This window comes from Streptomyces sp. NPDC046831, from assembly GCF_040645305.1.
GTDB lineage: Bacteria > Actinomycetota > Actinomycetes > Streptomycetales > Streptomycetaceae > Streptomyces.
The window spans coordinates 40788-97519 of sequence record NZ_JBEYXZ010000020.1; the positions used below are offsets into that span (position 1 = coordinate 40788).

Here is a 56732-nt window from a genome sequence, read left to right on the forward strand (position 1 = left end):
GACGGGTGAGGGCCGACGGCCGAGAACTGATGGGGGAGGACCGACGGCCGAGAACTGACGGGTGAGGACCGACGGGTGAGGGCCGACGGCCGAGAACTGATGGGGGAGGACCGACGGCCGAGAACTGACGGGTGAGGACCGACGGGTGAGGGCCGACGGCCGAGAAATGGCGGCTGAGGACTGACGAACGGGTCCGTTGCGGGCCTCAGCCGCCCGCGCGGACCTCAGTCGGCGCGGGCGGGCGCGGACGCGCCGCCCTGGTGAGTCTCCCGGTCGTCCCCGTCGCCCACTGGACGCTCGCCGACCCGGCCGGAGCCGGCAACGCCGCGGCCGGCCGGGTCGCCGTTGCCGAAGTCGGCCGGGTCGCCGTTGTGGATGCCGGTCCGGTCGCCGCCGTGTCCCGCGTGGGGGTCGGTCCGGTCGCCGCCGCGCTCCGCGTGGGGGTCGGTCCGGTCGCCGCCGCGCTCCGCGTCGGGGACGGTCCGGTCGCCGTGGCGTCCGGCGCCGGTGCCGACGCCGCCCGTGCGCGGGCCACCGGCGGAGGGGCCCTCGCCGGTCCTGGCCGCGCGGCGGCGGGGCGCGGTCAGCAGCCAGGCCAGGTTGCCGACGGCGGCGCCCGCCGCCACCACGGCGACGATGACCCCGGCCGTGGCGAAGCCGTCGTCGAACAGATGCGGGCGCCGGTCGAGGCTGTGCAGGCCGAAACCGCACAGCTGGTACACGCCCACGGCGGCGACCGTGAGACTGACGACGAGCAATGCGACGCTCGGGCCGAGCCCGCGCTCGGCGTCCTCACCGGCGGGGGCACCGCTCCCCGGACAACGCGCTTCCTGCATGGGTCCCCCGTCGAACAGTCGGATGCCGAGCGGGACCCTACATTACGTAGGGTTGCCCACGCGGGGAAATCAGCGGCCCTCAGTCACCGTCCGTGTCCGCCCGCCAGGTCATGGTCACCTTCATGTGGGCCTCGCCCTCCGACTTGGCGATGACGGCGCCGAACCCCGCGTTGAAGCGCAGCCCGAACTCGAGGCCGATCTCGTCGGGACGGCCGGGCATGTCCCGCAGCCGCCGCACCGCGGACGCGGCGGCGCTCCGGATGCGGTCGATGCCCTCCTCGAAGGAGGCGGTGGCGTCGGCCACGGCGGTTCCCAGCCGGGACACCTCCATGACCCCCGGTTCGTCCTCGGCCACCTCGACGACCACGAAACCGTCGCCGTCCTGCGACGGGAACCGCAACAATTGCGTCATTTCCTCCCCCTCCTGAGGCATGCCGCGCGCCCGTGCCGGCCCCCATGCCGGATGACCTGCGGCCGTCTTCCACTGGCGAGCCATTGCAGCCACCATGGAAGCGCACCTGGAGCCGCCAAACCACCACGTCAGGGGGAACCACGGTATGGCAGAGTCTGCGATGGACTTCTGTTCCGACCTCGTCGATCTGTCCGGGATCTCTCTGGCGGAGCTGCACTCCTGCGACGATCCGGCGCTGCGACGCGCGTTGAGCGCGGCGGAACGCCGGGCGAGCCTGGCCTTCGGGACGCTGGCCGGAGACGGCAACAGCGAGGAGACGAGCTGCCTGCGCGGGCGTCGGCCGGGTCAGTGGCGGCCGTGACCGCTCCGCCGCTGGACGTCCACCGGGTGTCCCGGCAGACGCTCAGGGCCATAGCGGCGGGCAACGCGAACGAAGCCGATCTGCACCTGCTGCGGTCCGCCCAGCGCAGTCAGCTCCTCCTCGTCCTCCGTGTACTGCTCGATCGCGCGGAACAGGCGGGCCCACGCATCAGGCGCCCCGGCGGCGCCGCCTCGGCCCAGGTGGCCTGGGACCTGTTGTGCACGACTCAGCGACATGCCCCGGAGGCGGTCGAGGCCGTGCTGGGCGATCCCACCGTCATGGCGTGGGCCGTGCGCCTGCTGAGACGGCTGGGGGGCGCCACCGAGGCGCCGACCTCCGTCCCGCTGTGGGCCGACCTCGGTCAGTTCCAGGCACTGGCGGCGGCGGCCGCCGCGCGGGCCGGCCTCCCCGCCGTGCTGCGGGTGCCCGTGCACCGCGGCACGGTCTGGTTGCCGGGGGCCGGAGTGGCGGGTCCGGTGGCCAGGCGCCGGTGGAGCGAGGCGGAGGTGCGGGTGGCGCCGGACGCCGTCGTCATACGGGGAGAAGACACACGGGTACGGCTGCCACGCCCCCTTCCGCAAGCGGCACCGGGCTGGCACCCGCTGCGTGCGGTCTCCCGCCCTACGGCTGCCGGGAACCGCACGGCGGGGCCCTGGCTCGACACGGTGACGCCGTACCGGGACTTCGCGCGGTATCCGAGGTCTCCCGGCCGGTCGGGCGAGCGCCGCTTACAACTCTGGCAGGACCGCCTCGCCCGGGCCTGCGCTCTGCTGGAGGAGGAGTCCCCCGAGGACGCCGCCGCCCTGGGGGCACTGGTACGGGTGATCGTGCCGCGGCCGTACCGGACGGCGAGGGGCGGCCTCGTTGCCAGCGCCTCCTCACTGGACGCCTTCGGCGCGGTGAGCCTGTCACTGCCGTACGACGCCCCGCAGACGGCCGCGGTCCTGGTGCACGAGACGCGGCATCAGCAGCTCAACGCACTGTTCAGCCTGGTGCAGCTGGTGCAGATCGGCGAGACCGGGCTGGACGAGTCCGCGGGACACCGGCTTTACTACGCGCCGTGGCGCAGTGACCCCCGGCCGGTGCTCGGTCTGCTGCACGGCGTCTTCGCGTTCGCCGGGGTGGCGCGGTTCTGGCGGACGCACGGCGGGCGCGTCACGGGGAGCGAGGCGGAACGTGCCGCCTTCGAGTTCGCCGTGCTCAGGGAACAGGTACGGGAAGCCGCCACGGCACTCACGTCCGACGACGGGCTGACCGAGGCGGGCCGCCTGTTCGTGGCGGAGGTTCTGGCGCCCGTCGAGAAATGGCGGCACGACGACGTACCGCCCGGGCCGCACCGACTGGCCCGCCACTACTGTGCGCTGCGGCGGGCCGTGTGGCGGTCACGTCATCTGGAACTCGACCCCTCCGCGACGGAGCGCATCGCCGCGGCCTGGACGGCGGGCCGACCCGCCCCGACGCTGCCCGAGCCGGTGCTGCGTCCGCGCCCTGACCGCATCCGTCCCGACACGTTCGGCCCTCTGGCCCGGGGCATGCTGTCCGCACCGGAGCACTTCGCCCGTCGCCGCCGGCAGACGCGGCGGCAGGGGGACCCGGTCCGCCGGGCCGAGTACGCGGCGGTCGCCGGGGACGCCGGCGAGGCCGCCGACGCCTACGCGGAGTGGGCCGCACGGGACCAGCTGGACGCCGAGGCGTGGATCGGGGCCGCCCTGGCGCTTCCCGAGCACGCCCGAGGGACGGGCGTCGACCTGCTCCTGAGCCGCCCGGAGGTGGTGGCCCGCGTCCGCGGGGCCCTCGCCTCCGTCGGAGGCGGCGCTCCGGATCCTTTCCGGCTCGCCGCCTGGCTCGGCGGTGGCGACGGCGGTCTCACCCCGGCCGAAGACCGGGCCCTGTCCTCCGGATCAGCCCGGCGTCGCGGGGTCTGGAGCTAGAGCGACAGCAGGTCGATGTCGGCATTGGCGCGCAGGCCCTTCTCGGCGTCCAGCGTCGCCGGGTGGGCGGGCCCCAGGAGGTTGCGGTACCGCCCCAGAGCCTCGGCGTACAGCCGGTCGCTCTCCTCGGCCCGGCGCAGCGCCTTCAGGTCGTAGCTCAGATTGAGCTGGACGGCCAGGTTCGCGGGGTGGTTCTCGCGCAGCCGTGCCGACTCCTCGGCCACGGCCTCGTCGATGGCAAGGGCCTCCTCGGGGCGGCCGAGGGCGAAGTGGTCGCTGGCCAGGTTCATGCGGGCGAGCAGCGTCCGCGGGTGACCCGGACCCAGCAGCCGCGTCAGGCCGTCGACCGTCTCCTGGTCCAGCTCCAGCGCGGCCTCGGCCTGCTGGAGCAGCCTCAGGGTCACCGCCAGGTTCATGGCGCAGGCGTAGCTGTGCGGATGCTCCCGGCCGTACCTGTTGCGGTGCTGCTCCATCACCTGCTGGCTCAGTGCCCGCGACTCCTGGAGCTTTCCGATCTGCCGCAGGTCGTTGGCGTGACTGACGGCGATCAGCAAGTAGTAGCGGCTGTCGGTGCCCAGGACGTCGGCGATCAGCTCGATGTACTGGCGTGACAGCACGTACGCGCCGTCGTGGTCACCCGTCTTGCGGCGCGTCACACAGCGGTTGCGGTTCACCAGTGCCGTGAACGGATGCCGTTCGCCGAGCTTCTCGGTCACCTCGTCGGCCAGCTTGTCGTAACCCTCGAGCGCTTCCTCGTACCGGCCGACCTCCTGGAGGTCGAGCAGATAGGCCTCTCGGGTGGACAGCGTGTAGATGTGGTCCTCGCCCAGGGCCTCGATCCGGCGCTGCCAGGTGTCCTCGTCCAACGTGCGGGCGTGTTCCGAGTCACCGGCCAGACGCAGGCTGACCGCGTAGTTGTGCGCGGCCAGGAGAGTGGCCGGGTCGTCCGCGCCGAACACCCGCAGGCTCGTGTCGTAGACGCGCCGGTCCAGCTCCCGCGCCTCGTTGAAGCTTCCGCGGATGCGGTGGTGGATGGCCATGAAGCTCTGCGCCTGCAGCGTGTCCTCGTGCTCCTCGCCGAGGACACGGCGGAACCGCTGCACGAGCCCGGACTGGAGCTCGTAGGCGCGCCGCAGGTCGGCGCCCTGCTCGCGCAGCGCCTCGGCGATCTGCTGGTCGATGGCGAGGACCTCCTCGTGGTCCTCGCCCAGCCGCTCCTTCCAGATCTCCGCGGCGCGTTCGCCCAGCCGCAGGGCGGCCGCGTGGTCGCCGCGGGCGCGCAGGAACCAGACCTCGTTGAGGACGAGCCGGCGGGTCCAGGGCTCCTCGCACTCGATCGCCTGGGACGCCCCCACATGGGTGAGGAGCGCGGAGTAGCGCGGCCAGTACGTGGCTCGCTGCGGGTTCCTGGGGTCGGCGTGGGAGAGCAGCTGGTGCGCGGCGTGCCGCATGGTCGCCTGCTCCTGCGCGTTCATCTGTTCGACGAGCACGCGTTGGACCAGTCGGTGGAGTTGCACCGTGTTCTGCCGGTGGTCGATGCGCGCCAGCGCGTACCGGCCGATCTCGCGGACCGCCCGGCCCAGTTTGACCGGGTCGTCGAGGGCGGACTGGAGTTCCGGCGGGACCGAGACGCCCCGCACCGCGGAGAAGAGGTCCCACTCGATGGGCTCGGGGGCGAAGAAGGCGCAGACCTGAAGGAGCTGGAGGGCGTCCGGGCGGGTCTCCCGCAGCCGGCCCAGCGACACGTTCCAGGCGGCCGCCACCGACAGGGGATAGTCGCCGGGCGGCTCGGACTGCATCAGTTCGGTGAAGTTTCGTTCGTACACCTCGAGATACTGCTGCACCGGCATGCCCGTCTCCGCGAGCCACACCGCGGCCTGCTCGACCGCGAGGGGCAGGTCGCCCAGGGCTGCGGCCAGATGGTCGACGGCGTCGTCGGGCAGCTGGGGGCTGCGGCGCCGCAGCAGGGCGACGCTCTCCTCGCGGGCGAACACGTCGACCTCCAGGGAGCTGGCGTCGGTCGACCACTGGAAGTTGCGGGACGTCACGACGATGCGTCCGGGGCCGTCGCTGGGGAAGTACTTGCGGACCTGCTTGGGGTTCTCCGCGTTGTCGAAGACCAGGAGCCAGTCGCTGTACGGCTCGCCGCGCCGCAGGGCGTCCAGGACCGCGGGCACGGCGCTCATCTCGGAGCCCACCTGCAGGCCCATCTGCTCGCCCAGTTCGATCAGCGACTGGACGATCTGGTTCTCCTGCTCGGAGGGAATCCACCAGATGAGCCGGTAGTCGCGGCTGTGCCGGTACACGTACTCGATGGCGATCTGCGACTTGCCCACGCCGCCCATGCCGTGCAGCGCCTCCGGCAGGACCGCGGTCACTCCGCTGCTCAGCCGTTCCTGCAGCCTTTCGAGCAGTACCTCCCGCCCCGTGAAGTTCCGGTTCCGCTGCGGTACGTTCCCCCAGATGCGGGGCGGTTCGTGCGGGCTTCGCGGGCCCGTGGCGACGGGCAGACCGGCAGTCACGGCGATGCCTCCTTGTCGGGGACGCGCGGGCACAGGCGAGGGGGGTGCGGGGGACGGAGGAGCGGGGGGCGGCGGTGCCGCGGGAGGAGAAGTTCCCCCGGCAGGCGGGGTGTTCGCCGCTTCCGGGGGCTGAGATGGTCGCGGCCCGTAATCTAGCGCGTCCGCGGGCGCGATGTTCAACTTTGACCGCATTTCATCTGATGAGTACCCTGATGGCCGCTCGTGCCCGGCGCCGGACGTGGGAGCGGAGCCGCCGCCCACGGCCGCCCGCCCGGCCGGCCGGGGATCCGTGCGCTGGAGCAGCCGCCCGAGGTGGTTGGCGCGGGCGAGATAGGGGCCGGAGACCGCGCAGAGCGCCGTGTACAGGTGGCTCACGAACGGGCGGGTCTGCTCGGTCATCGGCGGATCCGCCGGATGGCCCTCGGGGGACACCAGCGCCCCTCCGCCCTCGCCCCATCTATCCTCCAGCCACGGGCCGAGGTGGCGCTGGACGTGGCGCAGCGCCCGGATCGTCTCGGCCCGGCTGCCGAGCGCGAGGAGCTCCTCCCGTACGCCCGCCACGAAGTCGAAGGAGACCCGGTGGGCGTCCTCGGCGTCGGCGTCGTGGTCGGTCCGGCGCACCAGGCCGAGCAGCAGGATCTCCGCGAGGTTCCACGGCCGCGCCCCGGGCAGGGCCTGCTGGAGCAGCCGCATGACCGGGAGATTGAGCGGTGCCGCGGCCAGGCGCTGGGCCAGTGCATAGGCGGCCGGGGACGCGGTGGCGCGGAACCGGCGCACCATGGCGGAGGCCCGCTTCGCCCGCCGCACCGCCGACCACTCGGCGGGCTCGGCCACGTCCTCCCCGGACGGGGCCGGCTCGGCGACGAGCCCGGCGAGCGTGTCGGAGACCGGGCCGACCGCCAGGGCGCGCAGGTCGCTGTCCGGTGAGGTCCACAGGGCCGCCAGCCCGTGCTCCCCGCCGCCGCCCGACCCGGCCACCAGACGGGCCCAGCGGCCCAGCGAGCCGCGTCGCAGTTCGACGACGGGGACGGCGATCGCGTCCCGGCCGGCGGGCTCGGGGGCGGACTCCGGGTGCGGCCCCATGGTGTCGGCGTGCGGGTGCTTGAAGTCGGCGTCGTAGAAGCGGTTGGGGACCGCGGGGCCGGGCGCCCGCAGCCGGGTCCGGGTGACCGTGGGCAGTGTCAGGTCCCACAGGTGCTGCGGGAGCAGGCTGAGTACGGCGACCGGGGAGTGCCGGCCGATCCGGTGCAGCGCCGAGGCGGCCCGGCCCGTGCGCCAGGCCGCGTGCCCGCCGTCGGTGACCACCAGCACCAACTGGTCCTCGCCCGCGCAGAGTCCGGCGGCGCGGTGGCCGCTCCCCGGCGCCTCGGGGCGTGCGCCGTCCGGGTGGCCGGGGTGCCAGGGGAGCGTCCGGACGGTGCGGAACGCCGCCGTCTGCTCCATCAGCGCGGCGATCTGGCGTGCCGTGTGCGACCACAGCACCATCGACGGGCTGTCGTCGACGAGCAGCAGCAAATCCAGCCGGCGCTCCGGGACCGGCCGGCACACCGGCGTCCACACCCCGGTGCCGGCCGCCTGCTCGGCGGTCGCCTCCTCGTCCAGTTCGAGGTGGTGGGGCGAGGCGCGGAACAGACGCAGCGGGCGCAGGGACCTGGCCAGGGCGAGGGAGTCCGCCAGCCGCGGGGACATGGGCCAGCCGGCCTGTTCGGGGCTCTCGTCGCCGGAGCGCAGCGCGAAGAACGGGTGGACGCGGGCGGAGCGCTCCACCGCCGACCGGGTGGCGAAGGGGCGGCCCGTGGTCCCGGGTGCGGCGCCGTGGGGCTCCTCGGCGGGCGCGCCCAGGTCGTCCACGGGCGTGCCGGCCGCCTCGGACCGGTCGTCCCGCGCGCCGCCCCGTGTCCCGGGCGGGCCGTCCCCGGACACCCGGTCGCCGGACGGGTCGTCCTCCGACGCCCGGTCGCCGGGCGCGCCGTCCCCGGGCGCCCGGTCGCCGGGCGGACCGTCCTCGGACGCCCGGTTCTCCGGCGCCCGGTCCTCGGGGGGCACCCGCCCGTCGTGCGCCTGGCCATCCGGCGCCCGGCGCTCGCCGGGCCCGTCACCGTCCGGCCGCTCCCCGGCCGCGGGCCCCTCCCCGCCCGCGGGGGACTGCTGCCCGGCCGTCGTGGGCGTGGCGGGCAGGAAGCCCGGGCGTGGCCGCGGCCGCCCCGCGCGCTCCCACGCCGCGCGCCCCGGCACGTCGAACAGCGGCACCGCCGCGTCCTGGCAGGCCGCCAGGTACAGGGCGTCCGCCAGCTCCGTCCAGGTCGGCGTCTCCCGGTCGCGGGCAGGACGGCGCCCTCCCTCCGGCCGCGCGGACGGGGGAGGGGAGTCCGGGGACGCCGCCGTCATCCGGTCCTCGATTCCGCCCCCGCTCCGTCGAGCCGGTGCCACAGCGCGTCCACGAGGTCCTCCAGCGCCTCCTCGTCGTCGCCCGGGAAGCGGCCCGAGGTCGCCAGGAACACGGCGTTGAGCAGCTGGTCCAGGGCGAGGCCGCCGCGTTCCCGGCTGTTGAGCAGGAACCGGTCGATCAGGCTGCCGGCCAGGCCCGCGCCGACGTGCTCGTCGGCGGCCTGCCGCAGGTGCGCCATGACCATGTTGACCAGCTGGGGACGGTCCGGATCGGGCATGCGCAGCCGCAGGCACCGGCGCAGGAAGGCCGGCGGGAACTCGCGCTCGCCGTTGGAGGTGATGACCACGACGGGGAAGGCCCGGCACCGGACGACGCCGTCGACGATCTCGGCGCTGCGCCGCGGGTCGTCGGTCATGACGCTCACCCGCGGGTGCAGGCGGCGCGCCCGGACCAGTTCGGGGATCGTGAACTGGCCCTCCTCGAACACGCTGAGCAGGTCGTTGGCCAGGTCCTGGTCGCTCTTGTCGAGCTCGTCGACGAGGAGGACCCGGGGTAACTCGTGGGGCAGCAACGCGGTGCCGAGGGGCCCCAGTTGGAGGTAGTCGCCGATCCCTGGCAGGTCGTCCTCGCGCACCGCGCGGTCACCGTCGCCGTCCGCCGGGTGCAGGGCGCGCAACGCCGCGGAGTCCTGGACCCGGCCGATCGCGTCGTACTCGTACAGGCCCGACCGGAGCGTGGTGCGGCTCGTGATGTGCCAGCGCAGCACCCGGCCCAGTCTCAGCTCCCTGCTGATCCGGTACGCCAGGGACGACTTGCCGGTGCCCGGCCGTCCCGTGACGAGCAGCGGACGGCGCAGCAGCAGGGCGGCGTTCACCATGTCGGCCTCGTGGCCGGTCCGGTCCGGGGTGGCGGACAGCGCGGCGGCCCGGCCCAGCCGGCGCTCGATCTCCTCCTCGTCCGCGGGCGGCGGCTCGACCACCGGGCCCCCCGTGAACCGCCGCCAGGGCGGGGGAGGCGGCAGCAGCTCGGCGAGGTCGGTGTCGTAGAGGGGCCGGCCCGTGCCGCGGTAGATCCACCACCGCCGGTCCGGGGCGCCCGGCCCCGGCCCGCCGGTCGCGTAGCCGCCGTCGGCCTCGGGCGCCGGTGTCAGGCCGCCCGCCCGCACGTCACCGATCGGACGCGTCCCCCCAGAGGCGCCGTCGTCGGGAAGCATCTCGTCCTACCCTCCCCCCTGGGCGGATGGATCCGCCGCGTCTCCCCGGCCGCCCGGAAGGCGGTACGGGTCGTCCCAGAGCACAGCTGCATGGCGACCGAGCGTAGAGGAGCCGCCTGTAGCAGGATCCTCGCCCCCGGCCTCAATGCGCAACGACCTGACTGCGTCGGGTAAACGATGGATCCCTTTGCGAGAGGTCAGTTCCGCCAATTCGTCACGGAAGGCCGGATCGACACCGCCGCGCCGGTCCCAGACCACGATCGGCACCCCCGCCCGCAGCGATTCGCCCAGCTCGTCGACCCCGGAGTGCGGGCCGCGCCGGCTTCCGGGCGGGCCGCTCAGGACGACCATGACCGGCTGGGGGTCCTTGAGCAGGCGGGCGCGGCCGTCGTCGGGGAACCAGTGGACCGGCCCCCCGCACCCGGTCACCAGGGCGTCCCAGCGCTTGGCCCACCGTCCGTGGGTGTCCGGGCGTTCCACCCGTTCGAGGCTGCGCAGCACCACCGGGTGGTCCTCCCCGAGGGTGCCGCAGGCGCCGTGGAAGCCCTGCTTCGCCCACCTCTCCACCGGCAGGTCGAGCAGGTCCCTGGGCAGCAGGAACTCCAGGGTCAGCTCCTCCTTGCAGAAGTAGGCCCAGCCGGTCTCGGCCTGGTCGACCAGCTCCTTCACGTGCTCGGGCAGGTCGGCCACGTCGACGCGGACGTCACCGCCGCGCACCGGATAGGGATCGGGGCCGCCGATCCGGTACCAGTACGACAGCAGCCGCTCCCCGCTGTGGTCGGGGTCGGGCAGCGGGCGCAGCCGGATCAGCAGGCAGGCGGCGGGTGTCCACACGGCGTCGTCACCGGGCTCCGGCAGGGGGACCGGAGGCGGGGGCGCGACGGCCGGGCGGAAGTCCTCGACGGGACGGGCCGGCAGGGGGCCGTTCTCCGCTCCGGCCGCCACGGGCAGGGGCGCGACCGTGCGGGCGTCGGCCGCCGGGCTGCCGTGGTACGCCTCGGGACGGAGCCGGTGCTCCGCGGCCCAGTCCAAGAGGTCCTGCTGCTGGCGCCCCTTGGCGTAGCGCGCCAGGTGCTCGACCAGCAGGACGCAGGGGAGCGGCTCGCCGGGGCGGGCGTTGAGCGTGGCCGCGTGCAGCACCGCCGACCAGGGCTCCGCGCAGTGGGCCGGCAGGGGGTCGGGCCGGTGGCCGAGGGCCTCCTGGAAGACGCCGGCCAGGTCGAGCACGTCGAGGCCGCCGAGCAGCTCCATCAGCCGCTCCCAGCTGCGGGGCGGGAAGAGGGGGACCTCGGCGAGCGCGACGGCCGTCCGCACCCGGGCCATGTGCCGGGTCTCGCCCTCCAGCATCGAGACGACGCCGCCGAGCACCTGGAAGCCGTCCGGGTGCGGCATCACCTCGTTGAGCAGGTGCAGCAGCGTCAGGCGCCGGCGGCTGCTCTCGGGCAGGTCGATGCGGACACCGAGCTCCCGGCCCACCAGGCGGGCGCACTCGTGCAGGGAGGCCGGCTCCTCGAAGCACGGGACGGCGTCCAGCGCGTCGAGAAGTATCCTGGGCGGCCGTCCGGCGTCCTGGGCGAACGTCACGAGGTCTCGCTTTCCGCGGGCACCGGCCACAGCCGCTCCAGGAGGCCGAGCGCGGCCCGGGCGGGCCGCGACTCGTCGTCGAGCAGCCGCACCGCGTCGAGCAGCGCCTGCCGGCCGTCGCGATGGTCGGCGCAGGCCTGGACGACGTAGAAGAGCTGCAGGCGCGGCCGGGCGCTGGTGCGGATGGTGTGGCGGATACGGGCCGGCAGCAGGCGGCGCAGGGCGGCCCCGCCGTCCTCCTCGATCTGAGGCACGCTCAGCAGCGCGTCGGCGAGCGCGAACTGGTCGCGGTCGGGCGGGGGTTCGGGCGGCCGCTGCGGCGCGACCCGGGCGGGCCGCTCCAGCCGGGGGCCCAGCTCCGGCCACCTGGCGGCCACCGCCTCCAGCGGGAGCATCCAGCCGACCTTGGCCTGCGCTTCGGTGTAGACGGCGGTGACCACGCCGACGACCCGCCGCGCCGCCGGGTCCCACACCCCGGCACCGCTGAATCCCTGGCTGATCCAGGCGCCGGTCGGGCCGAGGCCGTCCAGCTGGACCCAGTCGGGGTGCGGGCCGCCGCGTCCCGCCAGCCGGGCGGTGACGAGCAGGCCGGCGGGCGCGCTCGCCGGGTGGCCGTACATGCTCACCTCGCGCCGGTCCGGCTCACCGCAGGAGCCGAGCCGTGCCGGGGCCGGGCCGCCGGCCGGCGCCCAGTCCGTGCGCAGTACGGCGAAGTCCCCCTCGGTGCCCCCGGACAGCGGGCCGGGGAACCACCCGCCCGGTGCGACGAACGCCGTACCGGGTGCCACCTCCGGGTGGGCGGGCGTGTCGACGAGGACCGGCCCGGCGGGCACCGCCGTGCGGTCCGTGCCGGGCCCGGCCGCCCACGCCACCACGTGGGCGCAGGTCAGCACGGTGCCGGGCATCACCAGGAGGCCGGCGCCGACCACGGCGCCGTGCGGTGACAGAACGCGTACTCTGCCTAAGGCAGGTGCGCCTGCCGTGTCCCCGTTGACCACTGCCACGTCCCTTCCCCCGCGCGGAGCCGTCCGGGGCTCCGCCTTGTGAACCAGCGTACGAAGCGCACGCGCCCGGTACACGGGCCGCGCGTATCCCGGAGCTTTACCGGATGCGCCTTCGGCGAATCATCGGTGCACGCGCGGGAGTCCGGGGACACGCCGGCCGCGTGGGCGGAGCACGGCGCCCCGGCCGGACGGCCGCCCGCGCTCCGACGCGCCGCCGACGCGCCCGCCGGGCGAACATGCCGAGGCCGGCGGCCGGCCGGGACGGAACGACGGCGCCCCCCGGACCGGTGGGAGGCGGGCCCGCCCAACCCGGCGCGGGCGCACGGCAGGAGACGGAACGGAAGAGCGATACCGCGACCGGACCGCCCGGTGACCCGGAGCCGACATGTGACGCAGGACACCTTCGCCGGCCGGTGATCCGTGGGGCGCCCACCGGGCGTACCGGCGACAGCACCGCCCCGCTGCCGGGCAGATGGACGGGGCGGCCGGCAGTCCGGGAAACAGCGGGCGCACACGGGGAGACGGGACACCGCCGACATGACCGACGCCGTCAAGGGCCCTGCCGGCTACCTCCCCTCCATCGAGAGGAAGTACGGCCGCCCGGCAGCGGAGTGGATCGACCTCATCCGCTCCTCGCCGCCGACCGGGCACACGGAGCTCGTGAACTGGCTCAAGGCCGAACACGGACCGGTCCACGGCCACGCCGGCGCCCTCGTCGCCCACACCCTCGCGGAGGCCCGCGGCAAGTGAGCCGCCCGCCGGTGCGCCGGCGCGGCCACCGGCGGACCGGCTTCCGCGCGGGCCGGCCCGGAGGCGCGGTACGGGGCGGGGCCCGAAAGCCCCGCCCGTCGCCGGCGGGACCGGCTCAGGGCCACACCAGGCAGTACGGCTGGTGCCCCGCCTCGTGCAGCCGGTGGGAGAAGTCCTGCCACTCGTGCAGCAGCTGGTACACGTTGAACGCGTCACGCGGGCCGCCCCGGTCCGGGACCGTCGACCAGATGAAGGCCGCCGCGCCCACCGCTTCCTCGCCGATGTCGCGCAGCGGGTCGACGACGGTCATCGGCAGCTTCACGACGGCGTAGTCGGGGTGCAGGACGACCAGTTCCAGCGGCGGCACCTTGTGCAGCGGCACGCCCTCGATGCCGGTCAGCACCATGGCGGCCATCGTCTCCGGCTTGATCTTGGTGAACATGCCGTTCATGCCGAGCTCGTCGCCGCCCAGTTCCTCGGGACGCATCGAGATCGGGACGCGGGCCGCGGTCGCGCCGTCCGGCGCGCCGAAGTATTTGTACGTCACCCCCACCCGACCACCATTCCTGCTCCCCGCCGCTGGGCGGTCCACCCGGTGCTCGACCCGTCGGTCGGGCCGCTCGGGCTCACTCGGGACACCGTGTGCCTGACGTGCTTCGGTCGCTTCCTCCGCGTCGCGTCGGTGCCTTCCCCGCCGGGCACGCCGAGGACCCAGGTCGTCAGTCCCCTCGCCCAGTCCGCCACCGCGATGCATATCTCCACCCGACTGCTTTTCTAGGACGCCTGGTCCCCGCCGCGCAACCCGATCATCGTGTCAGTGACCTCCCCCACGGCCGCACGCCGAAACGTGCGCCGAAACATCAGTCCGCGGGGATCTTCCCGGCCCTCGACACGACCCTTCGTCCTGTCTATACGTACGCGGGCACCAGTTTCGCAGATGGGTGGTGAGAAAGCCGTGCGTTGGGCGGGCCCGGCCCCGCACCCACCCGCCCGGCGGACGCCCGTCCGTCCAGGTCGCGGTCCTTCCCGCCCGCCGGCCGCGCGCCTAGCCCCGCCACCGCCCCCCGGGTCGGCATCCCGGCTGGCCTACCCTGAAACAGGTCACTGCCCACCGGATTCCGTCAACCGCCGAGAAATCGGAGAAGTCGCAGGTCATGAGCGAACTGCCATATCCCTATGAAGCGCCCGCCTCGCAGGCGCTGTTCGACCGTGCGGCGGACGTCACGCCGGGCGGCGTGAACTCGCCGGTGCGCGCCTTCCGTGCCGTGGGCGGTACGCCCCGGTTCATGGTCTCCGGCAGCGGTCCGTACCTGACGGACGCCGACGGCCGGGAGTACGTCGACCTGGTGTGCTCCTGGGGGCCCATGATCCTCGGGCACGCGCACCCCGAGGTGACCGCCGCCGTGCAGGAGGCGGTCGGGCGGGGTACGTCGTTCGGCACGCCCGGTGAGGGCGAGGTCGCGCTCGCCGAGGAGATGACCCGCCGGGTCGGTCCGCTGGAGCAGGTGCGCCTGGTCTCCAGCGGCACCGAGGCGACCATGTCGGCGATCCGGCTGGCGCGCGGCTTCACGCGGCGGACCAAGGTGGTCAAGTTCGCCGGCTGCTACCACGGCCACGTCGACTCCCTGCTCGCCGCCGCGGGCTCCGGCGTCGCCACCTTCGCGCTGCCGGACACGCCGGGTGTCACCGGCGCCCAGGCCGGCGACACGATCGTCCTGCCGTACAACGACCTCGACGCCGTGCACGCCGCCTTCGCCGCCCACCCCGGCGAGATCGCCTGCGTGATCACCGAGGCCTCGCCCGGCAACATGGGCGTCGTGCCGCCGCTGCCCGGGTTCAACCAGGGCCTGAAGGACGCCTGCGCGCAGAACGGCGCGCTGTACATCTCCGACGAGGTCATGACCGGCTTCCGCACCAGCCGCGCCGGCTGGTTCGGGGTCGACGGGGTCGTGCCCGACCTGATGACCTTCGGCAAGGTGATGGGCGGCGGCTTCCCGGCCGCGGCCTTCGGCGGCCGCGCCGACGTCATGGCGCACCTCGCCCCGGCCGGTCCCGTCTACCAGGCCGGCACGCTGTCCGGGAACCCGGTCGCCACCGCGGCGGGCCTGGCCCAGCTGCGCCTGCTCGACGACGCCGCCTACACCAGGCTCGACGCCGTCTCGCAGCAGATCCAGGCCCTCGTCTCCGAGGCGCTGGGCAAGGAGGGCGTGGCGCACACGCTGCAGAGCGCCTCCAACATGTTCTCGGTGTTCTTCACCGACCGGCCGGTGCGCACCTACGAGGACGCCAAGGCGCAGGAGTCGTTCCGCTTCACCGCCTTCTTCCACGCGATGCTGGCGAACGGCGTCTACCTGCCGCCGTCGTCGTTCGAGTCGTGGTTCGTCTCGACCGCGCACGACGACGACGCCGTCCAGCGGATCGCCGACGCCCTTCCGGCGGCGGCCCGGGCGGCGGCGGAGGCGACGGCATGAGCGAGCAGCGGAGCACCGAGGACATCACCGTCGTCCACCTGATGCGGCACGGCGAGGTCGACAACCCGGACGGCATCCTCTACGGCCGCCTGCCGGGCTACCACCTCTCCGAACTCGGCCGGCAGATGGCCGAGCGGGTCGCCGAGCACCTCTCGTCCCGCGACGTCGCCTACGTCGTCGCCTCCCCGCTGGAGCGGGCGCAGGAGACGGCCACGCCCATCGCCAAGGCGCACGGGCTGGACCTGGACACCGACGAGCGGCTGATCGAGGCCGGCAACGTCTTCCAGGGCAGGACGTTCGGCATCGGGGACGGCGCGCTGCGCCGGCCCGGCAACTGGCGGCACGTCGTCAACCCGTTCAAGCCGTCCTGGGGCGAGCCGTACGTCGACCAGGTCGTCCGGATGATGGGCGCGCTGAACGCGGCGAAGGACCGGGCGCGCGGGCACGAGGCCGTGCTCGTCAGCCACCAGCTGCCGATCTGGATCGTGCGGTCCTACGTCGAGCGGCGGCGGCTGTGGCACGACCCGCGCAAGCGGCAGTGCACGCTCGCGTCGCTGACGACGTTCACGTACCAGGGCGACCGGATCGTGTCCGTCGGCTACACCGAGCCGGCCCGCGACCTCGTCCCGGCCCACCTGCTCGCGGGAGCCAAGCCGGCGAAGGGGCAGGGCAAGGGCTACGGCGCCTGACCGTGCGCCCGGACGCTGCACCGACGGGCCGTCAGGCGCCTGACGGCCTTTCGCCGGCGGGCCGCAGCGGCGCCTGACGGGCCGTCACAGACATTCCGCACGACCGTTACAAAATATGTAAACCAGTTCGGAACCGCCCCGATCCTCACGCCCTCTGAGTGGGTGACCACCCAAGGACGTGACGGATCGGGGACCACATGCGCACCATCTCCCGGAGGGGAATACTCGGCCTCGGCGCGGGCGCCGCGGCCGGCGTCGGACTCACGGGGTGCGGCACCCTCACGCCCTCGGACGCCCCGGCGCACGCGGGTGGTTCCGGCGGCGCCGGCAAAGGGCGCCCGCACGGCACGGTCCAGCCCGCCCGGCCCCTCGGCGACGGCTCGACCGCGTACACCGGCAAGCAGCCCCACCAGCCCGCCGCCCCCGTGCCGCTGGAGCCGGGCCAGACGCCGCCGCAGTTCGTCGTCTTCTCCTGGGACGGGGCCGGCGAGGTCGGCAACGGCCTGTTCCCGCGCTTCCTGGACCTCGCCAGGGAGCACGGCGCGCACATGACCTTCTTCCTCTCCGGCCTGTACCTGCTGCCCGAGTCCAACAAGCGCCTGTACGACCCGCCGAACAACCCGCGCGGCGCCTCCGACATCGGCTACCTCACCGACGAGCACGTCAGGGCCACGCTCACCAACGTCCGCCGGGCCTGGCTGGAGGGCCACGAGATCGGCACCCACTTCAACGGCCATTTCTGCGCCGGCGGCGGATCGGTGGCCCACTGGACGCCGAAGCAGTGGCGCGACGAGATCGACCAGGCGAAGTCCTTCGTGCAGCGGTGGCGGACCAACACCGGCTGGACCGACCTGCCGTCGCTGCCCTTCGACTACGACCGGGAGCTCGTCGGCGGCCGCACGCCCTGCCTGCTCGGCCAGGACAACCTGCTCGTCACCGCCCGGGAGCTCGGCTGGCGCTACGACGCCTCCTCGCCCGGCGGCCGGCAGACGTGGCCGGCGAAGAAGCGCGGCCTGTGGGACCTCCCGCTGCAGCAGATACCTTTCCCCGGACGCGGCTTCGAGGTCCTGTCGATGGACTACAACATGCTCGCCAACCAGTCGCTGAACTCGACCAGGGCCCCGGCCCACAACTACCCCGGCTGGCGGCGGCAGTCCACGCAAGCGTACATTCAGGGATTCAATCGGGCATACGAGACCAATCGGGCACCCCTCTTCATCGGCAACCACTTCGAGCAGTGGAACGGCGGCATCTACATGGACGCCGTCGAGGAGGCCCTCAAGCACATGGCGCGGGAGAAGGAGAAGGGCGGCGACGTGCGCCTGGTCTCCTTCCGGCAGTTCGTCGACTGGCTGGACGTGCAGCGGCCCGAGGTGCTCGCCAGGCTGCGCACCCTGGAGGTCGGACAGCGCCCCGCGGGCGGCTGGGGCGAGTTCCTGGAGGGCACCGCCACGCCGAGCGCGACGGGCCCCGGAAAGGCTGCCTGAAATGCGCCTTTCCTGCCGGGAGGGGGGTGCGGAAGATCCCCGGGGAAGGCATGCGAAACTTTTCACATGAGTGCCGTCAGCAGCGCCCCCCCGTGCTCGAACCGGTCGACCCCGGCCTCCCGTACGCACCGTACGCGCCCGACCCGCGCCCGTAGCCGCGCCGCCCTGCTCGCCGCGGGCACCGCCGCCGCGGCACTCGCCCTGTCCGCGTGCGGCTCCGGAGGCACCTCCGGCGGCTCGGGCAACACCCGCTTCATCACCGGCACGGACGGCGTCGCGACCGTGAAGAAGGGCGAGCGCAAGCCCGCCCCCGACCTGTCCGGCAAGACCGTCGACGGCAAGCAGCTCGACCTCGCCGACTACAAGGGCAAGGTCGTCGTCCTGAACATCTGGGGCTCCTGGTGCTCGCCGTGCCGCGCCGAGGCGCCCAATCTGGTCACGGTGGCCAAGGACACCGCCGCCCGGGGCGTCCAGTTCGTCGGCATCAACACCCGCGACACCAGCACCCAGCCGGCCGTCGCCTTCGAGCAGCGGTACGCGGTGCCGTACCCGAGCCTGTACGACCCGACCGGCAAGCTGATGCTCCGCTTCGGCAAGGGCACCCTCAACCCGCAGGCCATCCCGACCACCCTCGTCATCGACCGGGACGGGAACATCGCGGCCCGGGCGCTGCAGGCCCTCAGCGAGGACAAACTGCGCAGGATGCTCGACCCGGTCCTCGCGGAGAAGTGAGCCGCCGTGCTGCTGGCCGCGGTCACCGACCCCAACCCCACCGTCCTCACCGGAGCGCTGCTGCTCGCGGTGCCCCTCGCCGTGCTCGGCGGGCTCGTCTCCTTCTTCTCGCCCTGCGTCCTGCCGCTCGTGCCCGGCTACCTCTCCTACGTGACCGGCGTCACCGGCACCGACCTCGGTGAGGCGCGGCGCGGCCGGATGGCAGCGGGCGCCTCGCTGTTCGTGCTCGGCTTCACCGTCGTGTTCGTCTCCGGCGGGGCGCTGTTCGGGTACGCCGGGCAGTCGCTGCAGGACTACAAGGACGTCCTGTCCAAGGTGCTCGGCGCGCTGATGGTCCTGCTGGGCGTCTTCTTCATGGGGCTGATGCCCTGGCTGACCCAGCGCGAGTTCCGCCTCCACCGGCGCCCGGCCGCGGGCCTGGTGGGCGCGCCCCTGCTCGGCGCGCTGTTCGGCATCGGCTGGACCCCGTGCATCGGCCCGACCCTCGCCTCCGTCCTGGCCCTGTCCTCCCAGCAGTCGAGCGCGGGCCGCGGGGCCATACTGACCGTGGCGTACTGCCTCGGCCTCGGCGTCCCGTTCGTGCTCGCCGCGGTCGCCTTCCGCAAGGCGCTCGGCGCCTTCGACTGGGTCAAGCGCCACTACGTCTGGGTGATGCGCATCGGCGGCACGATGATGATCGTGACCGGTGTGCTGCTGCTGACCGGCGTCTGGGACCGCCTGGTGCAGCAGATGCAGACCTGGTCCGCCGGCTTCTCTGTGGGGATCTGATCGATGAGCAAGACGACAAGCGGCACGCCCACCGAGGAGACCCGGGGCGCGCCACCCAGCGGCACGGACGACCTGGGAGCCGCCGGCTCCCAGCTGTCCACCGCGCCCGTCGAGACGGCCGTACCCGGCTCCTTCGGCGGCACCCGCGCCCCGGGCCTGGGCGGCCGGCTCGCCTGGACGGCACGGGAGACCATCGGCTGGGCCCGCTGGTTCTGGCGGCAGCTGACCTCCATGCGGGTGGCGCTGCTGCTGCTGTTCCTGCTGTCCCTCGGCGCGGTGCCCGGTTCGCTCATCCCGCAGACCGGCACCGACGCCATGAAGGTGCAGGAGTTCAAGGACGCGCACCGCACGCTCGGACCCCTCTACGACAAGCTGGGCCTGTTCCACGTCTACAGCTCGGTGTGGTTCTCGGCGATCTACATCCTGCTGTTCGTCTCCCTCATCGGCTGCATCGTCCCGCGCACCTGGCAGTTCGTCGGCCAGCTCCGCGGCCGCCCGCCGGGCGCGCCCAGGCGGCTGACCCGGCTGCCCGCGCACACCACCTGGCGCACCGCGGCCTCCCCCGAGGAGGTCCGCGCGGCCGCCCTGGAGGTGCTGCGCCGGCGCCGGTTCCGCGCCCACGTCGCCGGTGACGCCGTCGCCGCCGAGAAGGGCTACCTGCGGGAGGCCGGCAACCTGCTGTTCCACATCGCCCTGATCGTGATGCTGGTCGCCTTCGCCTGGGGCCAGCTGTACAAGACCGAGGGCAACAAGCTGGTCGTCGAGGGCGACGGCTTCTCCAACACGCTGATCTCCTACGACGACTTCAAGTCCGGCAATCTCTTCGACGCCGACCAGCTGGTGCCGTTCAGCTTCGACCTGCGGAAGTTCACCGCCACCTACGAGCGCAGCGGGCCGAACAAGGGCACCCCGCGCACCTTCCGGGCGGACCTCACCTACAGCGAGGGCGCCTACGGCAAGCAGAAGAAGACCACCGTCGAGGTCAACGAGCCGCTGAAGATCGGCGACGCCAGGGTCTACCTCGTCAGCCACGGCTACGCCCCCACCGTCACCGTCCGCGACGGCCGGGGGAACGTCGTCCTGCACCAGGCCGTGCCCCTGCTGCCGCTGGACTCCAACGAGACCTCGCAGGGCGCGATCAAGGTCTTCGACGGCTACCGGAACGCCCAGGGGCAGCAGGAGCAGCTCGGCTTCGCCGCGTTCTTCGTGCCGACCTTCGCCGGCGCCGGCAAGGGCAGCATGTTCTCGCAGTTCCCGGCGCTGGACTTCCCCGTCCTCGCGCTGACGGCCTACCACGGCGACCTGGGCGTCGACGCGGGCGTCCCGCAGAACGTGTACCAGCTCGACACCAGGAAGCTGAAGCAGTTCAAGGACGCCGACAAGAACATCCTCAAGGCCCGCCTGCTGCCCGGCGAGACCATGAAGCTGCCGAACGGCGCCGGCTCGATCACCTTCGACAAGGAGATCAAGGAATGGGCCGGGTTCCAGGTCGTGCAGCAGCCCGGCACCGGCTGGGCGCTGGCCGGCGCGCTCGCAGCGATCGCGGGCCTGGCCGGCTCCCTGTTCATCCAGCGCCGCCGCGTCTGGGTGCGCGCCGTCACGGACGCCGACGGCGCGACCGTGGTCGAGATGGCGGGCCTGGGCCGCAGCGAGTCCGCGAGGCTCCCCGAGGAACTGGGCGACCTGGCCGCCCTCGTGCACGACAAGGCACCCACCAAGACCGGCGCCGGCCCCGACCCGGAGCCGGGCGCCGACACCCCCGCACCTGCCGAAGGGGCTGAGAAGAAGTGACTCTCGCCGCCGCAACCGAACTCGCCTCGGCGACCAACGAACACCTCGCGAACCTCAGCAACTCGCTGATCTACTCCGCGATGGCCGTCTACACCCTGGCCTTCTTCGCGTACATCGCCGAATGGCTCTTCGGCAGCCGCAGCAAGGTCGCCCGCACCGCGGCCGCGCTGACCGCCCAGAGCGAGGCCGCCGGCACGGTCCGGGGCCCCGCGGTGACGGTGAAGTCCGCCGGGGGCACCGCCGTGCTGGAGCGGCCCAAGGTGGTCGTGCGGTCCTCGGCCGGCTCCCGGGACGTGCCCGACGGTCCCGGCGCTCACGGCGGCGACGCGCAGGGCGACCTGTACGGCCGGATCGCCGTCTCGCTCACCGTGCTCGCCTTTCTGGTGGAGCTGTGCGGCGTCGTAGCCCGCGCGGCCTCCGTGGAGCGGGCGCCGTGGGGCAACATGTACGAGTTCAACATCACCTTCTCCACGGTCGTGGTCGGGGTCTACCTCGGTCTGCTCGCGCTGAAGAAGAACGTGCGCTGGATCGGCCTGTTCCTGACCACCACGGTCCTGCTCGACCTGGGCCTCGCGGTCACCAAGCTCTACACGGCGAGCGACCAGCTCGTCCCCGCCCTGCACTCGTACTGGCTGTACATCCACGTCTCCACCGCGATCTTCTGCGGCGCGGTCTTCTACGTCGGCGCGATCTCCGCGCTGCTGTACCTGTTCAAGGACTCCTACGAGAACAAGCTGGCGAACGGCGGCAAGCCCGGCTCCTTCGCCACCTCCGTGCTGGAGCGGCTGCCCGCCTCGGCGTCCCTGGACAAGTTCTCCTACCGCGTCAACGCGGCCGTCTTCCCGCTGTGGACGTTCACGATCATCGCGGGCGCCATCTGGGCCGACTCCGCCTGGGGCCGTTACTGGGGCTGGGACCCCAAGGAGACCTGGGCGTTCATCACCTGGGTCGCCTACGCCTGCTACCTGCACGCCCGGTCCACGGCCGGCTGGAAGGGCCGCAAGGCGGCGTACATCGCGCTGATCGCCTTCGCCTGCTTCCTGTTCAACTACTACGGCGTGAACCTTTTCGTGAGCGGCAAGCACTCGTACGCGGGCGTCTGAGCGCCCGGCACCGCTCCCGCGCTCGCCCCACCGGAAGGCCGCGCCCCGCGACGAGGGGCGCGGCCTTCCGGCGTACCGGGGCGCGGCCCGCCGGCGTGCGGGGCCGCGGTACTCCGGCACACGGGACGGGGCAGGACGGCGCCCGGCACCCCGGCCGCGCTCCTGGTGCGAAACCACGTGCGGAAGGCCGCCCCGAGGGTCACGCTGGTGTCATGACCGGTTCCATCGAACAGGGCACCAGCCAGACCCACGGGAACACGCACATCCTGCACCTGCTGGTGCGGCTTCCGCGGCGCATGGAGACGGTCTGGCCGGCACTGTCCACCCCGCAGGGGCTCGCGGGCTGGTTCACCACGGCCGACGTGCTCGAACCCCGGCTCGGCGGCGCGGTCGCCCTGCGGGGCCTCGGCAGCGGCCACATCACCGCGTGGGACGTCGACCGGGTCGCCGAGTACACGCTTCAGGGCGGCGGCCGCCTCCGGTTCCACCTGGAGCGCGACGGCGAGGACGGCTGCGCCCTCCGCTTCACCCACGAGTTCCAGGGCGAGGGCGAGACGCAGCCGCGCTGGCGGGCCCGCTTCCAGCGGCTGATCGAGCTGCTGGCCGAGCCGGCGGCGTGACGGCGGCCCCGTCGCGGCGCGTCAGTTCGCGCCGTCCTCGCCGCGCTCCCGGCGCCGCAGCTCCTCCTCGCGGCGGCGCAGGTCGGCCTCCCAGTCCTTGAGCAGGGCCTCGTCGTTCCTGTTCTCTTCCTTCAGCGACTTCAGGAACTCGGGGTTGTCGTCCGGGGCGACGTACTGGACGCGGTGGTTGCGGTGCCACTCCGAGGGCGTGGAGCCGTTCGCCGGGGCGTGCCGGACCTTGCCGGCCGCCAGCCAGGCGATCGGGCCCACCAGCACCTCGCCGAAGAGCAGGATGATGATCACCCAGACCACCTTGGGCAGCCCGCGGACCTTCTCCTCGGGCGTGTTCAGACAGTCGATGAAGGCGTAGATCCACAACGCCAGGACCAGCAGGAACGGCAGATACCTGAGCATGGTGGTGCGATCCCCCTGAAGACGGCGAGGGGCATGAGAGGGCCCCGGTGACCGGGACAGAGTAGCGGGTGGCCGATACTGGACCGCATGGCTTACGACGATCTTCGCTCCCTGCTCAGGGCGCTGGAGCGCGAGGGCGACCTCAAGCGCATCAAGGCCGAGGTCGACCCGTATCTGGAGGTCGGTGAGATCGTCGACCGGGTGCAGAAGTCCGGCGGCCCGGCGCTGCTCTTCGAGAACGTGCGCGGCTCCAGCATGCCGCTCGCCATGAACGTGTTCGGGACCGACCGGCGGCTGCTGAAGGCGCTGGGACTGAAGTCCTACGCGGAGATCTCCGACCGGATCGGCAGACTGCTCAGGCCCGAACTGCCGCACGGCTTCGTCGGGGTGCGCGAGGCGTTCGGCAAGCTCGGCGCGATGACGCACGTGCCGCCGAGGAAGGTGAAGTCCGACAGCGCGCCCGTGCACGAGGTCGTGCTGCACGGCGACGACGTCGACCTCGACCGGCTGCCGGCCCTGTTCACCTGGCCCAAGGACGGCGGCTCCTTCTTCAACCTGGGCCTGACGCACACCAAGGACCCGGAGACCGGCGTCCGCAACCTCGGGCTGTACCGCCTCCAGCGCCACGACAAGCGCACGATCGGCATGCACTGGCAGATCCACAAGGACAGCCGGAACCACTACCAGGTGGCGGCGCGGCGCGGCGAGCGGCTGCCCGTCGCCATCGCCTTCGGCTGCCCGCCCGCGGTGACGTACGCGTCCACCGCCCCGCTGCCCGGGGACATCGACGAGTACCTGTTCGCCGGGTTCGTCGCGGGCCGCCGGATCGAGATGGTGGACTGCAGGACGGTCCCGCTGCAGGTGCCCGCCCACGCCGAAGTCGTCCTGGAGGGCTGGCTGGAGCCGGGCGAGATGCGGCCCGAGGGCCCGTTCGGCGACCACACCGGCTTCTACACCCCCCAGGAGCCCTTCCCGGCGCTGACGATCGACTGCGTCACGATGCGCAGGCGCCCGCTGCTCCAGTCGATCGTCGTGGGCCGGCCCCCCACGGAGGACGGGCCGCTCGGCCGGGCGACGGAGCGCTTCTTCCTGCCGCTGCTGAAGATCATCGTGCCGGACATCGTGGACTACCACCTGCCGGAGGCGGGCGGCTTCCACAACTGCGCGATCGTCTCGATCGACAAGAAGTACCCCAAGCACGCGCAGAAGGTGATGCACGCGATCTGGGGGGCCCACATGATGTCCCTCACCAAGCTGATCGTGGTCGTCGACGCCGACTGCGACGTGCACGACCTGCACGAGGTCGCCTGGAGGGCGCTCGGCAACACGGACTACGCCCGCGACCTCACGGTCGTCGAGGGTCCCGTCGACCACCTCGACCACGCTTCCTACCAGCAGTTCTGGGGCGGCAAGGCGGGCATCGACGCGACGCGGAAGCTGCCCGAGGAGGGCTACACGAGGGACGGCGGCTGGCCCGAGATGGTGCTGTCCGACCCCGATACGGCGGCGAAGGTCGACCGCCGGTGGAAGGAGTACGGGCTGTGACGTCCGCATCCGCCGCGCTCCCGCAGCCGGGGCGCGCCAAGGCGTTCCTCCGGCTCGTGATGATCGAGCACTCCGTCTTCGCGCTGCCGTTCGCGTACATCGCCTCGCTGACCGCGATGCACCAGTGGGACGGCAACATCCACTGGGGACGGCTGCTGCTGGTCACCGTCTGCATGGTCGGGCTGCGCACGTTCGCGATGGCGGTCAACCGGATCATCGACCGGGAGATCGACGCCCGCAACCCGCGCACGGCGCACCGCGAGTTGGTGACCGGCGCGATGTCGGTCCGGCACGCGTGGACCGGCGCCCTGATCGCCGTCGTCGTCTTCCTGGGCGCGGCCGCGCTGCTCAACCCGCTGTGCCTGGCGCTGGCGCCGGTCGCGGTGATCCCGATGGTGGTCTACCCCTACGGCAAGCGGTTCACGAACTTCCCGCAGGCCATCCTCGGGCTCGCCCAGGCGATGGGCCCCGTCGGCGGCTGGCTGGCCGTCTCCGGCTCGTGGTCCTGGGACGCGGTGATCCTGGGCCTGGCCGTCGGCGTGTGGATCGGCGGCTTCGACCTGATCTACGCCTGCCAGGACGTCGAGACCGACCGGCGGATCGGGGTCAGGTCGGTCCCGGCCCGCTTCGGCATCCCGGCCGCGATCCGGGGCGCCCGCGGCTGTCACCTGGTGACCACGGCCCTGTTCGTCTGGTACGCGGTCGCCACCGGCGCCGGCGCCTTCTTCTGGCTCGGCCTGGTGATCGTCGCGGGCGCGTTCGTGTACGAGCACACCATCGTCCGCCCGCACGACCTGTCCCGTCTGAACCGGGCGTTCTTCAGCGTCAACGGCTTCATCGGCATCGCCCTGTTCGTGTGCGCGCTGCTGGATCTGCTGGTGCGCGGCCTGACCGTCTGAGGACACGCGGGGCGCCGGCGGGGCCCGGCCACCCCGGTGATCCCCGCCGGCCGCCCGCCCCGGGGCTCGCGGGACCGCGGCCGGTCCTGAGCACACAGCGTGACGCCGGTAGGCTCAAGGTGTGAACGCAGGAGAAACGCAGCGCACGCCTTGGATCGTGGGGGTGTCCGGAGCGTCCGGCACGCCGTACGCGGCGGCGGTGCTGCGCGCGCTCCTGGACGCGGGCGAGAGCGTCGACCTGGTGGTCAGCCGGGCCTCCCGGCTCACCCTCCTCGACGAGACCGGCATCTCCTTCCGGGACGCCCACTGGCGGGACGACCTCGGCCGGTGGCTGTCGCTGGGCGCCGACGGCAAGCCCGGCACGTTCGACGTGGACCTCGCGGACGTGCGGCACTGGAGCGCCGGGGACCTGGCGGCCGGACCGTCGTCGGGGTCGTACCCGGCCAAGGGCATGCTGATCGTGCCGGCCTCCACGGCCTGCGTGGCGGGCGTCGCGCTCGGGCTGTCGAAGGACCTGCTGCAGCGGGCGGCGAGCGTGACCCTCAAGGAGGGCCGGCCGCTGGCCGTGGCCGTGCGGGAGACCCCGCTGAACGGGCAGACCCTGCGGCACCTGGTCGCGCTCGACGACGCCGGCGCGGCCGTGGTGCCCGCCTCCCCGGCCTTCTACGCCGGGGCGACGCACATCCAGCACCTGGTCGACTTCGTCGCCGGCCGCGTCCTCGACTCCGTCGGCGTGCCGCACCGGCTCTACCGCCGCTGGGGCGGCGAACTGGGCGGCGCCCGGCCCGCCTGAGCACCAGCAGGACCAGCGGCACTCGTCACTTCGGATACGTCAGCAACCTCGGACCTCAGCAGATCCCTCGGATCTCCTCACCGGAAGGCTTCGATCGCATGGACGCGGTGGACAGGCAGCTCATCCAGGCCCTCAGGGAGAACGGCCGGGCCTCCTACGCGGAGCTGGGGCGCCTCGTCGGCCTGTCGGGACCGAGCGTCACCGACCGCATCAACCGGCTGGAGGCGGCCGGCGTCATCACCGGCTACCGCGCCACCGTGAACGCCGCCTCGCTCGGACTCGGCGTCATCGCCCTCATCGGCATCTCGCTCTCCGACGCCGCCGACCACGAGGACGTCGCGCAGCGGCTGAAGGACCTGCCCGAGATCGAGGACTGCTGGTTCATCGCCGGCGACGACTCCTTCATGCTCAAGGTGCGCGCCACCGACGTGGACGGCCTGGAGCGGATCATCCGGCGGCTGTCGGGCACCAAGGGCGTCTCCCGGACCCGCACCACGATCGTGCTGTCCACGAAGTGGGAGAACCGGGTCGGCGAGCTGCCCGAAGAGGTCTGACGCCGTAGCCGCGAGGGGGCACATGAGCCCCGCGGGCCGGGGAGTACGGTTTACGGAGTCTGTCTCAGAAAGAGGTAACCGCATGGACGTCGGGCTCAAGCGCGAGCTGGAGGAGAAGGTCCGCTCCGGGGAGCGGCTGACCCGCGAGGACGGCATCGCGCTGTACGAGTCGGACGACCTGGCGTGGCTCGGCGGCCTCGCGCACGAGGTGCGCACCCGCAAGAACGGCGACGTCGTGCACTTCAACGTCAACCGCCACCTCAACATGACGAACGTGTGCACCGCGTCCTGCGCCTACTGCTCCTTCCAGCGCAAGCCGGGCGAGAAGGACGCGTACACGATGCGCATCGAGGAGGCGGTCAAGCTCGCCAAGGCGATGGAGTCGGAGAACCTGACCGAGCTGCACATCGTCAACGGCCTCCACCCCAACCTGCCGTGGCGCTACTACCCGCGCTCGCTGCGGGAGCTGAAGGCCGCCCTGCCGCACGTGTCGCTGAAGGCGTTCACGGCCACCGAGATCCACCACTTCGAGACGATCTCCGGCCTGTCCGCCTCCGAGATCCTGGACGAACTGATCGACGCGGGCCTGGAGTCCCTCACCGGCGGCGGCGCGGAGATCTTCGACTGGGAGGTCCGGCAGCACATCGTCGACCACCGCACCCACTGGGAGGACTGGTCGCGCATCCACCGCCTGGCGCACGAGAAGGGGCTCAAGACCCCGTGCACCATGCTGTACGGCCACATCGAGGAGCCCCGCCACCGGGTCGACCACGTGCTCAGACTCCGTGAACTGCAGGACGAGACCGGCGGCTTCCAGGTCTTCATCCCGCTGCGCTACCAGCACGACTTCGTGGACGTGAAGGACGGCAAGGTCCGCAACCGCCTCCAGGCGCGCACGCAGATGGCGACCGGCGCGGAGGCCCTGAAGACGTTCGCGGTCTCCCGACTGCTGTTCGACAACGTCCCGCACGTCAAGGTGTTCTGGGTGATGCACGGCGTGCAGACGGCGCAACTCGCCCTCCAGCACGGCGCCGACGACATGGACGGCTCGGTCGTCGAGTACAAGATCACGCACGACGCGGACAACTTCGGCACCCCGAACAAGCTGACCCGTGAGGACCTGCTGGAGCTGATCCGCGACGCCGGCTTCCGCCCGGTGGAGCGCAACACCCGCTACGAGATCATCCGGGAGTACGACGGCCCGGACCCGCTGCGCCGCGAGTCGCCGCAGCCGATGCGGGTCTGACCCCGGCGGTGGGGCGCCGTGCCGGACGGGTACCCGCCCGGCATGGCCACCACCGGGGCGCCCGAGGACGCCTACACCGCCGAGCCCTTCGTCCCCGGCGGCGCGGACCTGACCGCGCTGCGCGAGGCCGCCGCCGGGTGCCGGGGCTGTCCGCTGCACCGGAACGCTACGCAGACCGTGTTCGGCGCGGGCGCGGCCGACGCCCGGGTGATGCTGGTCGGGGAGCAGCCCGGCGACCAGGAGGACCGCCAGGGACGGCCGTTCGTCGGCCCGGCCGGCAAGCTGCTGGACCGGGCGCTGGCGGACGCGGGCCTCGACCCGGCCGAGGCGTACGTCACCAACGCGGTCAAGCACTTCAAGTTCTCGCAGGCCGAGCCCCGCAAGCGCCGGATCCACAAGGCACCGACCCTGCGGGAGATGTCCGCGTGCGCCCCCTGGCTGGCGGCCGAGCTGGCGCTGGTCCAGCCCGAGCTGATCGTCGTGCTGGGCGCCACGGCCGGCAAGGCGCTGCTCGGCTCGTCGTTCCGGGTCACGCAGGTGCGCGGGACGGTGCTGGAGCAGAAGATCCACGGCCGGCCGGAGCGGCTGGTGCCGACCGTCCACCCGTCGTCGGTGCTGCGGGCGGACGACCGGGAGGGCGCCTACCGGGGCCTGGTGTCGGACCTGGACGTGGCCGCGAGGGCGCTGGGCTAGGCAGGCGGGCGCCCGGAACGCCGGCGGCCGTCCGAGAGGGCGGGCGGACGGCGATCCGGCGGCACAGGGCGGCGGGCGAGGGCACTCCGGCGGCACGGGGCGGGCGAGGGCACTCCGGCGGCCGGGTCGGGCGAGGATGCTCCGCCGGCCCGGGGCGGGCGGCGGCCCCGACCGCCCGGAAACGGGTGGACAGGACCGGACGTGTAATAGATACGATGGCTCTATGCCCCTTACCTTCACCCTCGACCCCGCCGTGGACCCCGCCCTGCGCGACGGACTCCTCGACCTGTGGACCGACGTCTCCAACGCCGGCGGGGCCGTGGGCTTCGTGCCGCCGGTGACCCGGGACACCGTCCGTCCCGAGCTGGTGCGGCACTTCGTGGCGATGGCCGAGGGGCGCGCCCGGCTGCTGGTCGGCCGCGACGAGGAGGGGCGCGTCGCCGCGACGGCCTTCCTCGCCTTCAACAGCCACCGGCTGATGACCCACTGGCTGTGGCTCTACACGGTGATGGTGCACCCGCGGCATCAGGGCAAGGGGTACGGCCGGGACCTCCTGGCCGCCGCGGCGGACGCGGCCCGCGGCTTGGACGGCATGGAGGCGATACGGCTCACCTGCCGCGGCGGGCTCGGCCTGGAGCGGTTCTACGGCTCCTGCGGCTACAAGGAGGTCGGCCGCGTGCCCGGCGCCATCCGGGTCGCCCCCGGCGACGACCGCGACGACGTGATCATGCTGCTGCCGTTGACCTGAGGGTTTGCGCCCTTTTGGCACCCCCTTGCGGGCAGCGCCGCCGGACGTGCTTCACTGGACGCTGACCTTCGCATTCCCCGGGGTCCCCGGCGCCGCCCGGACCCGGGAACCTCATGGACCGGAAGAGTGGATTGAGATGCTCCGCTACACGCTGATGCGCCTCGGGATCTTCGCAGGCTGCCTCGTGGTCGTCTGGGGCCTCGTCTACTCCGGCATCGCCCCGCGCGGGCTCGGCGCCTCCAACGGCCTGTGGGTCGTGCTGCTCGCCCTGCTCGTGTCCGCCCCGATCAGCTTCGTCGTGCTGCGCAAGGAGCGGGACCGGGCGTCGGTGCAGGTCGCCCGGCGGGTGGACCGGATGAAGGCGAACATCGAGGCCAACCGGTCCCAGGAGGACGGCGCCGACGAGACGCGGGTGCAGGGCCAGGTCTCGTAACCACCGGCGCGATCACAGGCGCCCCAGGCGTTCGGCGCCCCGGTATCCGAAACTCTCGGATACCGGGGCGCTCTTCGTTTTGCGGGCACAACGCGCTTCCGCACCTGTCAAAGAAAGGCTTTGAGGATGTCAAAGTTCAAGTGTTAAGGTTCCCTTTATGAAGCTGGCAGTCGCGTCCCCCATGCCCCGGAGCGTGTTGCTCGTGGCGCGCCTGCACGTGGACCTCTGCCGGTGCGCGTCCGCGAGCTGTCGTCCCTGACGATCGCCCCGCCGTCCCCCTCAGCCCCCGCACGCGTCCCCACCGGAGCATGTCCGTGTCCACGAACACGAAGTCCTTCAAGGTGCCCTTCTGGGCCCAGATACTCGCCGGCCTCGTCCTCGGCGTCCTGCTCGGCTGGCTGGCCCGCAGCCAGGACCTGTCCTGGCTCGTCACCACGCTGGAGAAGATCGGCGGCACCTTCGTCGGGCTGCTGAAGCTCGCCGTCGCCCCGCTCGTGTTCTTCGCGATCCTCGTCTCGATCACCAACCTGCGGAAGGTCAACAACGCGGCCCGTCTGGCCTCCCGGACCCTTCTCTGGTTCATGATCACGTCGCTGATCGCCGTCACCATCGGCCTCGTCATCGGCCTGGTCACCAACCCCGGCGCCGGCACCGGACTGACCCCGAAGGACGGCGCGAAGCCCGAGCACACGGGCTCCTGGACCGACTTCCTCACCGGCATCGTGCCGACCGACGTCATCACGCCGTTCACCGAGCTGAACGTCCTCCAGATCGTCTTCATGGCCGCCGTCGCCGGCATCGCCGCCCTCCAGCTCGGCGAGAAGGCCCAGCCCGTCCTGACCCTGAGCGAGTCCGTCCTCGAACTCCTCCAGAAGGCGCTGTGGTGGGTCATCCGCCTCGCGCCGCTGGGCACCGTCGGCCTCATCGGCAACGCCATCGCCACCTACGGCTGGGACCTGATCGGCAAGTACGCGACCTTCACCGCCGACATCTACGTCGGCTGCCTGATCGTGCTGTTCGGCGTCTACCCGACGCTGCTCGCCACCGTCGCCAGGCTGAACCCGCTGCGCTTCTTCCGGGGCGCCTGGCCCGCCATCCAGCTGGCCTTCGTCTCCCGCTCCTCCGTCGGCACCATGCCGCTGACCAAGACGGTCACCGAGCGCCTCGGCGTCCCGCGGGAGTACGCGTCCTTCGCGGTGCCGTTCGGCGCGACCACCAAGATGGACGGCTGCGCCGCCGTCTACCCGGCCATCGCCGCGATCTTCGTCGCCCAGATCTTCGACATCCAGCTGAGCGTCGGCGACTACCTGCTGATCGCGTTCGTCTCGGTGGTCGGCTCCGCCGCCACGGCCGGCCTCACCGGCGCGACGGTCATGCTGACCCTCACCCTGTCCACCCTGGGCCTGCCCATGGAGGGCGTCGGCCTGCTGCTCGCCATCGACCCGGTCCTGGACATGATCCGCACGGCGACGAACGTGGCCGGGCAAGCGCTGGTGCCGGTGGTCGTGTCCGCCCGGGAGGGCCTGCTCGACCGGGACGCCTACGACTCCGTCGACGGCTCGCCGGTCGAGGAGCGGCACGAGGGGCCGGAGCCGGTGGCGGCCGCGGCCTGAGGGACCGCGCCGCGGACCGTACGCTGATCCGCATCGGTGCCGTGAAGACCAAGCGGATGCCGCGTGCGGTCCGCGAACAGCGGATGCTGGACGCGGCCGTGCGGACCTTCGGGCAGCGGAGGTACCGGGCCGCGTCGATGGGCGGGAGCGCCGAGCCGGCGGGCGTGTCCAAGCCGCTGGTCCACCTCTGCCTCAACGCCGAGCAAGACCTCTTCACGGCCTGCATCCGGCGCGAGGCCGCCGCGCTCACCGCGGCGGTCCGGGCGGGCGTCCGCCCGGAGCTGCCCGCCGACCGCCGGCTCTCGGACGGGCTGTGCGCCTTCTTCACGCACACCGCCCGGCACCCGGACGGCTGGAGGATCCCGCACCTTCAGGCCCGCACCCACGGCGAGCCGTTCGCGGCCGGGATCAGCGCGATGCGCGAGGAGTTCGTCGCGTTCGTCACCCGGCTGATCGCCGTGGCCGCGCGGGAGGGGCGCGCCCGCTGCTCGGGTGCGGCCGGCGGCTCGGGGGACCACCGGGAGGCGGAGCTGCCCGAGCGGGAGGTGGCCGGGCTCGCCGAGGCGCTGGTCGGCGCCGCGGAGTCCCTCGCGGCCTGGGCCGACGCCACCCCGGGCGTCACGGCCCGTCAGGCGGCCGCGACTCTGGTGAACTTCGCGTGCGCGGACCTGGGCAACCTCATGGAGGGCCGCCCCTGGACCCCTCCGGCGGGGTCCGGGGCGGAGGGCTGAGCGCTCCCCGCCGTCGCCCGGGGGACCGGTCGGCAGGCGGGACGAGCGTCCTCGCCGTGCCGTCACGCACCGCCGGGGCGCACCGGGCGCGTGTCGGGGTCACCCCCGCAGCGGCCGCACCTCGCCCGTCAGGTGGACGCGTTCGCCGCCGCCGTCGCGCAGGGCGAAGCGGCCCGTGGCGTCCGCCGCGTAGGTCACCGTGCCCGGGAGCAGGACGGGCGCCCGGAACTCCGCGCGGACCCGGGCGGCCGGCGGGGTGCCGTGCGCGGCCAGGCAGCGGGCCACGGTCCACATGCCGTGGGCGATCGCCCGCGGGAAGCCGAACAGGCGGGCGGTGAGCGGGGAGAGGTGGATCGGGTTGCGGTCCCCGGAGGCGGCGCCGTAGCGCCGTCCGACGTCCCCGGCGAGCCGCCACTCGGCGACGGCGGGCAGGGGCGGCTCGCCGCCTCCCCGGCGCTCCGCGCTCTCCTGCCCCGCCTCGCTCCGCCCGTGCTCCCCGTTCTCCCGGCGTGCCTCGCTCTGCCCTCGCTCCGCGTTCTCCTGCCCCGCCTCGCTCTGCCCGCGCTCCCCGTTCTGACGGCGCGCCTCGCTCTCCGCGTCCTCTCCGCGCTCCCCGCCTGCCCGCTGCTCGTCGCGTTCCCGGCCCGTCCGGCCGGGGCCGTGCGCGGGGGCGTCCGTGCGGTGGCGGGCGAGGTACGTACTGCTCGACTCCCAGACGACGTCCCCGCCGTCCCGCAGCTCCGTCACGACGGTCGCCTCCGTGCCGCGCCGATGGGGCGTCAGCCCGACGACGCGCACCGCCAGTTCGTAGGCGCCCGTCGCGGGCAGGGGCCGGTGCCGGGTGATGTCGATCGACGTGTGGACCAGGCCGAGCAGGGGCAGCGGGAAGTCGCCGCCGCTCATCAGGCGCATGGCCGGCGGGAAGCCCAGCACGTGCGGAAACGTGACCGGCAGGGTCTCCTCCCCGCTCGCGAAACCGCACACCCGCTCGTACGCGGCCAGCCGCGCGAGGTCCACTCGGGCGGCCGGCAGGACGAGACGGGTGCGCGGGAAGGGCGCGTCGGGGCGGGGCCGCTTGAAGGGGGAGCGCAGGGCGCCCCGGGCGAGGAGGGGCGCGAGGGCGGGGGAGCGGGTGAGGACGACGGTGGTGGAGTCGTTCGGCACGGTCATGGCTGGGTCCTGTCGTCTGGATCGGGCCGGCTGCCGGGTGCGGCGCCCTTCGGCCGACCCGGGCGGAAGGCTGGTGTGTGCGGCTGAGAGACGGGGGCGCCGGCTCGGAGCGTCGGCGGCCGGCGTCGACACGGCGGATGCGCGCGCCGGACCCGCGGTGCGGGAGTGGTGCGACCGGCAGGGGCTCAGGGGGCTGCCCGGCGGATCAAGTCGGGGAAACCGGTGGCGTCTTGCAGCCCGCCTCTCCGGCCTGATCCGCCGGACGGCGTTTCAGGCCCCCAGCAGGCTCTGGCCGCAGACGCGCACGACCTGTCCGCTGACCGCGCCGGAGGCGGGGTGGGCGAGCCAGGCGGTCGTCTCGGCGACGTCGACGGGCAGGCCGCCCTGGGCGAGCGAGTTCATCCGGCGGCCCGCCTCGCGGATGAGCAGCGGGACGGCGGCGGTCATCCTCGTCTCGATGAATCCGGGCGCGACCGCGTTGACGGTCACCCCGTGCTCCCGCGTCGCCCCGGTGGTGCGCGGTGAGTCCCGTGCGGGCCAGGACGGGTGCGAGGTCGAGGCCGGACGCGCCCGCCGTCAGGTGCAGCAGCCCGCCGTCGAGGAGGGGGTGCCCGGGGGACCAGCGCCTGAGCGGCGCGGGCTGCGGCAGCCCCAGACGGCGGGTCAGGAAACGGCCGGGCGCGGTGCCGGTGAAGCGGAGACAGCCGTCGGCCATGTCCCAACTCTCCTGGGGCGACTATTGGTTACTGCGGAGTAAGGTTACCGGAGGTAATCCTATGGCACGGGTGAGGAGCAGGTCGATAACTGCCCGGCAGGGTCCACCCCGCGGGTCCCGCTGCTGCCCGGCTCTCCCGCCCCGCCCCGCCCCGCCGGAGGACTGCACAGGCCCGGCTCCGGACCATCTCGGGACCCGCCCGGAACCCGCACGACCTCCCCACGAGGGCGCCGTACCATCGCCGTTCGGACCGGCGGTAACCCCCGAGGCGCGCGATCGCCGGTGAACGTCCCGGTGCGTCCGGCACGTACCCCTTGCAGCGCAGCAGTGCGTAGCTGCGGTCCTCAGGAGCTGCCATGCCCATCTCGTACTCGTCCATGCCCTCGTCGGCCTCCGTGCCCGAGTCCGCCGCGGAGTTCGACTACGACCCCGACGTCCGGCCGGCGCTCGTGGAGCCGCGGACGCAGCGGCTGGACGGCGAGGTGCGAGAGGCGTACGTGCCGCCGCTGGTGCCACAGGTCACGCACGGCTCGCTCGCCGACCTGCCGTTCGAGAACGCGAGCGCGGAGCCCGGCCGCCCGGTCTTCAGCCGCCGGGACGGGGAGGGCGGCTGGACGGACGTGACGGCGGCCGAGTTCGCCCACCAGGTGCTCTGCGTGGCCAAGGGGCTGATCTCCGAGGGCCTGATGCCGGGCGACCGGATCGCCGTGATGGCCCGCACGAGCTACGAGTGGACGCTCCTCGACTTCGCGGCGTGGGCCGCCGGCCTGGTCACCGTCCCCGTCTACCCCACCTCCTCCGTCTTCCAGACCCGCACGATCCTGCAGGACTCCGGCGCGGTGCTCCTGGTGACGGAGACGACCGCGCAGGCGGCGGCCCTGGGCCCGGAGCGCGAGCGTCTGCTGGGCCTGCGCCACGTCTGGGTGATCGAGCAGGGCCACGTCGACCGCCTCGCGGAGATCGGCGAGACGCTGCCCGACCAGGAGGTCAGCGTGCGCCGGGGCGTCCTCGGCCCCGACAGCCTCGCCACGCTGATCTACACCTCGGGCACGACCGGCCGCCCGAAGGGCTGCGCCCTGACGCACGGCAACTTCCTCGCCGCGGTCGACAACGCGGTCGAGGTCCTGCACCCGGTCTTCCGGTCCGGGGCGAAGGACGAGGCCGCCACGCTCCTCTTCCTCCCCCTGTCCCACGTCTTCGGCCGCATGGTGGCGATCGCGTGCGTGCGCGCGGGAGTGCGGCTGGGCCACGCCCCCAGCCTCCGGCCGGAGGACCTGCTCGCGGACCTGGCGAGCTTCCGGCCGACGTTCCTGCCGGCCATCCCGTACATGCTGGAGAAGATCTACAACAACGCGCGCGCCGCCGCCGAGCGCAACGGCCGGGCGGCGGCCTTCGACCGCGCGGCCGGGACCGCCCGCCGCTACGGCGAGGCGCTCGAAGCCCGACAGCAGGGCACCGGACCGGGCCCGGCGGCCACCCTGAAGGCGGCGCGCGCCCTGTACGACCCGCTGGTCTACCGCCGGATCCGCAACGCCCTCGGCGGCCGTCTGCGCCACATCATCTGCGGCGGCTCCCCGCTGGGCCGCGACCTCGCCGCCTTCTACGCGGGCACGGGCATCGACGTCTACGAGGGCTACGGCCTGACGGAGACCACGGGCGCGGCGACGCTCACCCCGCCGGCCCGGCCCCGCCTGGGCACGGTGGGCTGGCCGCTGCCCGGCACGCGGGTGCGCATCGCCGCCGACGGCGAGGTCCTGCTCTCCGGCGGGCAGGTCTTCCGCGGCTACTGGGACCCGAACGCCGGCGGGGTCGTCCCGGCCACCTACGACGGCTGGTTCCCCACGGGCGACATCGGCCGGCTGGACGACCAGGGCTATCTGACGATCACCGGCCGCAAGAAGGAGATCATCATCACCGCGGGCGGCAAGAACGTGGCGCCGGCCCCGCTGGAGGACCACCTGCGCTCGCACCCCCTGATCTCCCAGTGCCTGGTCCTGGGCGACGGCCGCCCGTACATCTCCGCGCTGATCACCCTCGACCCGGACGGCCTCACCCACTGGCGCCGGATGAACGGCAAGCACCCGGTGCCGCCGGAGCTCGTCGCGGACGACCCCGAGCTGAGGGCGGTCCTGCAGCGCGCGATCGACGAGGCCAACAAGATGGTCTCCCGCCCGGAGTCCATCCGCCGCTTCGCCGTCCTGCCGGGGGACTTCACGGAGGAGGCGGGCCACCTGACCCCGTCGATGAAGCTCCGGCGCGCCACGATCATGCGGGACTTCGCGCAGCAGGTGGAGGCGCTGTACATGCGGTAGGGAGACTCCGTTGGTCCGCCTGGCGGCACGTACGGCGCAGCTCACGAGCCCGCGCGCCCTCCCGTGCTTCCATCGCGCCAGGAGGCATATCAGATGGCTGACGACCGACAGCAGGATTCCCCTTCCCCACCGACCGCGCCGCGGCGCCGTGTGCTGGCCGCGGCCGCCCTGGCCCCCGTGCTCGCCGGGGCGCCGGCCGGCACCGCCCGCGCCCTGCCGGCCGGACCGCGCCACAGCGCCCCCGTCCAGCCCGTGCGGACCGGGCCGGCGGACTGGACCGACGTCGGCCGGGCCCTCGGCGCGCCGGGCGGCATGGTGCGGTTCATGTACCACACGGGCTTTCCGCGCCGCGATCTCACGGTGCACTCGCGCGGCGTCCGGATCCACCCCGCGCTCGCGCTGGGTACGCACGTGTCCTTCGTCCGCTACGCCGACCACAGCACGCTCATGATGGGCGACGCCGTGGTCACCGAGCACGAACTCCAGCGCTTCGTCGACGCGCTGCAGGAGCACGGGATCGAGCAGACCGCGCTGCACAAGCACCTGCTCCACCACGAGCCGGACCTCTGGTGGGTGCACCTGCACGCCCACAGCCACGACCCGGTCACCGTCGCCCGCGGGCTGCGCGCGGCGCTCGGGCGCACCGCCACCCCGCTGACCGGGCCCGCGGCTCCGGCCCTCCGCATCGACCTGGACACGGCCGCGATCGACGCCGCGCTGGGCGCCCGGGGCACCGCCGACGAGGACGTCCACAAGGTCACCTTCGTGCGCCGGGAGACCATCGTCGACGGCCGGCTGGCCCTGCCGCCGGGGCTGGGCGCCACCACCGCGCTGAACTTCCAGCCGCTCGGCGCCGGCCGGGCCGCGGTCAGCGGCGACCTGGTGCTGACCGCCGCGGAGACCCAGCCCGCCCTGCGGGCCCTGCGGCGCGGCGGGATCGAACTCGTCGAACTGCACCACCACAACCTGACCGACGAACCACGCCTGTTCTTCGTCCACCTGTGGGCCGTCGGTGACGCCGTGAGAATCGCCCGGCGCCTGAGGAGCGCCGTGGACACCACCAACGTCGCACCCGTCCTGGGAGGAGCAGGCTGATGACCGGTGACAGGGAGACGCTCACCTGCCCGTTCGACCACAGCGAGGCCCTGGAGTTCGACCCCGCGCTCGCGGACCTGATGGGCCGCGACCGCGTCACCAGGATCCGCCTTCCCTACGGGGAGGCCGACGCCTGGCTGGTCACCGGCTTCGACGCGGTCAAGCGCGTGACCACCGACCAGCGGCTGAGCCGGGCGGGCATCATCGGCCAGGACTACCCGCGGATGACCCCGGAACCGATCGTCTCGCCCGAGTCGGTCAACGTGATGGACCCGCCGCACAGCAGCCGCGTGCGCCACCTGGCCTCACAGGCCTTCACCCAGCAGCAGGCCGACCGCATGCGGCACCGGATCGTCCGGCTCGCGGACTCCCTGCTGGACCAAATGGAGCAGGCGGGCCCGCCGGCGGACCTGGTCCAGCACCTGTCCAACCCGCTGCCCCAGCACACCATCCTGGACCTCCTCGGCATCGAGCGGGAGGAGTGGCCCCGGATGCAGGAGTCCGTGCACCAGCTGCTCGTCGTCGGCCCGGACAGCAAGCAGGCCGCCGCGAACGCCAAGGCCGACCTGACGGCCTACTTCGCCAAACTCGTCGACCAGCGCCGCGACTCCCCCGGCGAGGACCTGATCAGCGCGATGGCCGCGGCGCGGGACGGCGAGGACCAGCTCGACGACAGGGAACTGGCCGTTATGGCGCTGACGCTGGCCCTCAGCGGCCAGGACACGGCGACGTGCGAGATCAGCGACATCGTGTACCTGCTCCTGACCCGCCCCGGGCTGGCCGACCACCTCAGGCGCCGGCCCGAGACCCTGACCGACGTCCTGCACGAGATGCTCCGCTACATCCCCTTCCGCAAGGGCGTCGGCATCCCCCGGGTGGCGCTGGAGGACCTGGAGCTGGACGGCGTGCACATCCGGGCGGGCGACTTCGTCCACGTCTCCTACCTCGCGGCCAACCGCGACCCGGAGCGCTATCCGGACCCGCACGTCATCGACCCCGGCCGGCCCAACCGCCCGCACATGACGTTCGGCTGGGGCGGTCACCGGTGCATCGCGGTGGCCCTGGCCATGGCGGAGCTCGAAGTGGCCGTCGGGCGGCTCCTGGAGCGGTTCCCCGGGCTGCGGCTCGCGGTGCCGCCGGAGCAGGTGCGGTGGGACACGGAGACGATCCGCCGGTTCCCGCTGGAGCTGCCGGTGGCCTGGTAGGAACGTCTGCCGGGCCGCAGCAGTCGCCGCAGCCGTGCCCCGGGCTCATCGGGGCCGCCAAAGCGGCCGTTGCAGTACCGACTGCTGCATGACGAGCAGGGACACCGCCGGCGCCCCCAGCAGGCCGAGCCGCCGCTGGGGGAGCGGGCGCAGGCACGCCTCGGCGCGCCCCCACCGTCCCGTCGGCGAGCCGGGTCATGCCGGTGGGGCGGCCGGGGGCCTGCGGGCGGTCAGGAACGCCTGCGGGGTCGACTCCCCGAGCGCCGGGTCCCGCTCGCGGACCGTCCGGGAGAGCAGCTCGAACCCGGCCGCTTCCAGCAGCTCGGCCATCTGGTCCGGGCGGCGGCGGTGGAAGTCGAGGGACACCGGGTGGCCGAACGCGTCGTCCAGGTGGAGGGAGGCGTCCCCGGCCTGGAAGGCGACGAGGAGGTGGCCGCCGGGGGCCAGGACGCGGAAGAGCTCCGCGAACAGGCCGGGTACCCGGTCCAGGGGGGTGTGGATGACCGAGTACCAGGCGACCGCGCCCGCCAGGGCGCCGTCCGGCACGTCCAGCACGGGCATCGCCCCCTGCTCGAAGCGGATCCCCGGGTGCAGCCGGCGGGCCAGCTCCACCATCCGCTGCGACAGGTCGACGCCGAAGACGGGCAGTCCGAGCCCGGCCAGGAACGCGGTGATCCGGCCCGGGCCGCAGCCGAGGTCGGCCACCGGGCCGTCGGGCGACCCGTGCGCCACGAGGTCCGCGAACCCGGTCAGCAGCGCCCGGTCCAGTGGCCGCCGGGCCAGGTGGTCGCCGAAGTGGTCGTCGTAGTCCTCGGCCACGGTGTCGTAGAACAGCCGGGTCCGGGTCAGGAAGTCGTCGCTGTCGGTCACGGTGTCGGTCATGGTGGCGGACCCTACCGGCGGGCGCCGACGACGCGTCCGGGCGAGATGCGCCGGGGTACTGCTTCAGCCATTGGGCCGTTCGGGAAGCGGCGTCCCCCAGTCGGCCCTACCGGTCACCGGGGGCGCGGAAGAACCGCGCGGGGAGAAATTGGCCGAGAATTCACCGGAAGGCGACGCGAACGGGTGAGGCGGCACGAACGGGTGACCCGGGGTGGAAACGCGCCGGGCGGTGCCGGGAAAAGGCAGGAGCCCCGCTGCCGAAAGGCGCGGGGCTCCTTGGGTACTGCAATCAGATTCGGTTACTGCGCGCGAACGCTCAGACCGGGGTGACGTTCTCCGCCTGCGGGCCCTTGGGACCCTGGGTGACGTCGAAGGACACCTGCTGGTTCTCTTCGAGAGAGCGGAAACCGCTGGCGTTGATCGCGGAGTAGTGAACGAAGACGTCGGGGCCGCCGCCTTCCTGGGCGATGAAACCAAAGCCCTTTTCGGCGTTGAACCACTTCACGGTTCCGGTAGCCATAAGCCCTCCTTGGGCTCAAAGGGTCGCCCTGCTCCAGAGCCCTGCAAGTGTGAAAACGATATCGCCGCACAACTGCATACGTCTGAAAACGACCAGAGCCCGCGGTTACATGCTCCGCAGGCTCTGTACTGCAAGGGAAACCAAAACTGCAACTTGCGGCGAGCCTAGCATGCGCGCGGCCAAAAGCAATAGAGGTCAAGATCACGTCACCCGGATGTTTGAACCTTCTGGCCATAGGTTGACGGTCCGTGTCGGAGGCGGAGCCGGCTCGCGGGGCAGGGCGCCCGAGGGGGCGGAGACGGGACCCCGCCGGGCAGGGGGCACGAGGGGGCGGAGACGGGACCCCGCCGGGCAGGGTCTAGCCTCACGACGTGGACAATGCTCGCATCCGGCCGCGCGTCGGCCACATCCAGTTCCTGAACTGCCTGCCCCTGTACTGGGGGCTCGCGAGGACCGGCACGCTCCTCGACTTCGAGCTCACGAAGGACACCCCGGAGAAGCTCAGCGAGAAGCTGGTGCAGGGAGATCTCGACATCGGGCCGATCACCCTGGTCGAGTTCCTCAAGCACGCGGACGATCTGGTCGCCTTCCCCGACATCGCCGTCGGCTGCGACGGACCGGTCATGTCCTGCGTGATCGTCTCGCAGGTCCCGCTCGACCGGCTGGACGGCGCCCGCGTCGCCCTCGGCTCGACCTCCCGCACATCCGTGCGCCTGGCCCAGCTGCTGCTGGCCGAGCGGTACGGCGTGGCGCCCGACTACTACACCTGCCCGCCCGACCTGAGCCTGATGATGCAGGAGGCGGAGGCCGCGGTGCTCATCGGGGACGCCGCCCTGCGCGCCAACCTGCTGGACGGGCCGCGCTACGGCCTCCAGGTCCACGACCTGGGCGCCCTGTGGAAGGAATGGACGGGTCTGCCGTTCGTCTTCGCGGTCTGGGCGGCGCGCCGTGACTACTTCGAGCGCGAGCCGGCCATCACCCGCACCGTGCACGAGGCGTTCCTGGCCTCCCGCAACCTCTCCCTGGAGGAGGTGTCCAAGGTCGCCGAGCAGGCGGCCCGCTGGGAGGCCTTCGACGAGCAGGTGCTGGAACGGTACTTCACCACCCTCGACTTCCGGTTCGGCGAGCCGCAGCTGCGCGCGGTCGCCGAGTTCGCCCGCCGCGTCGGACCGACGACCGGCTTCCCGGCGGACGTGAAGGTGGACCTGCTCCAGCCCTGACGGGACCCGGGACCACGGGAGGGGCGGCCCGGGGCACGCCGCCAACCGGCGCGCACAGCCTGGCGTCTGCCCCTCACAGCCGCTGGCGTAGGCTGGTTCGGTCCGTCCACACCCCTTGACGAAAGGGACGCCGGTGACCGAGAAGGCCGACCTCCAGTCCGTCCTCGACCGTGCCGCCGCGGGCGGGCGGATCAGCCCGGAGGAGGCGCTCGACCTCTACCGGGACGCCCCGCTGCACGCCCTGGGTGCCGCCGCCGACGCGGTGCGCCGCCGCCGGTACGCGGGCACCGAGCACATCGCCACGTACATCATCGAGCGCAACATCAACTACACGAACGTGTGCGTCACGGCGTGCAGGTTCTGCGCCTTCTACGCGGCCCCGAAGGACACGGACAAGGGCTGGACGCGCGACCTGGACGACATCCTGCGCCGCTGCGCCGAGACCGTCGAGCTCGGCGGGACGCAGATCATGTTCCAGGGCGGTCACCACCCGGACTACGGCGTCGAGTACTACGAGAAGCACTTCCGGGCGATCAAGGAGGCGTTCCCGCAGCTCGTCATCCACAGCCTGGGGGCGTCCGAGGTCGAGCACATGGCGCGGATCTCCGGTGTGAGCGTGGAGGAGGCGATCACCCGCATCCACGAGGCCGGCCTCGACTCCTTCGCCGGTGCCGGCGCCGAGCTGCTGCCCGAGCGCCCGCGCAAGGCCATCGCCCCGCTGAAGGAGTCCGGCGAGCGCTGGCTGGAGATCATGGAGACCGCGCACCGGCTGGGCGTGGAGTCCACCTCCACCATGCTGATGGGCACCGGCGAGACCAACGCCGAGCGCATCGAGCACCTGCGGATGATCCGGGACGTCCAGGACCGCACGGGCGGCTTCCGTGCCTTCATCCCGTACACCTACCAGCCGGAGAACAACCACCTGAAGGGCCGCACGCAGGCCACCCTCTTCGAGTACCTGCGGATGATCGCCATCGCGCGGCTGTTCCTCGACAACGTCGCGCACATCCAGGGCTCGTGGCTGACCACTGGCAAGGACGTCGGGCAGCTCACCCTGCACTACGGCGCCGACGACCTCGGCTCGATCATGCTCGAGGAGAACGTCGTCTCCTCCGCCGGCGCCCGCCACCGCTCCAACCGCATGGAGATCATCGAGCTGATCCGCACGGCGGGGCGGGTCCCGGCGCAGCGCTCCACGACGTACGAGCACCTCGTCGTGCACGACGACCCGGCGAACGACCCGGTCGACGACCGCGTGATGTCGCACATCTCCTCCACGGCGATCACCGGCGGGACGGCGCACCCGGAGCTGAAGCTCCTGGCCTCCAACTGACCGGCCCGTGCTGACGATTCACGCGGCTCAGGCGTTCCGGCGCGCCTGGGACGCGGCTCCGCTGCCGGGCGGCGCCGTCGCCGTCGAGGGTTCCCGGGTGGCCGCCGTGGGCGGTCTCGCGGAGCTGGAGCGGCGGTTCCCGGGCGCCCGGGTACGGCGCTGGCCGGGCGTCCTCGGCCCGGGCCGCGTCCACGAAGGGCCGCTGCCGGACGCACCCAGTCCGCGCGAGCGGGTGCACGCGGTGCTGAAGCTCGGTGCCACGGCCGTGCTGGCGGAGCATGTGAGCGCGCCGGAACTGCGCGGTGCGGCCGAGCGCAACGACGTCATCGTCCTGCCGGGTCCGCGTCCGGCGGCCGTCGTCGAGGGCGGGCGCGCCGACCTCGCCGTCCTGGACGGCACCGGCGCCTGCGTCGCCACGGTCTGCGCGGGGCGACTGGTGCACCGGCGCCGCTGAGGTCTGCCGGGCCGGGACCCGCCCGGCGCCTCTCCGCCGGGCGCCGCGGACATCAAGACAGACATCGCTCAAGTGGCGTCGCGAGTGCGGCTGTTCGGTGCCCCGTCCGATCGCCGGCGCGTCGGGGCGTGGCCACGCGAAGTCCTCGTGCGGGTCCGGGGGCGCACGACGAGCCCGTCGCGGGAGCGGGCGGATTGCGGTGTGCCCGGTCCGCGCCGTCGGGTCCGCCCCTGACACAATGGGCCCGTGACCCGCGCATCCCTGGAGAAGCAGCCGCACGAAGTCGCCTCGATGTTCGACGGCGTGGCGGAACGGTACGACCTGACCAACGACGTGCTGTCCCTCGGACAGGACCGGCGCTGGCGCAAGGAGGTCGCCAGGGCGGTCGACGCCCGGCCCGCGCAGAAGGTCCTCGACCTCGCCGCCGGGACGGCCACCTCCTCGCTGCCCTTCACCCGCGCCGGCGCGTACGTCGTCCCGTGCGACTTCTCGCTCGGCATGCTCCAGGTCGGCAAGCGCCGCAACGCCTGGCTGCCCTTCACGGCGGGCGACGCGACGAGGCTGCCGTTCAAGGACGACACCTTCGACGCCGTCACCATCTCCTTCGGGCTGCGCAACGTGCAGGCGACGGACACCGCCCTGCGGGAGATGCACCGGGTGACCAAGCCGGGCGGCCGGGTGGTCATCTGCGAGTTCTCGCACCCGACGTGGACGCCGTTCCGCACCGTCTACACCGAGTACCTGATGCGCGCGCTGCCGCCGGTGGCGCGGGCGGTGTCGTCCAACCCCGACGCGTACGTCTACCTCGCGGAGTCCATCCGCGCCTGGCCCGACCAGCCGGCGCTGGCCGAGCGGCTGCGCGGGGCGGGCTGGTCGAAGGTGGCCTGGCGGAACCTGTCCGGCGGGATCGTGGCCCTGCACCGGGGCTTCAAGGAGAGCTGAGCCGCCGCGGAGCCGCCTGCCGACCGAGCCGGTGCTCGGCCGCAGGGTCGTTGTCCGGCCGGGCCGCCGCGCCGCTGTCCTCCGGCCGAGCCGGCGCGCGGTCGCCTTCCCGGCGGTCCGGTGCGCACCCGCCCTCGGTCGGGAGCCGCACCGTTGTCCCTCCGGCCGATTCGCCGCGCGGTCGCCGAACGGGGCGAGCCGGGCGCAGCCGCGCGGCCGTCCTCCGGCCGGGAGCCGAACCGCTGTCATGCGACCGAGTCGCCGCGCGGTCGCCTTCCCAGCGAGCCGGTGCTCGGCCGCAGGGTCGTTGTCCGGCCGGGCCGCCGCGCCGCTGTCCTCCGGCCGAGTCGGCGCGCGGTCGCCTTCCCGGCGAGCCGGTGCTCGGCCGCCCTTCGGACGGGAGCCGCGAGGCGGCCGCTGCGCGGACGCCCTCCGGGCCCGCCCCGGCCGCGGCAGTCGCGTCCGGGGCGTCTCAGTGGACGACGGCCAGCGGATCGTCCGGCTCGCCGGCCTCGCGCCGCATCCCGCCGCCGGGCGGACGCGGCACGCGCGGCTCGCGGACCCCCGCTCCGCCGCCGCCCTCGCCCTCGCCGTGGTCGAACCAGACGGTGACCACGGCGCCGCGCGGCACCTCCGCGCCCGGCAGCGGGTACTGCCGTACGACGTGGTCCACGACGGTGTGCGGGAAGTCGGGCCGGTCGGGCGCGGCCAGCAGGACGCCGCGTGCCGCGGCCGTCTCGCGTGCGTCCACGGCCATCAGGCCGACCAGACGCGGCACGCGTACTCCCGGTGTCCTGGGTGCTATGTACACAGACGTCACCCCCCAGCGGTACCGGCAGGGTAACTCCGCCCGCGCACCGGCCGGAAGCGTTCTGTGCCTTTCTGTGACAGTCGGCTACCCACCGTCACAGGTCGAGCCGGTAGCAGTGCCCCTCCCGCCGCGAGGTGGGCGTCACGAAGGTCTCGGCGAGACGCATGCCCAGGCGCTGCGTCACCGCGATCGACCGGGCGTTGCGGGAGTCGACCATCGCCACCACGCGCGGCACGCCCGCCGCCCGCAGGCGTTCGAGCGTCATCTGCGCGGCCGCGGTGACGTAGCCCCGGCCCCAGTGCGCCCGGCCGAGCCGCCAGCCGATCTCCGTCTCGCCCTCCGGACCCCACGCGTGCGGCCACGGCTGGGCGCCGGTGAACCCGATGACCTCGCCCGCCTCGTCGAGCACGGTCCACAGGCAGAAGCCGCGCTCGGCGTCGTGCCGGCGCTGGCGGGCGGTGAGCTCCTCGTACACGGACAGCTCCGCCGCCCGGCCGCCGTGGAACTCCATGACCTCCGGGTCGTCGAAGGTCCGGTGCCAGGCGACGGCGTCCTCGTCCGTGGGGACGCGGAGCCGTACGACGGGGAGAGCTCGGTTCACGGGGGCAGCCCTTCAGCGGGGTGATCAATTCTGCTGCATAGACTGCCCATGTCCAGTGCCCGCCGGCACGCAGATTTCGAACCTGGGGAGATCCCGCCGTGACCGAGCCCCTCTCCGACAACACCGCCGATGTGATCGTCGTGGGCGCGGGGCCAGCCGGCTCCACCACCGCGTACCACCTGGCCCGGGCCGGACTCGACGTACTCCTGCTGGAGAAGACCGAGTTCCCGCGGGAGAAGGTCTGCGGCGACGGACTCACCCCGCGTGCCGTCAAGCAGCTCGTGGCCATGGGCATCGACGTCTCCGAGGAGGCCGGCTGGCTGCGCAACAAGGGGCTGCGCATCATCGGCGGCGGCGTCCGCCTCGAGCTGGACTGGCCGGATCTGGCCTCCTTCCCCGACTACGGACTCGTGCGCAGGCGCGACGACTTCGACGAGCAGCTCGCCCGGCAGGCGCAGAAGGCCGGCGCGCGCCTGTACGAGCGCTGCAACGTCTCCGGCCCGGTCTTCGACGACCGCACCGGCCGCATCACCGGTGTCACCGCCCGGCTCGGCGAGGAGAAGCGGGAGGTCACCTTCCACGCGCCGCTCGTCGTCGCCGCCGACGGCAACTCCACCCGGCTCTCGCTGGCGATGGGCCTGCACCGCCGGGAGGACCGTCCGATGGGCGTCGCCGTGCGGACGTACTTCACGAGCCCGCGTCACGACGACGACTACCTGGAGTCCTGGCTGGAGTTGTGGGACCGGCGCGGCCCGCAGGACCGGCTGCTCCCCGGCTACGGCTGGATCTTCGGCATGGGCGACGGCACCTCCAACGTCGGCCTAGGCGTGCTCAACACCTCCGACTCCTTCAAGGAGCTGGACTGGCGGGAGGTCCTCAAGGCCTGGTGCGCGTCCATGCCGGAGGACTGGGGCTACACCCCGGACAACATGACCGGCCCGGTCCGCGGCGCCGCGCTACCCATGGCCTTCAACCGCCAGCCGCACTACACCAAGGGCCTGCTGCTCGTCGGCGACGCGGGCGGGCTGGTGAACCCCTTCAACGGCGAGGGCATCGCCTACGCCATGGAGTCCGGCCAGATCGCCGCCGACGTCATCGTCCAGGCCCACGCCCGCGCGACGCCGGGCCAGCGCGAACTCGCCCTGCAGCGCTACCCGCGGGTCCTGAAGGACACCTACGGCGGCTACTACACGCTGGGCCGCGCCTTCGTGAAGCTCATCGGCAACCCGAAGGTCATGCAGATCGCCACCCAGCGCGGCCTGACCCACCCGCTGCTGATGAAGTTCACCCTCAAGCTCCTCGCCAACCTCACCGACCCGACCGGCGGCGACGCGATGGACCGCATCATCAACGGACTGAGCAAGGTGGCGCCGAAGGCGTGAGCCGCCGAGCCCGTCAGAGGACGTGTGAAGGGCGCCCGCCGGTGCGGCGGGCGCCCTTCACGCGTGGCCGGGCCGTCCGCGGCCCGGCGGGCATGCCGGAAGGGCCGCTGCCCCCGAGCGGCTGCGGCCCTTCGTCCCGTACGGCGTGCGGGGTGCCCGTCAGAGCACGCGCACCGCGCCCGAGGCGGGGTAGCCGGACAGGTCCTGGATGACGACGCCCTTGGAGGGGTTGGCGGCGTCCAGGTACTGGCCGTTCCCGATGTAGACGCCGACGTGGTAGGCGGAGCCCTTGGCACCCCAGTAGAGGATGTCGCCGACCTGGAGGTTGGACAGGGACACCTCGGTGCCGACCGTCGACTGGTCCTGCGAGACGCGCGGCAGGTCGACACCGACCTGCTTGAACGCGGCCTGCACGAGGCCGGAGCAGTCCCACGCGTTGGGGCCGGTGGCGCCCATGACGTACGCGTCGCCCACCTGGGCTTTGAGGAAGGCGACCACCGTGGCCACGCTGCCGCCGGCCGGAGCGGAGACGGACGTGGAGACGGACGGGGAGGCGGACGTCGTGGCGGTGGAGAGCGCGACGCGCTCCGTGGAGCGGGAGGCGGCCGCGGCGGCGGCCCGGCGGGCCTCCTCGGCCTTCTCCTTGGCCGCGGCCTTCTTCTTGGCCTCCGCGAGGTCCTTCCTGGCCTCTGCGGCGGCCTTCGCGGCGGCGGCGTCGCGCTCGGCCCGCAGCTCGTAGTTCGCGGCGGCCTGCTGGGTGGCGTCCGCCGACTCGGCGACCTGGGCGGCCAGGTCAGCCGTCAGGGCGGGCAGTTCGATGGTCTGCGTCACCGGCTCGGCGGCGTTCGCCGAGGAGGCCGACGCACCGGCGACTGCCATGGTGCTGAGAACACCACTGGCAACCCCGGCCCGCATCGCGATCTTCGACGCGTTACGGCGGGGCTTCCGGTGGCTGCGTATGTGAGCGGTGTGGGACATGGAAACAACCGGTACCAGGGGCTCCTTCATATCTTCAAGGAACGTGTGGTGCGCCACATTTACTCAATCGGCGGCGTGAAAGCCGGTGCCGGTGTTCTTTATTGACACCTTAACGGACATTGCGGACCTCGGTGATCATGCGTGTGATCATAGTGTTTCGCTGTTACGCCCGAATTGCCCCGCGCCTACCACTGGTTGGGGTCGTTGGCCAAGCCCGGTTCTCGGAGGGCTCTCGTGAATGTGGCGGAGGTCACGGAATGGCCGCCATGACGGGGGTGTCTGCTTGCGGGTGTCCGGGAGTGGCGGCCGACGGGTCCGACGATGCGTCAGGCTCGGGTGGACCTGACAGGCAATCAGCGTTTTGCGCGCTCTTCGGACCATCTGGGGGTTTTGGTGTCGTTGGCCTCAGTGGTGCAGATGAAGACGGTGTGACCGAAGCGGCCGATTGTGGACGCTGTGACCGATGTGGCCGCTGGGTCGTTGCACAGGGGGCACCGGCCCTTTCGTGCTCGTTCCGCCGTTCGTGCTCATCCCGCCCTTCACGGGGGCCGCGCCCGCCGCACCCGCCGCGCGTTCCGCACGGGTCGCGCCTTGTCCGCCCTTCGCGAACGCCGGCCGGCGGTGGCCGGGGGGACGGCCGGGGCGGCGCGCCCGGGCGCGCCGCCGGCTTGTGAAGGGGGGAACGTGTCCACTTCGCGGGCCGGAGGTCCCTCTGAGGTGTGAAAAGTGGCTCTATACCAAGGGGTTGACGCTGTCCGCCACTTTGCGCCGGACCCACCGCATCTGATAGTGCGCACCCTCTCCGACCAGCGATGACGAGGGCGGATGTGACCGCTGGTGACCGCTCGGGTGCTTCGCGTGCGAAGATCACTGCTCATCCGGCTTCATGATCGTTCGTCAGGTGGTGGAGATCACAAAGATCGTGGAATACCCCGTGTCGCAGATCACAGACCCACAGGCATAAGATGCGTGTCAGTTGGGCTTGTGACCTGCTTCACATGTTCCCGATCTTCGCGGGATCAGCGGGGCTCCGGGACGGGGGAGGAGGGCGTGGGCCCGGCGGACCTCCCCCAAGGTCTCGGCTCCGCTCGACCAGGGGAGACCCCAAGCAGTCAGTGCCGACTGAGAGGAGCGAGGAGCGGTGAACGCGTATGCGCCCATCCTCGTACTGGGAGCCCTCGGGGCAGGCTTTGCGATCTTCTCCGTGGTCATGGCCACGCTGATCGGTCCGAAGCGGTACAACCGCGCCAAGCTCGAGGCCTACGAGTGCGGCATCGAGCCGACCCCCACACCGGCCGGTGGCGGGCGTTTCCCCATCAAGTACTACCTGACGGCGATGCTCTTCATCGTCTTCGACATCGAGATCGTCTTCCTCTACCCCTGGGCCGTCACCTTCGACGCCCTGGGTGTCTTCGGGCTCGTGGAGATGCTGCTCTTCGTGCTCACCGTCTTCGTCGCGTACGCGTACGTATGGCGGCGCGGCGGCCTGGAATGGGACTGAGGGGCTTGTAAACGACATGGGACTCGAAGAAAAGCTGCCGAGCGGTTTCCTGCTGACCACCGTCGAGCAGGCCGCGGGCTGGGTGCGCAAGGCGTCCGTCTTCCCGGCCACGTTCGGCCTCGCCTGCTGCGCCATCGAGATGATGACCACCGGGGCCGGGCGCTACGACCTGGCGCGCTTCGGCATGGAGGTCTTCCGCGGCTCGCCGCGCCAGGCGGACCTGATGATCGTCGCGGGCCGGGTCAGCCAGAAGATGGCGCCCGTCCTGCGGCAGGTCTACGACCAGATGCCCAACCCGAAATGGGTGATCTCCATGGGCGTCTGCGCCTCCTCGGGCGGCATGTTCAACAACTACGCGATCGTCCAGGGCGTCGACCACATCGTCCCGGTCGACATCTACCTGCCCGGCTGCCCGCCCCGCCCCGAGATGCTGATGGACGCGATCCTCAAGCTCCATCACAAGATCCAGAACTCCAAGCTCGGCGTGAACGCGGAGGAAGCGGCCCGCGAGGCGGAGGAGGCGGCGCTCAAGGCCCTGCCCACGATCGAGATGAAGGGGCTGCTGCGGTGAGCGACGCGCACGGCAACGGCACGAACGGCGCCGGCGGGCCCGCGAACGGGGTGAACCCCGAGAAGGACCTCTCCGCCGAGAACCTCCCCGGCCGGCGGGGCCGGGGCGGCGAGGAGATCCGCGTCCAGCGCGGCATGTTCGGCGCCAACAACGGCGGGGACACCTCCGGTTACGGGGGTCTGGTCCGCTCGGTCCGGCTCCCGGGACCGGCGAGCCGCCCCTACGGCGGCTGGTTCGACGAGGTCGCCGACGAACTCGAGGGCGCGCTGGAGGAGCAGGGACTCCTGCCCGGCAACGCGATCGAGAAGACGGTCGTCGACCGCGGCGAGCTCACCTTCCACATCGAGCGCGAGCACCTGGTGCGCGTCGCCCGCACCCTGCGCGACGACCCGGCCCTGCGCTTCGAGCTGTGCACCGGCGTCAGCGGCGTGCACTACCCGCAGGACAAGGGCCGCGAGCTGCACGCCGTGTACCACCTGCGCTCGATCACCCACAACCGGCTGATCCGCCTGGAAGTCAGCGCCCCGGACAGCGAGCCGCACATCCCGTCGCTGGTCTCCGTCTACCCGACCAACGACTGGCACGAGCGCGAGACCTACGACTTCTTCGGGATCGTCTTCGACGGTCACCCGGCCCTGACGCGGATCATGATGCCGGACGACTGGCAGGGCCATCCGCAGCGCAAGGACTACCCCCTCGGCGGCATCCCCGTCGAGTACAAGGGCGCCCAGATCCCGGCTCCGGACCAGCGGAGGTCGTACTCGTGAGCACTCCCAACCCGTCGCCCGGCCACCACCCCTCAACGAGTCCCTCCGGGACCACCTCCTCGATGGCATCCGCCCGGCCCTCGACCGACCCCGGCTCCACGGGTGCCTCCGGCGCGCAGAGCTCCGTCCGGGAGACGACGGAGGGCACCGTCTACACGGTCACCGGCGGCGACTGGGACGAGGTCGTCCAGTCCGCGGCCCGCGCCGACGACGAGCGCATCGTCGTCAACATGGGCCCGCAGCACCCCTCCACGCACGGGGTGCTCCGCCTGATCCTGGAGATCGAGGGCGAGACCGTCACCGAGGCCCGCTGCGGCATCGGCTACCTGCACACCGGCATCGAGAAGAACCTCGAGTTCCGCACGTGGACGCAGGGCACCACCTTCGTCACGCGCATGGACTACCTGACGTCCTTCTTCAACGAGACCGCCTACTGCCTCGCCGTCGAGAAGCTCCTCGGCGTCGAGGACCAGATCACCGAGCGGGCGAAGATCATCCGGGTGCTCCTGATGGAGCTGAACCGGCTCTCCTCCCACCTGGTCTGCATCGCCACCGGCGGCATGGAGCTGGGCGCCACCACGATCATGATCTACGGATTCCGTGATCGTGAAATGATTCTCGACCTCTACGAGCTCATCACGGGCCTGCGGATGAACCACGCGTACATCCGCCCCGGCGGACTCGCGCAGGACCTGCCGCCCGGCGCGGTGGACCAGATCCGCGAGTTCGTGAAGAAGATGAACAAGAGCCTCCCGGAGTACGACAAGCTCGCCACCGGGAACCCCATCTTCAAGGCCCGCATGCAGGACATCGGCTACCTCGACCTGGCCGGCTGCATGGCCCTCGGCGCCACCGGCCCCATCCTGCGCGCCGCCGGCCTGCCGCACGACCTGCGCAAGACCCAGCCGTACTGCGACTACGAGACGTACGACTTCGAGGTCCCGACCGCCGACAGCTGCGACGCCTACGGCCGCTTCCTGATCCGCCTGGAGGAGATGCGCCAGTCGCTCGGGATCGTCGAGCAGTGCCTGGACCGGCTCCAGCCCGGCCCGGTCATGGTCGCCGACAAGAAGATCGCCTGGCCCGCCCAGCTCGCCCTGGGACCCGACGGCCTCGGCAACTCCCTCGACCACATCAAGAAGATCATGGGCACCTCCATGGAGGCCCTGATCCACCACTTCAAGCTGGTCACCGAGGGCTTCCGCGTCCCGCCGGGACAGGCCTACGCGGCGGTCGAGTCGCCCAAGGGCGAACTCGGGGTGCACGCCGTGTCCGACGGCGGCACCCGCCCCTACCGGGTCCACTTCCGCGACCCGTCCTTCACCAACCTGCAGGCCATGGCGGCGATGTGCGAGGGCGGCCAGGTCGCCGACGTCATCGTCGCCGTGGCGTCCATCGACCCCGTGATGGGAGGCGTCGACCGGTGACCACCAGTTCCTCGGAGCGGGGCGTCAGCCTGGGCATGCCCGAACTGCCCGCGCCCGACTACCCGGACGACGTCCGGACCCGGCTGGAGGCCGACGCGCGGGAGATCGTCGCCCGCTACCCGGACTCACGGTCCGCGCTGCTGCCCCTGCTGCACCTGGTGCAGTCGGAGGAGGGGCACGTCACGCGCACCGGCATGCGGTTCTGCGCGGAGGTGCTCGGCCTGACCACGGCCGAGGTCACCGCCGTCGCCACCTTCTACACCATGTACCGGCGCCGGCCCTCCGGCGACTACCAGGTGGGCGTGTGCACCAACACGCTGTGCGCGGTGATGGGCGGCGACGCCATCTTCGAGAGCCTCCAGGAGCACCTCGGCGTCGGCAACGGCGGCACCACCGACGACGGCAAGGTCACCCTGGAGCACATCGAGTGCAACGCGGCCTGCGACTACGCGCCGGTCGTGATGGTCAACTGGGAGTTCTTCGACAACCAGACCCCGGCGAGCGCAAAGCGCCTCGTCGACGACCTCCGCGCCGGACGGCCCGTGTCGCCCACGCGCGGCGCGCCCCTGTGCACCTTCAAGGAGACCGCCCGCATCCTGGCCGGCTTCCCCGACGAGCGTGAGGGCGCCACGGAGGCCGGTGGCAGCGCCGGACCCGCCTCGCTGGCGGGCCTGCGGCTGGCCAGGGGGGAGGCCGGGCCCGCGCGCGTGGTCCACCCGCGCGACGGCGGACCGCACGACGAGCCGCACGGCACCGTGCACCGGCCGTCGCCGGCGGAGCACCTGAGCTCCCACGACGCGCCGCAGGACACGTCGGCCTCCGACCCCGCCCACCCGTCGCCCACCACCCGTGACGGAGGGACCCCGCCCGGCCCCTCCGGCGCCGCGGGGACCACCGCAGAGGAGGGGGAGTGATGACGTTGGCGACCGAAGACGGCGGCACCGCACGCCCCGGCGCGGACAGCAGCCCCGAGAAGCTGCTCGCGCCCGTGCTGTCCGCCTTCTGGGACGAGGACGGGTCCTGGACGCTGGACGTGTACCGGCGCCACGAGGGCTACGAGGGACTGCGCAAGGCGCTCACGATGTCCCCGGACGAGGTCATCGCGTACGTCAAGGAGTCCGGTCTGCGCGGCCGCGGCGGCGCCGGCTTCCCCACCGGCATGAAGTGGCAGTTCATCCCGCAGGGGGACGGCAAGCCGCACTACCTCGTCGTCAACGCCGACGAGTCGGAGCCGGGCACCTGCAAGGACATCCCGCTCCTCTTCGCGAACCCGCACAGCCTCATCGAGGGCATCGTGATCGCCTGCTACGCCATCAGGTCGTCGCACGCCTTCATCTACCTGCGCGGTGAGGTCGTCCCCGTCCTGCGGCGGCTGCACTCGGCCGTCCGCGAGGCGTACGCGGCGGGCTACCTCGGCAGGAACGTCCTCGGCAGCGGACTCGACCTCGACCTGACCGTGCACGCCGGGGCCGGCGCGTACATCTGCGGCGAGGAGACCGCGCTGCTCGACTCGCTCGAGGGCCGCCGCGGCCAGCCGCGGCTGCGCCCGCCCTTCCCCGCCGTCGCGGGCCTGTACGCGTGCCCGACCGTGGTGAACAACGTCGAGTCGATCGCGTCGGTGCCGGCGATCCTGCACCACGGCAAGGACTGGTTCAGGTCGATGGGCAGCGAGAAGTCCCCGGGCTTCACGCTGTACTCGCTCAGCGGCCACGTCGCGAGCCCCGGCCAGTACGAGGCCCCGCTCGGCATCACGCTGCGCCAGCTGCTCGACATGAGCGGCGGCATGCGGCCGGGCCACCGGCTGAAGTTCTGGACCCCGGGCGGCTCCTCGACCCCGATGTTCACCGAGGAGCACCTCGACGTCCCCCTCGACTACGAAGGGGTCGGGGCCGCCGGCTCCATGCTCGGCACCAAGGCCCTGCAGTGCTTCGACGAGACGACCTGCGTGGTGCGGGCGGTGACCCGCTGGACCGAGTTCTACGCCCACGAGTCCTGCGGCAAGTGCACCCCGTGCCGTGAGGGCACGTACTGGCTGGTGCAGCTGCTGCGGGACATCGAGGCCGGCAAGGGCGACCCGTCCGACCTCGACAAGCTCGCCGACATCGCCGACAACATCAACGGCAAGTCCTTCTGCGCCCTCGGCGACGGCGCCGCCTCGCCGATCTTCTCCTCACTGAAGTACTTCCGCGAGGAGTACGAGCAGCACATCACGGGCCGGGGCTGCCCCTTCGACCCGGCCAGGTCGACGGCCTGGGCCGACCGCACGGAGGTGAACGCATGACCGTGACCACCAGCGCTCCCTCCGGAGGGGGCGAGGCGGCTCTCCCGCCCGAGGACCTCGTCACGCTGACGATCGACGGCGCCGAGATCAGCGTGCCCAAGGGCACCCTGGTCATCCGCGCCGCCGAGCAGCTCGGCATCGAGATCCCCCGCTTCTGCGACCACCCCCTGCTCGACCCGGCCGGCGCCTGCCGCCAGTGCATCGTCGAGGTGGAGGGCCAGCGCAAGCCCATGGCGTCCTGCACGATCACGTGCACGGACGGGATGGTGGTGAAGACCCAGCTCACCTCGCCGGTCGCCGAGAAGGCGCAGCACGGCGTGATGGAGCTGCTGCTCATCAACCACCCGCTGGACTGCCCCGTCTGCGACAAGGGCGGCGAGTGCCCGCTGCAGAACCAGGCCATGTCGCACGGCAACGCCGAGTCCCGCTTCGAGGGCCGCAAGCGGACCTTCGAGAAGCCCGTGGCGATCTCCACGCAGGTGCTGCTCGACCGAGAGCGGTGCGTGCTGTGCGCCCGCTGCACCCGGTTCTCCAACCAGGTCGCGGGCGACCCGATGATCGAGCTGATCGAGCGCGGCGCGCTCCAGCAGGTCGGCACCGGTGAGGGCGACCCGTTCGAGTCGTACTTCTCCGGCAACACCATCCAGATCTGCCCGGTCGGCGCCCTCACCTCGGCGGCGTACCGGTTCCGCTCCCGCCCCTTCGACCTGGTCTCCTCGCCGTCGGTCTGCGAGCACTGCTCCGGCGGCTGCGCCACCCGCACCGACCACCGGCGCGGGAAGGTCATGCGGCGGCTCGCCGCGAACGACCCCGAGGTCAACGAGGAGTGGATCTGCGACAAGGGGCGCTTCGCGTTCCGGTACGCGCAGACGAGGGACCGGCTCCGGACGCCCCTGCTGCGCAACCCCGAGGGCGAGCTGGTGCCGGCCTCCTGGCCGGAGGCGCTGCAGATCGCCGCCCAGGGCCTGCTGGCGTCGCGGGGCCGCACCGGTGTCCTCACCGGCGGCCGCCTGACCGTCGAGGACGCCTACGCCTACAGCAAGTTCGCGCGCGTGGCGCTCGACACCAACGACATCGACTTCCGCGCGCGCGTGCACTCCACCGAGGAGGCCGACTTCCTGGCCGCCCGGGTCGCCGGCCGCGGACACGACGTCGACGGCACGGGCGTGACGTACACCGCCCTGGAGAAGGCGCCGGCCGTCCTGCTCGCCGGGTTCGAGTCCGAGGAGGAGGCACCCGGGGTCTTCCTGCGGCTGCGCAAGGCCTGGCGCAAGCACGGCCAGCAGGTGTTCGCGCTGGCCACGCACGCCACGCGCGGCCTGCGGAAGGCGGGCGGCACGCTGCTGCCGGCCGCGCCGGGCACCGAGACCGAGTGGCTGGACGCGCTCGCCGCCGGGGCCGGCCTCGACGAGGACGGCGCGAAGGCCGCCGAGGCGCTGCGCGCCGAGGGCGCCGTCATCGTCGTCGGCGAGCGGCTGGCCGGTGTCGCCGGCGGTCTCACCGCCGCCGTGCGGGCCGCCTCCGCGACCGGCGCCCGCCTGGTGTGGATCCCGCGCCGGGCCGGTGAGCGCGGCGCCGTCGAGGCGGGCGCGCTGCCGTCGCTGCTGCCCGGCGGGCGCCCGGCGACCGACCCGCGGGCGCGGGAGGAGGTCGCCGCCCTGTGGGGCGTCGCCGCACTGCCGCACCGCTACGGCCGGGACACCGGCCGGATCGTCGAGGCCGCCGCGCAGGGCGACCTGCAGGCCCTGCTCGTCGCGGGCGTGGAGATCGCCGACCTGCCCGACCCGGCCCGTGCGCGTGCCGCGCTCGCCGAGGTCGGCTTCCTGGTGTCGCTGGAGCTGCGGCCCAGCGAGGTCACCGAGCACGCCGACGTCGTGCTGCCGGTGGCCGCAGTCGCCGAGAAGGCCGGCGCCTTCCTCAACTGGGAGGGCAGGGTCCGCTTCTTCGAGGCGGCGCTCAAGCCCGACCAGATGACCCACCGCCCGGCCCCGTCCGACGCGCGCGTCCTGCAGATGCTCGCCGACGCGATGGACGTCCACCTGGGACTGCCGGACCTGCGCACCGCGCACGCCGAGCTGGACCGGCTCGGCACCTGGACCGGGCCGCGCGCCTGCGACCCGGTCGAGACCGGGCGCCCGCTGCCCCGGCCCGCCGCCGGGGAGGCCGTGCTCGCGGGCCACCGGCTGCTGCTCGACCTGGGCGTCCTGCAGCAGGGCGACGAGGCGCTCGCCGG

At 72.8% G+C, this 56732-nt stretch carries 51 protein-coding genes and 1 pseudogene (1 of these 52 only partly in view); 37 read left to right on the forward strand and 15 right to left on the reverse strand.

Annotated features, from left to right (window positions below):
• Positions 1–224 precede the first annotated feature (224 nt).
• Positions 225–836 (reverse strand): hypothetical protein, encoded by a 612-nt coding sequence (locus ABZ920_RS18540; protein WP_361505602.1) that lies wholly within the window; start codon positions 834–836, stop codon positions 225–227.
• Positions 837–915: 79 nt separating this feature from the next.
• Positions 916–1248: a CU044_2847 family protein gene (locus ABZ920_RS18545; protein WP_361505605.1), complete on the reverse strand. Its 333-nt coding sequence runs from the start codon at positions 1246–1248 to the stop codon at positions 916–918.
• A gap of 145 nt (positions 1249–1393) precedes the next feature.
• Between ABZ920_RS18545 and ABZ920_RS18550 the strand changes: the two genes are divergently transcribed.
• The gene (locus ABZ920_RS18550; protein ID WP_361505607.1) at positions 1394–1609 is read left to right on the forward strand and encodes a hypothetical protein; all 216 of its coding nucleotides are present in this window, start codon (positions 1394–1396) and stop codon (positions 1607–1609) included.
• Positions 1606–3540, forward strand: a complete 1935-nt coding sequence (locus ABZ920_RS18555) for an HEXXH motif-containing putative peptide modification protein (RefSeq protein WP_361505610.1) — start codon at positions 1606–1608, stop codon at positions 3538–3540. Before ABZ920_RS18550 ends, ABZ920_RS18555 begins: the two co-directional genes overlap by 4 nt.
• Here ABZ920_RS18555 and fxsT read toward each other — a convergent pair.
• The 4 genes from fxsT to ABZ920_RS18575 are packed head-to-tail and all read right to left on the reverse strand — an operon-like array spanning position 3537 to position 12252.
• Positions 3537–8450, reverse strand: coding sequence for an FxSxx-COOH system tetratricopeptide repeat protein (gene fxsT / locus ABZ920_RS18560; RefSeq protein WP_361505613.1), 4914 nt, complete (start codon positions 8448–8450; stop codon positions 3537–3539). The genes ABZ920_RS18555 and fxsT overlap by 4 nt on opposite strands.
• Positions 8447–9664 carry a MoxR family ATPase gene (locus ABZ920_RS18565; protein WP_361505616.1) on the reverse strand — a complete coding sequence of 406 codons (1218 nt, stop codon included), beginning with the start codon at positions 9662–9664 and terminating at the stop codon, positions 8447–8449. The genes fxsT and ABZ920_RS18565 overlap by 4 nt, the downstream gene beginning before the upstream one ends.
• Positions 9665–9670: 6 nt before the next feature.
• Positions 9671–11248: a hypothetical protein gene (locus ABZ920_RS18570; RefSeq protein ID WP_361505619.1), complete on the reverse strand. Its 1578-nt coding sequence runs from the start codon at positions 11246–11248 to the stop codon at positions 9671–9673.
• Complete coding sequence (locus ABZ920_RS18575; protein WP_361505622.1) at positions 11245–12252, reverse strand: trypsin-like peptidase domain-containing protein; 1008 nt, start codon at positions 12250–12252, stop codon at positions 11245–11247. Before ABZ920_RS18575 ends, ABZ920_RS18570 begins: the two co-directional genes overlap by 4 nt.
• 537 nt (positions 12253–12789) lie before the next feature.
• On the opposite strand from ABZ920_RS18575, the gene ABZ920_RS18580 reads away from it, so the two are divergent.
• Entirely contained in the window at positions 12790–13002 is a 213-nt protein-coding gene (locus ABZ920_RS18580; protein ID WP_361505625.1) for a DUF4287 domain-containing protein, read from the forward strand.
• Between the two features lie 115 nt (positions 13003–13117).
• Here ABZ920_RS18580 and ABZ920_RS18585 read toward each other — a convergent pair whose 3' ends face one another.
• Complete coding sequence (locus ABZ920_RS18585) at positions 13118–13555, reverse strand: hypothetical protein (RefSeq protein WP_010353923.1); 438 nt, start codon at positions 13553–13555, stop codon at positions 13118–13120.
• 601 nt (positions 13556–14156) lie between these two features.
• Here ABZ920_RS18585 and hemL point away from each other — a divergent pair.
• From hemL to ABZ920_RS18625, 8 genes are all read left to right on the forward strand, one after another.
• The gene (gene hemL / locus ABZ920_RS18590; protein WP_361505628.1) at positions 14157–15473 is read left to right on the forward strand and encodes a glutamate-1-semialdehyde 2,1-aminomutase; all 1317 of its coding nucleotides are present in this window, start codon (positions 14157–14159) and stop codon (positions 15471–15473) included.
• Positions 15470–16162 (forward strand): histidine phosphatase family protein, encoded by a 693-nt coding sequence (locus tag ABZ920_RS18595; protein ID WP_361505631.1) that lies wholly within the window; start codon positions 15470–15472, stop codon positions 16160–16162. The genes hemL and ABZ920_RS18595 overlap by 4 nt, the downstream gene beginning before the upstream one ends.
• Before the next feature lie 197 nt (positions 16163–16359).
• A complete protein-coding gene (locus ABZ920_RS18600; protein ID WP_361505634.1) occupies positions 16360–17649 on the forward strand; it encodes a hypothetical protein in 1290 nt (429 codons plus the stop codon).
• A 66-nt stretch (positions 17650–17715) separates the two neighbouring features.
• Positions 17716–18381 carry a TlpA disulfide reductase family protein gene (locus ABZ920_RS18605; protein WP_361505637.1) on the forward strand — a complete coding sequence of 222 codons (666 nt, stop codon included), beginning with the start codon at positions 17716–17718 and terminating at the stop codon, positions 18379–18381.
• A 6-nt stretch (positions 18382–18387) separates the two neighbouring features.
• Positions 18388–19149, forward strand: coding sequence for a cytochrome c biogenesis protein CcdA (locus ABZ920_RS18610; RefSeq protein WP_361505640.1), 762 nt, complete (start codon positions 18388–18390; stop codon positions 19147–19149).
• 3 nt (positions 19150–19152) lie between these two features.
• A complete protein-coding gene (locus tag ABZ920_RS18615) occupies positions 19153–20940 on the forward strand; it encodes a cytochrome c biogenesis protein ResB (protein WP_361505643.1) in 1788 nt (595 codons plus the stop codon).
• Entirely contained in the window at positions 20937–22043 is a 1107-nt protein-coding gene (gene ccsB, locus ABZ920_RS18620; protein WP_361505646.1) for a c-type cytochrome biogenesis protein CcsB, read from the forward strand. Before ABZ920_RS18615 ends, ccsB begins: the two co-directional genes overlap by 4 nt.
• 212 nt (positions 22044–22255) lie before the next feature.
• Entirely contained in the window at positions 22256–22663 is a 408-nt protein-coding gene (locus ABZ920_RS18625) for an SRPBCC domain-containing protein (RefSeq protein WP_361505649.1), read from the forward strand.
• 21 nt (positions 22664–22684) lie between these two features.
• Here ABZ920_RS18625 and ABZ920_RS18630 read toward each other — a convergent pair whose 3' ends face one another.
• Positions 22685–23077, reverse strand: a complete 393-nt coding sequence (locus ABZ920_RS18630; RefSeq protein ID WP_361505652.1) for a PLD nuclease N-terminal domain-containing protein — start codon at positions 23075–23077, stop codon at positions 22685–22687.
• A gap of 87 nt (positions 23078–23164) precedes the next feature.
• Between ABZ920_RS18630 and ABZ920_RS18635 the strand changes: the two genes are divergently transcribed.
• The 11 genes from ABZ920_RS18635 to ABZ920_RS18685 all read left to right on the forward strand — a co-directional run bounded on the left by ABZ920_RS18635 (position 23165) and on the right by ABZ920_RS18685 (position 32332).
• Positions 23165–24622 (forward strand): menaquinone biosynthesis decarboxylase, encoded by a 1458-nt coding sequence (locus tag ABZ920_RS18635; RefSeq protein WP_361505655.1) that lies wholly within the window; start codon positions 23165–23167, stop codon positions 24620–24622.
• Positions 24619–25521 carry a menaquinone biosynthesis prenyltransferase MqnP gene (gene mqnP, locus ABZ920_RS18640; RefSeq protein WP_361505658.1) on the forward strand — a complete coding sequence of 301 codons (903 nt, stop codon included), beginning with the start codon at positions 24619–24621 and terminating at the stop codon, positions 25519–25521. The genes ABZ920_RS18635 and mqnP overlap by 4 nt, the downstream gene beginning before the upstream one ends.
• Positions 25522–25642: 121 nt before the next feature.
• Positions 25643–26314, forward strand: coding sequence for a flavoprotein (locus tag ABZ920_RS18645; protein WP_361505661.1), 672 nt, complete (start codon positions 25643–25645; stop codon positions 26312–26314).
• 98 nt (positions 26315–26412) lie between these two features.
• Positions 26413–26868 (forward strand): Lrp/AsnC family transcriptional regulator, encoded by a 456-nt coding sequence (locus ABZ920_RS18650; RefSeq protein ID WP_361505664.1) that lies wholly within the window; start codon positions 26413–26415, stop codon positions 26866–26868.
• Positions 26869–26950: 82 nt separating this feature from the next.
• Positions 26951–28114 (forward strand): aminofutalosine synthase MqnE, encoded by a 1164-nt coding sequence (gene mqnE / locus ABZ920_RS18655; protein ID WP_361505667.1) that lies wholly within the window; start codon positions 26951–26953, stop codon positions 28112–28114.
• A gap of 42 nt (positions 28115–28156) precedes the next feature.
• The gene (locus ABZ920_RS18660; RefSeq protein WP_361505670.1) at positions 28157–28807 is read left to right on the forward strand and encodes a UdgX family uracil-DNA binding protein; all 651 of its coding nucleotides are present in this window, start codon (positions 28157–28159) and stop codon (positions 28805–28807) included.
• A gap of 223 nt (positions 28808–29030) precedes the next feature.
• Complete coding sequence (locus tag ABZ920_RS18665; RefSeq protein WP_361505673.1) at positions 29031–29555, forward strand: GNAT family N-acetyltransferase; 525 nt, start codon at positions 29031–29033, stop codon at positions 29553–29555.
• Between the two features lie 136 nt (positions 29556–29691).
• The gene (locus ABZ920_RS18670) at positions 29692–29988 is read left to right on the forward strand and encodes a DUF4229 domain-containing protein (RefSeq protein ID WP_361505675.1); all 297 of its coding nucleotides are present in this window, start codon (positions 29692–29694) and stop codon (positions 29986–29988) included.
• 181 nt (positions 29989–30169) lie between these two features.
• On the forward strand, positions 30170–30247 hold the full coding sequence (locus tag ABZ920_RS18675; protein ID WP_361505794.1) for a putative leader peptide: 78 nt from the start codon (positions 30170–30172) through the stop codon (positions 30245–30247).
• A gap of 49 nt (positions 30248–30296) precedes the next feature.
• A complete protein-coding gene (locus ABZ920_RS18680; RefSeq protein WP_361505678.1) occupies positions 30297–31601 on the forward strand; it encodes a dicarboxylate/amino acid:cation symporter in 1305 nt (434 codons plus the stop codon).
• A gap of 32 nt (positions 31602–31633) precedes the next feature.
• On the forward strand, positions 31634–32332 hold the full coding sequence (locus tag ABZ920_RS18685) for a TetR/AcrR family transcriptional regulator (RefSeq protein ID WP_361505797.1): 699 nt from the start codon (positions 31634–31636) through the stop codon (positions 32330–32332).
• Positions 32333–32431: 99 nt separating this feature from the next.
• Here ABZ920_RS18685 and ABZ920_RS18690 read toward each other — a convergent pair whose 3' ends face one another.
• Both ABZ920_RS18690 and ABZ920_RS18695 read right to left on the reverse strand, forming a co-directional pair.
• On the reverse strand, positions 32432–33502 hold the full coding sequence (locus ABZ920_RS18690) for a MaoC/PaaZ C-terminal domain-containing protein (RefSeq protein WP_361505681.1): 1071 nt from the start codon (positions 33500–33502) through the stop codon (positions 32432–32434).
• A 270-nt stretch (positions 33503–33772) separates the two neighbouring features.
• Positions 33773–34000 (reverse strand): annotated as a pseudogene (locus ABZ920_RS18695) (SDR family oxidoreductase); the annotation flags it as partial.
• Positions 34001–34573: 573 nt separating this feature from the next.
• Here ABZ920_RS18695 and ABZ920_RS18700 point away from each other — a divergent pair.
• The 3 genes from ABZ920_RS18700 (at position 34574) to ABZ920_RS18710 (ending at position 38829) form a co-directional block, all read left to right on the forward strand.
• Positions 34574–36529 (forward strand): AMP-binding protein, encoded by a 1956-nt coding sequence (locus ABZ920_RS18700; protein ID WP_361505684.1) that lies wholly within the window; start codon positions 34574–34576, stop codon positions 36527–36529.
• 93 nt (positions 36530–36622) lie between these two features.
• Positions 36623–37624, forward strand: coding sequence for a DUF1259 domain-containing protein (locus ABZ920_RS18705; protein WP_361505687.1), 1002 nt, complete (start codon positions 36623–36625; stop codon positions 37622–37624).
• Positions 37624–38829 carry a cytochrome P450 gene (locus ABZ920_RS18710; protein ID WP_361505690.1) on the forward strand — a complete coding sequence of 402 codons (1206 nt, stop codon included), beginning with the start codon at positions 37624–37626 and terminating at the stop codon, positions 38827–38829. Before ABZ920_RS18705 ends, ABZ920_RS18710 begins: the two co-directional genes overlap by 1 nt.
• 195 nt (positions 38830–39024) lie before the next feature.
• Here the strand turns inward: ABZ920_RS18710 and ABZ920_RS18715 are convergent, their stop codons facing one another.
• Entirely contained in the window at positions 39025–39711 is a 687-nt protein-coding gene (locus ABZ920_RS18715) for a class I SAM-dependent methyltransferase (protein ID WP_361505693.1), read from the reverse strand.
• Positions 39712–40027: 316 nt separating this feature from the next.
• The gene (locus ABZ920_RS18720; protein ID WP_003992177.1) at positions 40028–40231 is read right to left on the reverse strand and encodes a cold-shock protein; all 204 of its coding nucleotides are present in this window, start codon (positions 40229–40231) and stop codon (positions 40028–40030) included.
• Positions 40232–40602: 371 nt separating this feature from the next.
• Here ABZ920_RS18720 and ABZ920_RS18725 point away from each other — a divergent pair, with 371 nt between their 5' ends.
• The 4 genes from ABZ920_RS18725 (at position 40603) to ABZ920_RS18740 (ending at position 44180) form a co-directional block, all read left to right on the forward strand.
• Positions 40603–41451: a menaquinone biosynthesis protein gene (locus tag ABZ920_RS18725; RefSeq protein WP_361505696.1), complete on the forward strand. Its 849-nt coding sequence runs from the start codon at positions 40603–40605 to the stop codon at positions 41449–41451.
• A 133-nt stretch (positions 41452–41584) separates the two neighbouring features.
• Positions 41585–42784: a cyclic dehypoxanthinyl futalosine synthase gene (gene mqnC / locus ABZ920_RS18730; RefSeq protein ID WP_361505699.1), complete on the forward strand. Its 1200-nt coding sequence runs from the start codon at positions 41585–41587 to the stop codon at positions 42782–42784.
• A 7-nt stretch (positions 42785–42791) separates the two neighbouring features.
• Positions 42792–43238 (forward strand): hypothetical protein, encoded by a 447-nt coding sequence (locus tag ABZ920_RS18735; protein WP_361505702.1) that lies wholly within the window; start codon positions 42792–42794, stop codon positions 43236–43238.
• A 246-nt stretch (positions 43239–43484) separates the two neighbouring features.
• A complete protein-coding gene (locus ABZ920_RS18740) occupies positions 43485–44180 on the forward strand; it encodes a demethylmenaquinone methyltransferase (RefSeq protein ID WP_361505705.1) in 696 nt (231 codons plus the stop codon).
• A gap of 472 nt (positions 44181–44652) precedes the next feature.
• On the opposite strand, the gene ABZ920_RS18745 is transcribed toward ABZ920_RS18740, so the two are convergent.
• Together ABZ920_RS18745 and ABZ920_RS18750 are read right to left on the reverse strand one after the other, a co-directional pair.
• Positions 44653–44937 carry a PASTA domain-containing protein gene (locus ABZ920_RS18745; protein ID WP_361505800.1) on the reverse strand — a complete coding sequence of 95 codons (285 nt, stop codon included), beginning with the start codon at positions 44935–44937 and terminating at the stop codon, positions 44653–44655.
• Positions 44938–45085: 148 nt separating this feature from the next.
• The gene (locus ABZ920_RS18750) at positions 45086–45592 is read right to left on the reverse strand and encodes a GNAT family N-acetyltransferase (protein WP_361505708.1); all 507 of its coding nucleotides are present in this window, start codon (positions 45590–45592) and stop codon (positions 45086–45088) included.
• A gap of 98 nt (positions 45593–45690) precedes the next feature.
• Here ABZ920_RS18750 and ABZ920_RS18755 point away from each other — a divergent pair, with 98 nt between their 5' ends.
• A complete protein-coding gene (locus tag ABZ920_RS18755) occupies positions 45691–46974 on the forward strand; it encodes a geranylgeranyl reductase family protein (protein ID WP_361505711.1) in 1284 nt (427 codons plus the stop codon).
• 159 nt (positions 46975–47133) lie between these two features.
• Here the strand turns inward: ABZ920_RS18755 and ABZ920_RS18760 are convergent, their stop codons facing one another.
• Entirely contained in the window at positions 47134–47982 is an 849-nt protein-coding gene (locus tag ABZ920_RS18760; protein ID WP_361505714.1) for a C40 family peptidase, read from the reverse strand.
• A gap of 1111 nt (positions 47983–49093) precedes the next feature.
• Between ABZ920_RS18760 and ABZ920_RS18765 the strand changes: the two genes are divergently transcribed.
• The 7 genes from ABZ920_RS18765 to ABZ920_RS18795 form a co-directional block, all read left to right on the forward strand.
• Positions 49094–49453: an NADH-quinone oxidoreductase subunit A gene (locus ABZ920_RS18765; protein ID WP_007383963.1), complete on the forward strand. Its 360-nt coding sequence runs from the start codon at positions 49094–49096 to the stop codon at positions 49451–49453.
• A gap of 16 nt (positions 49454–49469) precedes the next feature.
• Positions 49470–50024, forward strand: coding sequence for an NADH-quinone oxidoreductase subunit B (locus ABZ920_RS18770; protein WP_055635348.1), 555 nt, complete (start codon positions 49470–49472; stop codon positions 50022–50024).
• Positions 50021–50791: an NADH-quinone oxidoreductase subunit C gene (locus ABZ920_RS18775; RefSeq protein WP_361505717.1), complete on the forward strand. Its 771-nt coding sequence runs from the start codon at positions 50021–50023 to the stop codon at positions 50789–50791. Before ABZ920_RS18770 ends, ABZ920_RS18775 begins: the two co-directional genes overlap by 4 nt.
• 62 nt (positions 50792–50853) lie before the next feature.
• Positions 50854–52218 carry an NADH-quinone oxidoreductase subunit D gene (locus ABZ920_RS18780; protein ID WP_361505803.1) on the forward strand — a complete coding sequence of 455 codons (1365 nt, stop codon included), beginning with the start codon at positions 50854–50856 and terminating at the stop codon, positions 52216–52218.
• The gene (nuoE, locus tag ABZ920_RS18785) at positions 52215–53132 is read left to right on the forward strand and encodes an NADH-quinone oxidoreductase subunit NuoE (protein ID WP_361505720.1); all 918 of its coding nucleotides are present in this window, start codon (positions 52215–52217) and stop codon (positions 53130–53132) included. The genes ABZ920_RS18780 and nuoE overlap by 4 nt, the downstream gene beginning before the upstream one ends.
• The gene (gene nuoF, locus ABZ920_RS18790) at positions 53132–54499 is read left to right on the forward strand and encodes an NADH-quinone oxidoreductase subunit NuoF (RefSeq protein WP_361505723.1); all 1368 of its coding nucleotides are present in this window, start codon (positions 53132–53134) and stop codon (positions 54497–54499) included. The genes nuoE and nuoF overlap by 1 nt, the downstream gene beginning before the upstream one ends.
• A protein-coding gene (locus tag ABZ920_RS18795; protein WP_361505725.1) for an NADH-quinone oxidoreductase subunit G crosses the window boundary here: on the forward strand, positions 54496–56732 show its 5' portion. Its footprint extends 268 nt past the window's final position; 2237 of the gene's 2505 nt are visible here — the first part of the coding sequence; it begins with the start codon at positions 54496–54498; its stop codon lies beyond the right edge, outside the window. The genes nuoF and ABZ920_RS18795 overlap by 4 nt, the downstream gene beginning before the upstream one ends.

Coding starts and splice junctions, on each gene's coding strand:
- ABZ920_RS18540 (WP_361505602.1), bottom strand. CDS start 836: ATGCAGGAAGCGCGTTGTCCGGGGAGCGGTGCCCCCGCCGGTGAGGAC.
- ABZ920_RS18545 (WP_361505605.1), bottom strand. CDS start 1,248: ATGACGCAATTGTTGCGGTTCCCGTCGCAGGACGGCGACGGTTTCGTG.
- ABZ920_RS18550 (WP_361505607.1), top strand. CDS start 1,394: ATGGCAGAGTCTGCGATGGACTTCTGTTCCGACCTCGTCGATCTGTCC.
- fxsT (WP_361505613.1), bottom strand. CDS start 8,450: ATGACGGCGGCGTCCCCGGACTCCCCTCCCCCGTCCGCGCGGCCGGAG.
- ABZ920_RS18565 (WP_361505616.1), bottom strand. CDS start 9,664: ATGCTTCCCGACGACGGCGCCTCTGGGGGGACGCGTCCGATCGGTGAC.
- ABZ920_RS18580 (WP_361505625.1), top strand. CDS start 12,790: ATGACCGACGCCGTCAAGGGCCCTGCCGGCTACCTCCCCTCCATCGAG.
- hemL (WP_361505628.1), top strand. CDS start 14,157: ATGAGCGAACTGCCATATCCCTATGAAGCGCCCGCCTCGCAGGCGCTG.
- ABZ920_RS18595 (WP_361505631.1), top strand. CDS start 15,470: ATGAGCGAGCAGCGGAGCACCGAGGACATCACCGTCGTCCACCTGATG.
- ABZ920_RS18600 (WP_361505634.1), top strand. CDS start 16,360: ATGCGCACCATCTCCCGGAGGGGAATACTCGGCCTCGGCGCGGGCGCC.
- ABZ920_RS18605 (WP_361505637.1), top strand. CDS start 17,716: ATGAGTGCCGTCAGCAGCGCCCCCCCGTGCTCGAACCGGTCGACCCCG.
- ABZ920_RS18615 (WP_361505643.1), top strand. CDS start 19,153: ATGAGCAAGACGACAAGCGGCACGCCCACCGAGGAGACCCGGGGCGCG.
- ABZ920_RS18625 (WP_361505649.1), top strand. CDS start 22,256: ATGACCGGTTCCATCGAACAGGGCACCAGCCAGACCCACGGGAACACG.
- ABZ920_RS18630 (WP_361505652.1), bottom strand. CDS start 23,077: ATGCTCAGGTATCTGCCGTTCCTGCTGGTCCTGGCGTTGTGGATCTAC.
- ABZ920_RS18635 (WP_361505655.1), top strand. CDS start 23,165: ATGGCTTACGACGATCTTCGCTCCCTGCTCAGGGCGCTGGAGCGCGAG.
- ABZ920_RS18650 (WP_361505664.1), top strand. CDS start 26,413: ATGGACGCGGTGGACAGGCAGCTCATCCAGGCCCTCAGGGAGAACGGC.
- mqnE (WP_361505667.1), top strand. CDS start 26,951: ATGGACGTCGGGCTCAAGCGCGAGCTGGAGGAGAAGGTCCGCTCCGGG.
- ABZ920_RS18660 (WP_361505670.1), top strand. CDS start 28,157: ATGGCCACCACCGGGGCGCCCGAGGACGCCTACACCGCCGAGCCCTTC.
- ABZ920_RS18665 (WP_361505673.1), top strand. CDS start 29,031: ATGCCCCTTACCTTCACCCTCGACCCCGCCGTGGACCCCGCCCTGCGC.
- ABZ920_RS18670 (WP_361505675.1), top strand. CDS start 29,692: ATGCTCCGCTACACGCTGATGCGCCTCGGGATCTTCGCAGGCTGCCTC.
- ABZ920_RS18675 (WP_361505794.1), top strand. CDS start 30,170: ATGCCCCGGAGCGTGTTGCTCGTGGCGCGCCTGCACGTGGACCTCTGC.
- ABZ920_RS18680 (WP_361505678.1), top strand. CDS start 30,297: ATGTCCGTGTCCACGAACACGAAGTCCTTCAAGGTGCCCTTCTGGGCC.
- ABZ920_RS18690 (WP_361505681.1), bottom strand. CDS start 33,502: ATGACCGTGCCGAACGACTCCACCACCGTCGTCCTCACCCGCTCCCCC.
- ABZ920_RS18700 (WP_361505684.1), top strand. CDS start 34,574: ATGCCCATCTCGTACTCGTCCATGCCCTCGTCGGCCTCCGTGCCCGAG.
- ABZ920_RS18705 (WP_361505687.1), top strand. CDS start 36,623: ATGGCTGACGACCGACAGCAGGATTCCCCTTCCCCACCGACCGCGCCG.
- ABZ920_RS18710 (WP_361505690.1), top strand. CDS start 37,624: ATGACCGGTGACAGGGAGACGCTCACCTGCCCGTTCGACCACAGCGAG.
- ABZ920_RS18715 (WP_361505693.1), bottom strand. CDS start 39,711: ATGACCGACACCGTGACCGACAGCGACGACTTCCTGACCCGGACCCGG.
- ABZ920_RS18720 (WP_003992177.1), bottom strand. CDS start 40,231: ATGGCTACCGGAACCGTGAAGTGGTTCAACGCCGAAAAGGGCTTTGGT.
- ABZ920_RS18745 (WP_361505800.1), bottom strand. CDS start 44,937: ATGGCCGTGGACGCACGCGAGACGGCCGCGGCACGCGGCGTCCTGCTG.
- ABZ920_RS18760 (WP_361505714.1), bottom strand. CDS start 47,982: ATGAAGGAGCCCCTGGTACCGGTTGTTTCCATGTCCCACACCGCTCAC.
- ABZ920_RS18770 (WP_055635348.1), top strand. CDS start 49,470: ATGGGACTCGAAGAAAAGCTGCCGAGCGGTTTCCTGCTGACCACCGTC.
- ABZ920_RS18780 (WP_361505803.1), top strand. CDS start 50,854: ATGGCATCCGCCCGGCCCTCGACCGACCCCGGCTCCACGGGTGCCTCC.
- nuoF (WP_361505723.1), top strand. CDS start 53,132: ATGACGTTGGCGACCGAAGACGGCGGCACCGCACGCCCCGGCGCGGAC.